Origin of the sequence: Hymenobacter lapidiphilus (assembly GCF_003417065.2) — a bacterium.
Classification (GTDB): Bacteria; Bacteroidota; Bacteroidia; order Cytophagales; family Hymenobacteraceae; genus Hymenobacter.
Genome location: NZ_QVLT01000005.1, coordinates 56,925 through 114,595 on the forward strand (window position 1 = coordinate 56,925; position 57,671 = coordinate 114,595).

Sequence of the window (57,671 nt, forward strand, 5' to 3'; positions counted from 1 at the left end):
CTGGTCGAGGATGAGCTTATCGGCCTCGAATTCGATGGGCACGTTGAGGTGAATGGTGGCCAGCTCCTTGCTCATAAGGCCCTGCTCGGCAAATTCGCGCACGTTCTGCTGCTGCTTGCCCTTGAGCTTATCCACGTTGGCAATTAGCCCTTCTACCGAACCGTACTCCTGAATCAGCTTCTTGGCCGTTTTCTCGCCGATGCCCGGGATGCCCGGGATGTTGTCGGAGGCGTCGCCCTGCAGGCCCAGAATATCAATCACCTGCTCGACGCGCTCAATCTCGAAGCGCTCCAGCACGTGCTGCACGTCGAGGATTTCGGCAGCGTTGCCCATAAAGGCCGGCCGGTAGATTTTCACGCAGTCGGTTACCAGCTGGCAGTAGTCTTTGTCGGGCGTCATCATGTAGACTTCGCCAAAGCCCTGCTCCTCGGCCCGGCCCGCCAGCGTCCCAATCACATCGTCGGCCTCGAAGCCCTCTACCATCAGAATGGGGATGTGGAAGGCTTTGATAATCTGCTTGATATAGGGAATGGCCAGGCCGATATCCTCGGGCATGGCCTGGCGCTGGGCCTTATATTCGGCGTATTGCTCGTGCCGAAACGTCTTCTTGGCCGCATCGAACGCCACCCCGATGTGGGTGGGTTTTTCCTTCTGCAACACCTCCACCAGCGTGTTGGTGAAGCCCAGGATAGCGCCGGTATTGAGGCCCTTGGAGTTCACGCGCGGGTTCTTGCTGAAGGCGAAGTGGGCGCGGTAAATCAGGGCAAAAGCGTCGAGCAGGAACAGCTTGCGGGTAGGAGCGGCAGTGGTGGTTTCGGCGGAGTCGGTCATAGGGTAGCGAAGGTACGCAAGGGGGGACGAGAAGGAAAAACGGCCGGACCCGCAGGGGCTGGTTGGGGTTGGGGGCTGCCGGACCTTATCTTGGTAACTATTTCGAGGCCTTCTCTCTACTATTTTCGCTGCCAATGGTTTGTCGCTTATTTCATTTGCTGGCCGCGCTGCTGCTGCTGGCCGCGCTGCTGCTGCTGGCCGCGCCGCTACGGGCCCAGCCTACCGCCCAAAAGCCCACCTCGGCCGAGCACGTCCGTCAGGTATCGGATTTCCAGCGCGAGCTGAACGCCGAGTTTACCGCCCCAGCCCGCAGTCCGCTCTCGGCCGAGGCGCGCCGGAACTTTGCGGGGCTGCCTTTCTACCCGCCCGATTACGCCGCCTGCGTGCTGGCCCGTTTCGTGCCCGACTCGCTGGGGCCGGTTTTCGCCATGCCTACCAGCACGGCCAAGCGGCCGCTGTACCGCAAGTATGGCGAGCTGCAGTTTGAACTGGGCGGCCAGCCCCGGCGGCTGCTGGTGTACCAGAGTCTCGACCTGCTGACCAACCCCGCCTACCGCGACTACCTGTTCGTGCCCTTCACCGACCGCACCAACGGCCACGGCTCTTACGGCGGCGGCCGCTACCTCGATATGCGCCGGGGCCAGATTCGGGGCGGGCAGGTGGTGCTCGATTTCAACAAGGCCTACAACCCCTCCTGCGCCTACGCCGCAGGTTATGACTGCCCTGTGCCGCCACCCGAAAACCGGCTAACCGTGGCCGTGGAAGCCGGTATCCGGCACGACCACTAGGCCGCCGATGGGCTGTTGGCTAACCAAGTGCCCAGGTTTGGCGTAAGCCGGGTGAACCTAACCGCACTTTCCTTATGAAATCTACCCAAACCGACTCCAACAACGACCACAAGACCAAAGCCAAGTCATCCGGCATGATAGGCAAGCTTGTAGGCGGCGCCCTGCTGGCCCTGGGCGTGAGCTATTTTGTCAACAAAAGCCAGGGCAAAAAAACGGCAGTATCTGATGGCGAAACCGATACGCTGCAGGAGCTGCTGCTGTTCGTGAACGACCGGATTGCCGGTTACAAGCGGGCTGTTGATGAGAGCAAGGATGCCGAACTGACCGGCTACTACAAGCAGCTCGTGAGCCAGAGCCAGCAGTTTGCCAACCAGCTCAACCAGCACCTGCGCCAACTGGGCGGCGGCCGCGAAACCGGCACCACGCTCAAAGGCAAGCTGTACCGCCGCTGGATGGATGCCAAGGCCACCGTTACCGGCTTCGACGAAAAAGCTATCCTCGCCTCCAATGTGTACGGCGAAGAATGGGCCCTCAAAGCCTACAAGGAAGCCCTCGACAGCCAGAGCCTCACCGGCCAATTGCGCCTGGAGGTAGAGCGCCAGTATGAGAAGTCGCAGCAGACCTACGACAAGCTCAAGAAACTCGAAGCCAAGCAGTCGGCTTAGATTTGAGCTGGTAGCTAACAGTTCCGCTACCAGTCGCTCGGCGACTGAGTAACAACCTAAAAACGCGGCCCGTACGCCTTCCTATTGGAGGATTACGGGCCGCGTTTTTAGGTTGTTGCTTTTGGTAAAGAGCTTGTTTCGCACTACGCCAAGGGCATGCTGAGCGAAAACCCTGTCAGCTACAGCCGCCAGGCAATAGCTTAAAGGCTGGGCTGCACTTCGAAGGTGCTGCGGCTGCTGCCGGCCGCGCCGGTGGCATCGAGGCCCTGCACTTCGATGAGGTAGCGGCCGGGCTGGTCGCCGGTGAAAAACTCCAGCGGCTGCGGGGCCGCGCCGGGCCCGGCCACGGTTACGGCCGGGTTCCAGTATAGCAGCTCGCGCATATCGGGGCGGCGGCTGCGCTGCTGCTCGGGCGTATCGTAGCGCGGGGCATAAAACTCCCGCTGCTCCTGCAGGCCCTCGTACTCCTGAATCAGCACTCGTGGGTCGAGCTGGAAACCTTCGAGGTTGCCCTTGTAGGTACGGAGGCTTACGAGGCCGTCGTAGGCTGTTTCGCCCTGGAAATAGCGGCTGGTTATTACATCAAGCCGCTGAATTTTGAGCGGATTCATGGCCATTACTCTGTTGACGTTGAATACGGGCACCCCGTCGAGCAGCATCATCGGATTCTCCTGAAAAGCACTCTTGTTAGGGTTGTCAACGACGAGCAGGTGGAAGCCGTCGTTGCGGATGCGGACAATCACGCCCGGCACGTACTCCCGCAGCACCTCTTCCATCACCTTGAAACGGGTGTAGGTATCGAGCGGGTAGCTGGCGTCGGGCCGACCATAAAAGGGTACGCTGTCGGTCGGCATCACCCGGTATCGGTCGTACTTCCGGCCTGCAAATACGGTTTGTACCTGGGCCTGCAGGTGGCGGCGGGCATAGTCGGGCCGGAAGCGGGCCGCCAGGCTGAAGGTAGATTCAACGGGCAGGGCCGCAAATTGCTCCGAATAGGGGTCGGACACCGTAATGCGGACGGTGCTGTCCTGGCGCGGGTCGGTTTGTAGCATCACCGTCTGGGGCCCATACAGGTTGCCGGGTTCGAAACGCAGCATCCCGTTGGCGTCGCTGTAATCGGTGTAGAGGCGCACCACCCGGCTCGGCGACGAGAAATACGTCGTTAAACCGGAACGGGGCTCATCGGTGCCGGCGCGAGTCAGGCGGGCCTGTACTACAGGGCCATACAGCTCGGGCTGGAAAACCGGCGCGCCCGTGCCGGGCCGCAACACATCGGCCCACTTAAAGCGGCTCCAGCCCTGCACCAGCAGCAGCTCATCGGTGGCCGCCGCGGCCTCGGTGCCGGTGGCCGTAAAGTAGTAGCCTGGGTTTTCTACGCTGCCCCGCAGCTCCGAAGTCAGTCCCAGGTACTGGTCGATGGTTGGGCCGGCCGTGGCGCTGAGCGAGTCGAGGCGGTACACGGCCACCGAGAGGCTGGCGGGGCCGGCGGCATTAGCTGCGGCTACGTTCAGGCTCACCTTCGAGCGGGGCGCGTAGCCGGGTTGATGGGGACGGGCGCTAAGGGCCAGGTTTCGGCGCGGCCGCTGGAAAAACAGTCGCTCGGCCAGCGGCTGGCGCGCTTCGCTGAACAGCGTGAAGCGCGACACGCCATCGGGCAAATCGGTCTGGTTAATGGTTAGTTCGGCCCGGCCGTTCAGCAGATTCAGGGACCGGGCCAGCGCGGCGCGCTGGCGGGCGTGAGCCAGCAGCAGCACGGTTTCGGGCTGCCCGGGCGTGCTCTGCACGGTTAGCCGGAGCTGGCCGGGGCTGGCCGCCGGAGCCAGACTCAAGACGTAGCCCTGCTCGCGCACGGCTGGCAGCCGGCTGGTAAAGGCCTGCGGGCGCGCCTGGCCCGCACCGGCCGGCCGGTTGATAATGGCCGAATACGTTGCCGGGCCGCCCACTGCCGGCGTAAAATCGAAGCTGCCCATGCCGCCGCGCCGGGTGCTGAAGGTGGCCACCGCCGTGCCCTGGGCGTCGAGCACTGTGCCGGTAGCCGCCACGCCGTGGCCGCGCTTGTCAGTTATTTTGAAGGCTATTTTGCTCCGCAGCCCACGCACCAGCTCCCCACCTTCGGGGAAAAACCGGGCTTCCAGCGCCGCCGAGTCGGGGAGCGGTACCGCGCCCGAGGCCGCGAAGGTGTTCACGATAGTTACGGTGCCGTGGAAAAAGGCCTCGGGGCTAAAATTCTGCATCCAGCGGGTGTAGGCCCGCACCGTGTAGCGGCCCGAGGGCAGCGACGAAGGCAGCAGAAACGTGCCTTGGCCGGTGGCCTCGCGCAGGGCTACTTTGCCGCGCAGCACGGGCCGGCGGCCGGCATCCAGCACCTCCACGTAAGCCACGCTGCTCAGGGCCTGCGGCCGGGCTTCGGGCCCGCCGGTAGCATACACCTTAAACCACATGGTTTCGCCGCTCAGGTACAGCGGCCGGTCGAGGTGCAGAAACAGCTCCTCGCGGGGCATCTGTCGGGCCTGGCGGCTGAACTGCCCGGTCAGGCCGCCAAGCGAATCGAGCGGAGCCTGGGCCAGGCCGGGAGTGGCCGGCGCCAGCAGCCCGGCCAGCAGCAGGCAACGGAGCAGATGCCGCCGGATATCAGGAAGATAAAACATAGAGAAAAAGTAACAGTCTACCAGAACGAGGGCCGTACGTCCGTGCCACGGGTACGGCAGTCGATACAGTCGCGGTTTTTGGCCGTATAGCCCACAACAATTTCAGCTTCGAGGACCGGATCGATTGGCAGAACTTGCATACTTCCAAAAGCTCTGTCTATTACGCCTTGAGGGTCGACCAAGCGTCTGTCAGGAAAGCGGGCTACAATAAAAACGCTGTCGGGGGGAATACAGTCTTCGTAGCCCGAACGGGGCTTCCAACCATCGGGCAAATCCTGACGCTCTATAAACAGGCGCTTTTCTGCAATCGAGTTGGCCCCCACAAACCCCAGCACTTGCTCGTCCGGGTTCGTCAGCCCGCGGATGTTGCCTTGCGACTGGCTGGGCTGCGGATCGAAGAGTGATCCAACAGACTCGGTGTTCTTCTTCAACTCCTCCCAGTAGTCGTATTCTCGCTCCGAAAGGGCCCGCTGGCGAACCAGAATACTGTACCGGATATGAAGCTGCGGGTTGTTGGCCGCTATGCCCTGCACTCGGAATCCCGTTACTGCATCCTGCGACAGGGCAGTGGTTTTGCTGAGTAAAATCCGGCTCGATTGGTTGTTGCCCCAGCAAAATATGGGGTAAAACGTGCGGATGGGGGTAACTGCCCGATTGTAGTATTCGACGCTGGGAGAATAAGGGGAACTGATCTGCCAGGTTTCATCGAAGTCCCAGCGGTAGTACTGCGAAGCACGGGTATCGTCGTGCGTACTCAACAGCACATTTACCGTGTTATTATCGGGCGTCCAGCGCAGCTCATCAATGGGCGGCGTGAGCTTGACAGACACAAAATCGGAGGCATATTCCTGGTTTTTAGCCGTGACAATGCGCAGGCGGCAGCTGCTGCCGGCCGGCAGTTTAAGCGCTACCGACGTATAGGTGCCGGGTGCCGTTTCGGTAAGACTGTATTGGAAGTTGTTCTTCAGCTCGATGAACACGCGCGCCTTGGTTTCGGGCAGGGGCGTGGCTGTGGCGCTGAGCGCCGCCGTGCGCGAGAGGCGGATGGTGGTGGGGCCATCGGCGTTGATGAAGCCCTCGACCACCAGCAGGCTGGGCGGTGCGTCGATGACGTCGGGAGCATACGGCTCTACGCAGCCCGTTGGGAGCAGCAGTAACAGGGCCAGTAAGGCTTGCAGGAAAGCAGGTAGCTTTTTCATCTAAAACTTGAAGTTATAGGTGACCGTCGGGATGGGCCGGCCGAAAATCGACAGCTTATAACCCTTGATTTGCCCGTTTTCCGACTTGAAATAGATGGAATAGGGGTTCTGGCGGCCCGTCAGGTTGTACACGCCGGCCGTCCAGGAGCTATGGGCCAGCTTCTTCGCCTTGTGGTTGCCCTCGATGTTGAAAGCGAGGTCGAGCCGCAGGTAATCGGGCACGCGGTAGGCGTTGCGGTCGGAGTAGAGTACGCGTAGCGAGTTGCCCGCGTAGTATTTGGCGATGGGCAGCGTAATGGGCCGGCCGGTGCTGTAGTTGAAGTTGAGCGAGGTGCTGAAGCGGCGGCTGAACCGGTAGTTGCCCACCAGCGTCACGTCGTGGGGCTTGTCGAAGTTGCTGGCGTAGTAGCGGCCGTTGTTGATCTGGTCGGCGGGCGTGCCGGCGTTGGCGCGCACCAGCGAGCGGGAGTAGGTGTAGCTCAGCCAGCCATTCATTTTGCCCGTTAGCTTGCGCACCAGCACCTCTACCCCGTAGGCCTTGCCCTCGGCGTTGATGATGTCGGTTTCGATGGTGCGGTTGAGCAGCAGCACCGCGCCACCCTTGTAGTCCACGAAATCGCGCAACGACTTGTAGTAGGTTTCCACCGACGTTTCGATGGTGTTCGATTTGAAGTTGCGGTAGTAACCCACCGAAACCTGGTCGCCCACCTGGGGCCGGATGTTGTTGTCGGCCAGCTTCCAGGTATCGGCCGGCGATACGGAGGCCGTGTTGGTGAGCTGGCTGATGTACTGGCGGGTGCGGTTGTAGCTGAGCTTGAATGACGAGTTGTCGGAGAGCGAATAACGAGCCGACACCCGGTATTCGGGGCCGTGGTAGGTGGCCAGCACCTTGCCCGAGCCGTAGCTGAGGGTATCGGTAATCGTGCTTTCGGAGCGCGACTGGCCGGGAGCGTACTCGTACACGCTGCGCGGCCCCAGGGCATTATAGAGCGAGTAGCGCAGCCCCACCGAGACCGACAGCCGCTGGTTTACTTCAATCTTATCCGACACGTACACGGCGCTTTCCAGTGCCTGCTCGCGGTCCAGAATGTTGGGCACCACGAGCGAGCCTTCGTTCAGTGGCGTGAGGCCGCCGGGGCTTACATTGTACAGCAGCGAGCTGACCCCGAAATCGAAGCTGTGCTTGGGGTTGGGGTAGTAGCTGAAATCGGCCCGCAGACTGGTTTGGTTGATGGAGTACCTGAGCCGCGACGCGTTTACCTCGTTGCCTTCGCTGGTGATGTCGTAGTCGTAGTGGCTGAAAGCGCCCGTGAGCACGCCGTAGAGTTTGTTGCTGAAGTTGTGGCGCCATTTGAGGCTGGCCGACTTGTTGGCGTAGCGGTAGGTGGTGTCGGTGGCCAGCCGGAACCGGTCGGTGCTGTAGTAGCCGGTGGCGTACACGGCGTCCCGGTCGCTGAACTGGTGGGTGAGGTGGGCACTCAGGTCGGAGAAGGCGGCCGAGCTCTGCCGGAACTTGGTGTCGGAAAGCTGGCGCAGCAGCCAGTCGGAGTAGCTGGCGCGAGCGCCCACCAGAAACGAGCTTTTCTCCTTGATAATCGGGCCTTCCAGCGTCAGGCGGCTGGTGAGCGGCCCGATGCCACCGGCTCCGCTGAACTTCTTCTTGTTGCCCTCGCGGGTCGTAATATCGAGCACCGACGAGAGCCGCCCGCCGTACTTAGCCGGCATTCCGCTTTTGTACAGCTCCACGCCCTGCAGCATATCGGGGTTGAAGGCCGAGAAGAACCCGAACAGGTGCGAGGGGTTGTAGATGGTCATGTCGTTGAACAGAATCAGGTTCTGGTCGGTGGCCCCGCCGCGCACGTTCAGGCCGGTGCTGCCTTCGCCCACCGACTTCACGCCCGGCAGCGTAAGCACCACCCGCAGAATATCGGCCTCGCCAAAGGCTGTGGGCACCTGCTTGATGGTTTTGATATCCAGCTTTTCGAGGCCCATCTGGGTGCTCGATACGTTCTTGTCCTTCTCGCCCTCAATCACCACTTCCTTCAGGGTCGTAATGTCTTCCTCGACTTCAATTTCGAGGCGGCCGCTGCCGCGCAGAACCACCTGGCGGCGGGTGTTTTTGCTGCCCACGCTCCGGATTTGCAGCGCGTAGCGGCCCGGCGGCAGCGTGAGCGAGTAGAAGCCGAACTGATCGGTGCTGGTGCCCACGCTCGGCGACTCGGAGTAGATGGTGGCCCCAATAACCGGCTCGCCCGATTTGATGTCGCGGATGTGGCCGGCCAGCGTTGCCGGGCCGCTGCCACCGCCCGTCCCGATTGTGTACACTTTGTACTCGGCCACCGTTACGTAGCGCGAGCGGGTGGGGGCCGCCGTGGGCGCCCGGTCTTCGGGGGCGGCCGCTACCGGCCCCTCGGCCAGCGTACCAGCCGGCCGGAAAAACAGGCCCGCCAGCTCGGGCTCGATGCTAACCCCGCTCGTGATGAACGCCCGGCCATCGGCGGTGAGGGCGAAGCGGTAAGGCGTGCCCTCAAATACGCGCTGCAACGTCGTGGCCAGCGGCAGCGCGCGCGCCTGCAGGCTCACCCGAAAGGTGTCGGGCGGGGCCGTGTTGTCGTAGTAAAAGCGGTAGTCAGTCTGGGTTTCCAGCTCGCGCACAAATTGCCCGAATGGCACCTGCGTAAAGTCGCCGGTAACGGTTTTTGCGGGCGGCACCGGCTGCTGGCCGTAGCCGCGCGGCCCGGTCAGCAATAGCGGCAGCACGAGGAAAAGTAGCGCGTAAAAGTGCTTCATACCGGAATAAAAGCGCAGGGCGGGAAGAGTATTGCCAGCCGCAAAGAGCCAGCTTTCGAAAGAGCTGCAAGCGCAAAAGCGTTGCATCAGGTTAGCCGGGCGCTAGCGGGGCGGGAGCTGGTTGTAGTAATTCACCAGCACCAACGCCACCTTTTCAAACTGATTTTTGAGCAACTTCAGCTTGCGCTCGCGCATAAAAGCGCGCACTTCCGGCTCGCGGTCGGCCAGCAGCTTCAGAACTGCCGATTTGGAGTTGACGGAGTAAGAACGGCCCGCTTTGGAGGCGTATAACCGGTCTGTAAGAATGAATTCGACCGTTACTATGCGGCCTTCCACGCGTTCCTGCTTGCGCTTGGTGCGGCGGGCCAGCAGCCGGACCGGACCCTCGGCCAGCACTTCGTAGTAGCCCGTAGCCGGCAGGCCGCCGGCCGTGCTGTCGGCCTGCAACCGCTCGAAGCTGTGGTCAGCTATGGTAAAGCGGTCCAGCTTCTCGTTTACCAGCCGCAGTGTCAGCGGGCTGGTGGGCTGCTCCAGCACCACTTGGTCGAGCACTACATCATAGCGCAGCTGCAATCCAGCAAACGACTGCTGGTAATAGAACACATTACCAGGCCGCAACTCGGGCGTCAGGAAGAACTGATGGCCCGCCCGCGCAGCGTAGCGCATGGCGTAGTTCACGTATTCGGGCCCGTTGTAAAGCAGCGACGAAACCGGGTCGGCGGCCCGGTAGAGCCGTTGGACAGCAGCAGGCGCCGGGACAGCATAAGTTGCGGCTGGCGGCTCGGGCTGACTTTGGGCCCAGGCGGTATTGCCAGCCAGCAACAGCGCGGTCGTTAGCACCAAGCCGAGCGGTAGTTTCAACGACATGAGGCAATAGCGACCCGGGAACATAATAGCATAGATAGAATTCTTAGCAAGAAACACGATAATCCAACGGATAACAAGCAACTTACCGAGGCCAGTCTGCAATAAGGTTAACCACCGCCAACCAAGCCCGCCGGCCGAACACGCGCCGGTCCTACGCGTACACTGTTGCGCTATGCGCTATATTTCGCTCGACCTTGAAACCACCGGCGGCCGCCCCGCCCGCCACCAGATTATAGAGTTGGCCGCCGTGGTGGAAGACACCAAAAACCTGCGGCCGCTGTCCGAGTTGGCCTACTTCCGGCGCGTGGTGCGCCATCCCGAGTACGTGGGCACGGCCGGGGCGCTGGCTCTCAACGCGGGCCTGCTACGCGAACTGGCTCAGAAAGAGCCCAATCCCGAGCTGTGCGAACCGGCCGATTTGCTGCCTCAGCTACGGGAGTTTCTGCTGGCGCAGGGCTTCAAAACCGATAAGAATGACTGCGTGGCCGTGACGATGGCCGGTAAGAATATTGCCTCCTTCGATCTGGGTTTTCTGCGCGAGCTGCCCGGCTACGGCACCCTGGTGCGGGCCGAACCCGCCATGCTCGACCCGGCCGCCTTCTACCTCAACTGGCGCAAAGACACCCGCCTGCCCACCATGCAAACCTGCAAAGCCCGCGCCCACTTCGCCGACGACACCGTGGCCCATCAGGCGCTGGCCGACGCGCTCGACGTAATCGAGCTGCTACGCCCGTTTTACGAGCGCCCGGCTTACCTGCAGGAAGTCAAATAGAAAAAGTAAAAGCCGTTGAACATTGGCGCTTGGCCCGTTCAACGGCTTTTGCTTTTTCTCTCTGACTTCTGCTACCAGCTGCCGGAAGCACCGCCGCCGCCGCTGCTGCCGCCCCCGAAACCCCCGAAGCCACCGCCGCCAAAACCGCCGCCTCCGCCCCCGAAGGTGCCGCGGCCGCCGCTAAAGTCGCCGAAGATGAGGGGCGGAATCATGCTGCCGCCGAAGCCACGGTTGCGCCGCCCGCCCCCGCCGCTCCCGCCGCCGCGGTTACGGAACAGGATGAACAGAATCAGCACCCCGATGATGAGCCAGAACGAGATACCCGAGCCGCTGTCGTCGTCCGAAGCGCGCTTTCGGGTGGTCTGGTCGGCCTTGTACTCGCCCTGGGCCAGCGAAATTAGCTGGTCGGTGGCGCGGTCGAGGCCGTCGTAATAGCGGTCCTGCTTGAAGGCCGGAACGATAGTATTGGAAATGATGCGCTTGGAAATGGCATCCGGAATGGCCCCTTCGAGCCCGTAGCCGGTATGAATGCGGGCCTTGCGCTCCTGCTTGGCCACCAGCAGCAGCACGCCGTTATTGTTGCTTTTCTGGCCGATACCCCAGGCCTGATAGAGCTTCTGGGCGTAGTCAAAAATGTCGTAGTCGCCCAGACTGGGCACGGTTACCACCGCAATCTGCGACGAAGTGGAGTCGTTGTAGGCCACCAGCTTCTGCTCCAGGCGGGCCACCTCGTCGGGCCGCAGCATACCGGCCAGGTCGTTCACGAGGCGGGGCGGGTTGGGTCGGGGCGGTACATCCTGGGCCGTGGCCACCAGCGCCAGCAGCAGCAGCCCGAAGGCCAGCAGCCAGCCGGCTGGCCGCCTCAAATTCACTAACAGATGCTTCATGGGCGCTTGGGGGTCGGGTCGCCGAACGAAATGGAGTTGTCCAACTCGTTCTCGTCGGTGGCGGCATTATAGGGGAAGTAGCGCTGCAGCTGTTCGCCTGCCATCTGGATGCCGGCTTCCAGGCCCAGCACGTATTTCTCGGTGCGAAAATGTTTAAGCACGTTCTCCTTGGCCGTTTCCCAGAAGTCATCGGGCACAGCTGAATTAATGCCCGCGTCGCCGATAACGGCGAACTGCCGGCTCTGCCAGGCCAGGTAAAACAGCACGCCATTGCGCTGGGCCGTGTGCTGCATGCCCAGCTCGGCAAACACCTGAGCGGCGCGGTCGAGCGGGTCAGGCGAGGGGCAGGAGTCTTCCAGATGCACCCGGATTTCGCCCGAAGTACGCAGTTCAGCCTGCCGGATGGCTTCCACCAGCGCCGCTTCCTGTTCGGGGGTGAGGGGGTTCGTCATGTCAGTTAACAGTTATCAGCTGCCGGTTATCAACTGCCAGTTATCAGTTGCCAGTTGCCAAGCTGTTCTGGTTTTGACTGACAACTGGCAACTGATAACCGGCAACTGATTTAGAATTGCACTGTCGGCGCCTTCTGCGAGGCGGCATCGGCTTCAAAGTAGGGCTTCTCGGCGAAGCCGAACAGGCCGGCAAACAGGTTGTTGGGGAAGCTCTTGATGTAGGCGTTGTAGTCGTTGACGAGGCCGTTGAACTTGTTGCGCTCCACGTTGATGCGGTTTTCGGTGCCCTCAATCTGGGCCTGCAGCTCCTGGAAGTTGGCGTTGGCCTTCAGCTCGGGGTAGTTTTCCGATACGGCCAGCAAGCGGCCCAGTCCGGCGCCTACCTGGCTCTGGGCAGCCTGGAATTTCTGCAGGTTCTCGGGCGTCAGCTGGTCGGCGTTGAGCTGCACGCTGGTGGCCTTGGCCCGCGCTTCAATTACTTCGGTCAGGGTTGATTTCTCGAAGTTGGCGGCGCCCTTCACCGTGTTTACCAGGTTCGGAATCAGGTCGGAGCGGCGCTGGTAGGAGCTCTGTACGTTGGCCCACTGGCCCTTCACGGCCTGGTCCTTGGTTACCATCGAGTTGTAGCCGCACGACGACTGGGAAAGCATCAGCACGATGCCGGCAAAATAGAGCAGAAAACGTTTCATGGGAGAGAGAGGTTTGGGGAAATGGAAGAGAGGAAGAGAGAAAAACCGGCCCCACAGGACCCGTACTAAAAGCCGCCAGCCAAGATTGGCTGCGCTGCAAAGTACGAATTCGCGGCCCGGCGGTTGTGCTATGGGCCGCTCGGCGGCTATTGTGTATTTTGCGCTTCGGCGCTTCCCGATTCTGTTTATGAAAGTAGTCATTCCCGTAGCCGGCATCGGCTCCCGCCTCCGGCCCCACACGCACACCCAGCCCAAATCCCTCGTGCCGGTGGCTGGCAACACCATTCTGGGTCACATCATCGATAGGCTGGTAGAGGCCGACGTGCACGAGTTTGTCTTTATTATCGGCTACCTCGGCGAGAAAATTGAGAACTACGTGCGCCGCCAATACCCGGAGCTTACAACCACTTTTATCGTGCAGGAGCCCCGCGAGGGCATTGCCCACGCCCTGTGGCTGGCCCGCGAGCAGTTCCGCCACGAACCCGACGGCGTGCTCATCCTGCTCGGCGACACGATTGTGGATATAGACCTGCGGGCGATGATAGCCATGCCCGGCAACGTACTGGCCGTGAAGGAGGTGAAAACGCCCGCGCTGTTCGGTATCGTGGAAAACGGGCCCCGTGGCCTGGTTACCAAGGTGGTCGAGAAGCCGCGCATTCCCAAGTCCAACTTCGCGCTGGTGGGCCTCTATAAGATTGCCAACGCCGACTGGCTGGCCTCGGCCCTGGAGCGCATCGTCGGGCAGGACCAGCGCACCCACGGCGAGTTCCAGCTCACCGATGCGCTCATGCTCATGATTGAGGACGGAGCCGAAATGGTGACCGTGCCGGTGGATAACTGGTTTGACTGCGGCCGCAAAAGCTCGCTGCTCGAAGCCAACGCCCGCCTGCTCAACCGCCCCGAGTTCCTGCGCCGCCACGACTTCCCCGAGTTTCCCGACACCATCATCATCCCGCCCGTCAGCATCGGGCGCGACTGCCAGATTTCGGGCTCCATCATCGGCCCCAACGTGGCCATCGGCGACCGGACCATTGTGCAGAACGTCATTCTGAGCGAGTCCATCATCGGTTCCTACTCCGAACTACGCTCCGCCGTCATGCACGACTGCATCGTCGGCTCCGACGCCCTGTTCAAAGGCACCAAGCACAGCCTTAACATCGGCGACAACACTGAAATCGACTACAGCTAAAGTGTAGGGATGAGGGTGTATTTAAGGTTTGGTAGATATAGAGTTTAAAGAACCGATTTTAGGCTGAATTTGGATGATGAAGCGTTTATTGCGCTGCTCCTGAGCGTAGCCAGTGTAACGGCCTGCGCCCCGGTAGCCGCTACCAGCGGGAATAACCTCAATATTACTTGGGAACTTAATACCTGCCTCAGACCACAAATAAATAACTGCTAACGCTCTGTTATAGCTCAATTGTCGAATGGCTTGATAGTCAGCATTCTCGGGGTGTTCTAGTGGATAATTGGGGTTCATCGCGGCCCTTCCTTCAATGACTACGAGGTATTGGATACCATCATCCTTTAGGCTATTCATTTGCTGTAGCAAAAAACGTCCTGTTTCGATGAGCGGCTGGCGAGATGCAATGGGTAACTCGTATTTTCCTGGTTGGAATAGTACCTCAAAATTTAACTCGTAGCGTTTAAACGCTTCATTATAGACGAAGTATTTAGGGTTTTCTAAGCGTTTTAGAGCTTCTTTAATTTCATCAAGCTTCTCTTTCTCCTTCAACTGTACCCTTAATTCTTCGTTAGCCCTTCCTAAATCGGCCTGCTTATCCTGAAACTGCTTGTAGCTGAGTACGAACAGCACGAGCATCGTCAGAAACAGGGCCGTCATCAGGTCGACGTAGCTGGGCCAGAAAAAATCCTTGCTCTGCTTCATACCCTTAGCCTACCATGCGTTGGAGCCAGTTACGACTGGTTAGTTTTTCGAGCACGGCGTTGGTGCGGTCGGTTTGCTGCAGCAGCTTATCCTGCAGCTGGCGGTTTAGCTCCATCTGCTGCTGCATGGCCTGCAGGGCCTCGGCACTGCGCTGCGCCTGGGTTTCCTGCAACGTGTTGAGCTGCTGCTGCTGCGCCGGCAACTGCTGGAATGGGTTCAGGTACTCCACGATTTTCTCGTAGACGTTATCCTTATTGATCCGGTGGAAATGCTCGTTCCATTTCTCGGCCGCCGCCTGTGATTCCGCATCAAAAGCCCGCAACCGATTATCAAGCACTTGGCGCATTTTCGCGGCATCCTCGCTCAAGGATTCATTGATTCCGTCGCGCATCAGGTCCAGCAATTGGGTGTGCTGGGTGAACACGTTAACTTGATTGCGGACGAATGAATCGTGTTTATTCAGATAGTCCGGCACCGAGTTCAAGGCTTCCTCCACCGACGACATGCGGTTGAGCAGCGCCGTGATGGTGTTCACTGTCTGGGCCCCGCGCTCCACCGACACGTTCAGGGCCTGCTGGTAGCCCAGAAACTTCTCAAACGTGGCCGCGCTTTCGTCCACCCGATCGAACACCTTAATCGTAGCGTTGGCCAGCTGGGTGTAGCCGATGTTCTGGAGCTTTTCGAGGAAATCCTTCTGAATGCTGATGTTTTCGGTGATGCGGCCAATAAGGGGCGTAAACTCGGCAATCTTACTAAAGAAGTCGCCCTGAATTTGGGCGAAGAAATCCTGGTTGAAGGTGTCCAGCACGCTTTTGAGCTGGTTGAGGCCCTGCTGCATATCGGAGTTGAGCTTGGGCAGCAGCGCCTTTTGCAGAAAGTTGTAGTAGTCGTTCTTGAGCCGGTCGCGGTTGGCACGGGCCTCTTTAAACCGCTGGTTGCCCCATAGCGTGAAGCCCAGCCCAAACAAGCTGCCGACCATAGCAATCAGCACTCCGCCCAAAAAGTGCATCACGGCCTTGTCGTCGAATGGGGTGGCTGCGTCACTGAAGGGGTTAACCAACGAGGATAGCCCCAGGATAGCCCCTGCGAAGGTACCTAGCAGCCCCAGGTACAGCGGCGTCGAAACCTGGGCCTCAATCTGTTGCTCCAACAGCTCGGCTTCCCGCTCCGAAATGTCGCGCAGGGCGTTGAAATCGGCTGCCGCGCCCTTGTTGGCCCGCAGGTAGTTGTTGGTGGCGGCGATGATTTTATTGAATTCTTCAGTACCGCCAGCCACCATCAGGGCGTCGTAGTGTAGCGCTTCGGTCAGCTCGGAGGCGGGTTGCCGGGTTCCGTCAGCCAGTTGGGCTATCAATAACTGGCGACTTACCGAATCGACGGGTATCCACTGATTATTTACACGGTCCCAATGCTCAACAAGTAGCATGGCCTGCTCATTAGGCGCGTCGGCTACGCGGTATTCAGGTAGCTGCTGGCCCTGCTGCACAAATGACATCAGGCCTCGCAGTACCTTTTCTGTAGTGGTAAGCTGATCCAGTTCCGGGTGGTCAAACTCCACCGTTTCCACGCCCAGCTGGGCCTCGATCGGGTATATCAGCCCAACGCGCCGGATGAGCTGGGAATTTTGGAAGAATACGAACCCCTGCCAGGCGACCAGGGCCAGGATAAGGATGATTTCGAGTAATTGTACTGTCATAAATCAAAGAGCGGGTGGCCGGGAATAGGGCGCTAGGTAATAACCAATCGGGCTCGCTCCAGTACCTGCCAGCCATCGGCCTGACGCTGGAGGATGCCGGGAGAAGCGGCCTTTACGGCGTTAATGCGGCCCCCTAGGGGCGGGTCGTAGTCGAAGAACTGTTGCAGCCGGTTGAGCCCGTCGCCAATCAGCATTTCCTGGTCGACGTGGGGGTTGAGCGTGAAGCTGGCTTGGTCGGGTTGCTGGGATTGCACCGTGAGCATTAGGGCCAGGCGGGGCAGCGGGTTGTTCGTGAGTTTGCGCTCCTCCAAAAAGGGCGTTTCCTGCACCGGCCCGTAGCGGGTTAGCGGGACCTCAGGGGCTTCGGCAGCCGGGGCAACGGTGGAGGAGCCAAGTGAAACTGCCAGCGGGTCTTCCAAATTCATCGTCTCGGGCATGGCAACTGCTGGCGTAACATCTAATGGTGTGCCAGGAGTAGGGATAGTAGCCGCGGCTACGCCGGGAGAACCGGAAAGCCGGGCTTCGAGCTCCTCCACCCTGACATCCAGCCGTTGAAGTTTGGTGCGAAGCTGCTTGTTTTCATCCCGCAATTTGTCATAAGCCAACCGCAGTTCTTTGTATTCAGATGATTCCACGATACGCGTACTTCCAGATGAATAATGCCCTGACGACTGTACTTGCTTGGACCTAAATGCCCGCATCAGTCCCGCCCCCAGCAGCAGCCCCAGCACCCCGGCCAATGCCGCCGTCTGGTACGGATGCTGAGCGAAGTAAGAGGCCTCTGGGGCCCCAGCCGAGCCCGGCCTAGCCCTGGCTGGGGCTGCTGATCTGTCAGGCTTTGAGTCTAGGTCTTCGGCAACTACTGAAGCTGGCAGGGGTGGTTGAGTGGTGGATAAAATTGCGACGGCGGCCGAGTCAGGCGCAGCTGCGTCGGGCGTGGTGTCGGTGGCATCTAGTGTGCCTAGCGGCGCGAAGCCAGCCAGGTTATTTTGTAAATCAGCCAGATTTACGCGGGCCAGTCGACCGTTTTTCTCAGCTTTACGCTGAGCAATTTCGGAGATAATGGCCCGCGCTACTTGGGCCGGCGTGGCGGGCTGGCCGAGTCCGATGCGTTTGATTACTGCATCCAGTAACAACCCTAACTCCGACTCCTTCGCCGCTTTGTCTTTGGTCAGCCAAGTATTGAACTCTTGTACGGTTTTCCAAGCCCGCGGCTGGGGGTTTTTGAGTCTTGTATCAGTCCAAACGCGCTGGGCTGTCAGAGTCCAAATTTGGCCTTTCTGCTCATCAGCCAAAGCCGACTGCCCGAAGCTAGGCCGACCTAACACCACAAAGCACACAACTGCCAGCAACCAGAAAACTCGATAACGCATCATCATAGCTTACTTGGGGGAGTCGTACAGCTTCTGCGACAGCACGTAAAGCGCGTTTTTGAGCGGCAGGAAAAAAAGCGTTTCGGGGATGGGCTCCCCGGCGGGCAACGTGTTGGCGTACCGTTGGCGGCCCATATTAAACGAATCGGCCAGGGCGGACTTCATCTCGCTGAGCACCAGGCCAGGCGGGTTTTTGATGCCCAGGTTATGCTGGGTCGCTACCAGGTCGGGGTCGGTGAGCAGCAGCGTGAGACACTGCTCCACGTTGGCCAGCACGGAGTTTTTGATTTCCTCGGTGATGTTGGACGGAAACAGCGGTTGGTTCTCGGTGCTGTCGGCCGCGCCCGTGCCGATGGGCTGCACGATGGGCGGCACCTCGGCGGTGCTTTCCGCGTCGAGGCCGGTGGCCAGCACGCCTCCGTTGGCGGTGGTTTGCTTGGGGTCGTCGGCCAGCACGATTTTAAAGTTGGCCGGGGCTGGCACGCCCATCACTTTGGCCAAAATCAGGCTGGCCACCTGCTCTAGGGGCCGCAGGTTGCTGGGGCACAGCAGCCGCAAATACAGGCTGCCCCGGCCCGTGAAGCAGAGGTAGCGTGGAGCAGCCAAGTCGCGGGCGGCCGTAAGCTGGGCCAGATGGTAGATAATAGCCCCAAAGTGCAGGTAGAACAGCACCCGCAGGTGCTGAGCTTCTACCAACCGTCGGCCAAATTCAAACTCCGGCTCGTAGTTGAACAGCAGGCTGGCTACTTCCTCGGAGCCAAAAGTCGGGTTTTTCTGCACTACGCTCAGGCACCTCAGCGCGAGGGCCGCCGCTTTAGTCTGGGGCATGGGGTTATTGCCGATGCTGTCGAGGCCGAAGCGCACCAAGCCATTCTCCCTGCCGCCCCGCACGTCGGCCGCCCCGTCGCCCCACAACTCGTTGCCCGCGAACCGGAACGAGGTACTGAACGCCGGGTGGTGCTTGCGCGGGCCGGCGGCATTGACGTTCTGGTCGGAGTAGAACAGCACGTCCGAGGTGCCGCCGCCAATATCGATGAAGGCGGCGTTTTCGCCCACACCGGGTGTCACTAGGCCCCGCCGGGTGAGGAAAAAGTAGGGAGCCGACGATTCGGGCAGGTAAATGGTGGCCCGGCTGGTGTGGAATATCTCTCGGAAAAGCCTATCCCATTCCAGCTGGTATAGGTCACGGCTGAACTGCGAGAAGCTTAGGGGCGCGAACCACACCACCTGGGTAGCTGCGATGTTACCGCCGTGCAGGGCTGCTTTGTATTTGAACAGCAGCAGCATCTCGCGGAAGAACATGCGCACGCGGTGCCGGGCGGCCTCCCCGGTGGTACCCCATTTCAGGTTCGTGTGGTATGACTCGTTGTTATCGTCCTCGGTGTTGATGCCAAAACCCACGTTGATATTAGCCAGCAGCCGCGGCGGTTCGATGGTAAAGCCAGCCGATTCGCTGGTAGCGGTGCGGATGGGAAACTTGTAGGGTGAGCCCGCAGCCCCCACGAAGGAAGGTACGAACTCGCGCTGCTGATACCGTTGCCAGCGTTTGAGGCCAATGCCGTGCGCATCGTCTTGCTCGATACCCATGTACAGTTGGTCATAGACCGAGTACTCGTAACTGTCCGAAGGCTTTTTGAGCAGGGCGACCGGCGTATCGTCGGGCCCGAAGCTGAGGGGCTGGGGAGGCTGGCTGGGTCCGTCGTGGTAGGCGACGTGGGTGTTAGTGGTGCCGAAGTCGATGGCGAAGCGAAACTCCTTGGTGCCCTGGCGCACGGTGCGCCACTTGGGTACCAGCAGTGCCTGACCAGCAGCCGGGGCGGGGCTGGCCAGCTGGACGTAATCGAAAGGCGTACCCTTGATTTCGTAGTAGGTACTGCCCTCGTTAGAAGTGGTTTTGGGCGTGCGGCGGTAGGCGGTGGCGCTCTGCTCGGTGCCGGTTTCGCTCAGCACCCGGCCCTTCACCCCGAAGCGTAGTTCCACGGGCTTGTTCACCAGGGCTGGGTCGATGTTGTTGGCATCCACCAGCATCACCTTATAAAAGTCGTTGAGCTCAGGCGCATCCTCAATCTTCACGAACGGGAAAATTGAGAGGCCCACGTTGGTGGTCAGCAGGCGGCCCAGGCCCTCGGTGCGCGGATTTTCGTAGTATGCCCGTTCGTAGTCTACCGTGAAGCCGCCGCTCACCGGAATGCTCAGCCGCACGCGCACGCAGGCCGGGTCCAACTCCAAAGTGAGGTGCCGGGCCAGGTCCTCGGCCGTGAAATACTCGAAGTACAACGGCGTAACCGGCAACAGGGGCCAGCAAGTGGGCTTATAGCCGGGCGCTATTTTCAGCTGGCCCGTTACAAACCGGCTTCCATCGACCTCATAAGGTACCGTGAGCAGGGTTTCTTCGAGCAGGTCGTTGAGCGTGAGGTAGGGGTAGGCCAGGTCGGGGCCGGGCAGGGTGCGGTCGGGCAGGGCGCGGGCGTCGGTGACCGGCACTTTGCTGCCACTGTCGCCGAACTGCGAGTTGTTGTAGTAGAGCTTGCCGGGCATCTGTAAGCCGGGGCGCAGCACCAGCGGCAGCGGGTTTTGCAGGGGCCAGCCGGGGGCCGCCGGCCGGGTGGCCTGCACGGTAAAATCGGAGGTGCGCACCGTGTTCTGGTCGGGGCGCACCCGTACCGGGACGCCTGCCATCCCCACGGGGTTGCCCGCGTGGTCGGGCAGGGGCAGGTACTGGTTGATGTTGGCGTCGCCCTGGAGGCCCAGCAGACTCAGTTGGCCCTGGTCGAGGGCGCCATACACGGCGGGGGCCAAGCGGCGCAGTTCAGGGTCGGCTATAAATTGCTGGTAGATGTACTCCTGAAACTCCCGTTCGCGCTGGGCCAGCGCCACGTAGCGGCCATCAAAATAGTGGCCGCCGCCCTCGGGGCGCATTACGGGTAGGGCCCGTACGGCCGGGGCCGGGAAGAACATGGTCAGCGGCGAGGTGCCGCCCAGCAGCTGCGGGGCTTCGGTAGGCGTGGCCCCCGGGAAGTAGAACAGGTGCAGGTCGGAAAGGCTCGCGAACCGCTTGTCGTTCAGAAACAGCGTGAGGGCCTGGGCCAGCGGCTTGGCGGGACTGTTGGTAAGGTTGGCCAGCTCGGTGGCCCGGTTCCAGGTGCGCACCAGCAGGCGGCGGCCGGGTTGGCGTTGCTGGTAGTAGTTGAACACCAGCTCCCACAAATCCCAGAACTGACCCACCAACCGGTGATGCACGGTATCGGTACCGCCAGAATTTCCGGCGGTGGCCAGGTAGCCTAGGGCCGTTTCCACGAGGTGCATGCGGGCAAACGGCGACGGAATGGCCACCACCACCCGCTCGGCCAGGGCGCCGGCCGGGTCGGGAATGCCGTTGTTGCCGTCGATTTCGTTTTTGCCGATTTTACCCGTGCGGCTCCAGCCTTCCGTGGTGCTGGAACCCGTGCCGTGCAGGCGCAGAATTTTTGCCATGTGTGTTTTGTAGTCGCCTCACCCCCTCGCCCCCTCGCCGAAAAAGGAGAGGGGGAACTAGAAATAGATGCAACGAACTAGTGCTAAAATCGAGTGTAAATTTTTATTTTAGTCCCCCTCTCTGAAGGAGAGGGGGCTAGGGGGTGAGGCGCAATGCGAGAACGGGTTATCAGCTGTACTGCAGCTTGGTTTTTACCACTTCCTCCGTCGCCACGTCGAAGGCTTCCACAATCCAGCGCAGGGTGCGGGCGGCGTCGGGGTTGTCGAGGCTGGTCTTGCTGACGGCGTTGTTGAGTCCGGCCAGCACCACATCGTCGGTCAGGCCCCGGTCGGTGGTTACGCCCAGGATGGATTTGGTTTTGATGGGCCGGTCGGCCACCATCTTGTTGAAATCGGTTTCGTCGGGGTGCAGGGCCCCGAAGCGCCGCTCACTCGCACCTAGCTCCCGCAACCATTCCTCGTATTCCTTGAAAAGCGTGCTTAAGTCGGCTAGTGGCCCGCTGCTGGCCGGCAGGTGCTGGCTGAGCTTACCCGCTTTGTAGAAAGTGGAACTGGGTTGCTGGGGCAGGTGCTGCTGGTAGTAGCGGGCGAAGTAATGGAACCGAATCAGGGGCCGGGCCACCTCCGCGCGCAGGTGCGGGGGCAGTTCGCCGAAATCGAATACCGACTTGCCTTCCTTCAAGCCAAACTCGTGGTATGCCGGGTTGGCGCGGTCCAGGCTGTCGGCCCCGGTGCCCATGAAATGCTGAATCGACAGGGCCCCAATCAGCTCCAGCAAGTGGGCCTGATTGCGCTGCTCGGCCCGGCCGGGGTTGTTGGGCAGGGGCTGGCCGGCCTGGTCGCCGAGGTAGTAGAGGGCCTCCAGGCCCTCCAGGTTTTCGGCGTAGTAGCTGAGGGCCGTTTTGGTTTTGGTGATGAAGCTGTTCGAATCGATAAAGTCCTTGCCTTCGGCTTTCTCCTGGGCCGAGGGCTGCTGGAGCTTGAAGTAGGGCAGCATCACGAGGGCGCCCGCCGGCACGGCCGCCCGCACTGAGGGCTGCGGCAAATCCACGCCCGCATCGCGCAGGTTTTTCACCAGCAACGGGAAGCCGGCCGCACCAGTGCCGCCAAAAATGCTGCTGATGAAAAACACCCGGTCGTCGGGGTTCAGGCTCTGGGCCAAGTAGCGCATCTCCTTGGCCTGCACCAGCGAGTTGAGCACCACGCTGCCCACATTAGGCGAGCCCCGGAAACCCACGTCCAGGCTGGCGTTCATGCTGTCGGGCGTGAACAGCAGGTCCAGCAACCCCCGCGTTTCCACCGACGTGTCGTTGTAGTGGATATAGTCGCGGAACTTCTGGCTGATGCCGCCGAAATCATACACGAACGAGTCCGTGAGCCCTTCCGCGCCCGAAGTGTTCAGTTGCGCGAGCGTAGTCAGCGACTGGCTGAAAAAGCCCTCCCCGGCGGGGTGCTGCCCATCCTGGTGCAGGGCTTGGTGAATGCGGGCGTAGCGCTTGAGCAACTCCACGGTGCGCAATACGTCGCCGTTCTGGGTGTCGGGGTCCACGAGCACGGGCACCACCTGGTCGCAGCCGGGCAGTTGCAAACCGGACGCCAGCAGCATGGTCAGGGAGCGAAGCACCCGGGCGCCGGTGCCACCCACGGCAAAAATGAATAATCGGGCCATTTCTTTTGAGAAGTTAGAAGCGAGGAGCTAGGAGATAGAATGGCGGGCGGGCGCACATGTGGCACGGACTTTAGTCCGTAGCCCGCCAGTTCGGACAATCCTTCGAGAGTGATATGTTCTGGCAGCTGGGCTACGGACTAAAGCCCGTCCCACACTTCCATTGCCGTGCCTGACTCTAAAAAGGCGTGCGGCGGGCGTGGTTGGAGCCCCACTTCAGCGCCACCGACAGCACGATAAACCACAGGCTGGCCACCAGGGTGTTGGCAATGATGAAGTAGCGCATGTAGGAGTCGGGGGCAGCCTCCTGGGCCAGGGCTCCGCGCCAGGCCAGCAGGGCGCCCAGCCCGGCCGCCAGTAGCAGCACCAGCATCCAGTGCTGGGGCCGGTACAGGCCCTGGTGGGTAAGGGCCGGCACCGCATGGTTGAACACGTAGTAGAACACCATTACCAGCGCCAGGGTCACCAGCAGCGTGTTAAGGCCCACGGAGTTGAATATCTCCGCTTTATATAAGCCGTAAAAAGGCGTTTTGCGGTCGTAAAACCAGCCAATAAGTACGGTATAGAGGTTGTTGAAGAAAGATTGCATCGGGAGAGAAGATTAAATGGTCGGTTCTGGTTGAACGATGTAGAGACGCAATATTTTGCGTCTCGTCGTTGAACGGTAGTAGAAAAGGTCGTCATTGAACAAACTGGGGTCTGTCAGACCAACATCAGCAACGACGAGACGCAAGATATTGCGTCTCTACATCGTCTTGTTTACTCAATCGCTAGTGGTGAGGGTAAAATCGGTGGTGAAAACGGGCGGCAGCTGCTGCGGGTAGGCGCCGCGCAGGCCGGCCATGATGTCGGTCAGGCGATAGGTGCGCGGGGTGGGGCCGGGCGGATTGTCGTTTTCGGTACTCCACTGGGCCACCCAGGCCGGCACGCCGGGGGCCGGCAGGGCTATTTGCAGTGTAGCCCCTCCTTTGGGCAGGGCCGTTACGCCCAGGCGCAGCACGTGGGTGTAGGCGGCCAGTTTCGGGGCCTCGCCCGCGTTTAGGCGCCGCACCGATTTGGGCAGCAGGCGCACCGTGCCGCCGGGCAGCGTGGCCTTCAGGTTGTCATTGAGGAAAGCCGGTTCGCGCCAGGCGGCCGGCAACTGGTCCAGGTTCAGGGCTATCGAAAACTCCACGCCCTGCTTAACGCCGTCCACATCAAGTTTCTTGCTTACGCCGCCTCCCGCGTACGAAACCGAGCCCCCGCCGCCCTGGAACAGCGGGCTGGTAGCCGGCACCTGCGTGAGGATGGCCACGGCGGGCACGGCCGAAAAAGTCAGGCCGAAATAGGCCTGGGGCGTTTTGGGGCCCGGTTCAGGCAGCACCTCGTTGAGGTAGCGGCCCACAGCAGCCGGCTGGCCTACCACCCAAATATAGTAGGGCATTGTAGTACCTTTTAAAGCCAGCTGCTGCTTGCCGGGGAGTTTCACAGCCGGGTAAAATGTGCCGGAAAAAGCGGAGGTTTCGGCCCGCACCGCCACGGCCAGCTGCTGTTTGCTCACGGGCAGCAGCGCATCGGTAATCAAATCCCGCATCTGGCCGGTCTTCGCGCCATTCTGGGGGCCATAGATGAAGTCGGAGATAACAATGCTCACCTTATCGGGCCCCTGGGGCTGGCGGAGCACGCTTTCCAGCATCTCGGGCAGCTCGGTGCCCAGCGCAGCCTCTTTGGTCTGGCCCTGCACCACGTCGCGGAAATGGGCGTAGGGCGTGCCGGTAGGCGCGCTCTTCAGTAGCAGTGCGAATTGGGCATCGGCCACGGCCGGGCTGCTACGGGTGCGCGAGGCCAGCAAGCTCACTTTATTCTGGAAAGCAGTAGGCTCGGTGGCGGCCGTATTCACCGGCATAAAGCCCTTCATGCCCCCCGACAGCTCCAGAAACACGCTTACCTTCAGCGGTGCGACTTTCGGGGCCGCTGCGCTGGTAGCGGTAGTATTGGTGACGGTATCAACGTAGCCGGGTTCCGAATCAGCCCCACCGCAACTGCCGAGGAGCAGGGCCAGCGGCAGCAACAGGGTGGCGGCGCGGGTAGGGGAGGGGGAAATGAAAAGACGCGGGGGCTGCTTGGGTCGGAGTAGGCCGGCTGGCATAGAATAAGCAGGGTAAAAAAGAAACAAAGTAATTGCTAAGGCGCTGGTCCGGCGCGAGCCAAGAGGAGTTCAGGCAGAAATCGGACGGGTAGGCCGCTTCAAAAAGCTAAGTACACCAAAAATCTGGTAACCCACCGGCCGCGCGGCCCCTGGCAAAGCAAAGGCCAAAACCCAATCGGTGTGCCCGTGGTACAAGCCGATGAAGTATCTTGGAGCCCTGCTCAACCCCGTCGCCACTTTCTGCCCATGAAATTCTGCCTGCCCTCGCTGCTCCTGCTCTTGCTAACCTTGTTGGTCCCCGCTCGGGCCCAAACTGCTCCCGGCCAGCCCACCCTTGACGAGCAGAAGGTGCAAATCTGGTGTGCCACTGTGCGCTACGTCTACGACGACAACGGCCGGCCCAACCTCAAAAGCAAGCTCAACTGCGGCGGCTCGCTCAAGGCCCTCGAAAATAGCATCAAGGCCGACAGTCAGAAAGTATACAGCCTGCTCTACCGCCCGCTGGAGGGTCAGGGGGAAATCTACAAGGGCCTGAATTCCAATGAAGCCCGCCTGCAAAAATTGACCTCCCAAATCGTGGCGAAGCTTAAGTCGTCGGCCGCCCGCCGGGCCAACCCGGCCCGCATGGAGCGCCTGACGGCCCTCGAAACAGCCCTGACTACCTACGTAAAAAGCGGTACCCCCATTGGGACGCTGGCAGCTACCGAGGCGCCCGAAAACACGGCTGACTTCGCCGCCGACGATACCACCGTAACCGACGCCGGCCTGAGTGAGGCAGGCGTAACCGGCCCTGGCCCGGCCCGCCCGCCCGCCGCCAGTGAGAGCGTGATGGACAAGTTGTTTGCCCCGCTGGCGCTCATTATGGCCCTATTGAGCCTAGTGCTCTTCTGGCTGATGAGCCGCAAAGTGGCGGCGCTGGCCGAGCGCCTGGGCCAGTTGCGTCCCCTGGCCGCCCCCACTACCGCCTCGCCCGCCGGCCACCTCACTGCCACCCAACGCCGCGAAGTAGAGCAGCTCGTGGACCAGCTGGTAGCCCAGCGCATGGCCGCTGATTTGGCCGAAGCGCCCGCCCCGGCCGAGCCAGCTACCCCCGCCGTTTTTCCCGCTTCGGCCTTCATTTCCAATGTATTACTGGCTACGCCTTCCGCACCAATTGACACCCCGGCTCCAGTCCAAACCCAGGCTGCGGCTACGGTAGTGGAAGCGCCCGTGGCTTTGTCGGCAGTACCCGCTCCGCCGCTGGTTATGCCGGCCGGCTCGCCCGCCACCGCCCCCCGCGACGAGTTTACCAGCCTGGTGCCGCCCGTGCCACTGCCAGCAACGGCAGCCGCTGAGCCGGAGCCCGCCGCCCAGGCGCAGTTCACGCGCTACGCGGCAGGGCCGGTTGATGGGGCTTTTCACGAAGCCGACCTCACGCCCGAGCCCCAGCCCGACAGCCGCTACCAGCTCTACTTCGACCCCCAGTGGCCCGAGCTGGCCACTTTCAGCCTCGCCCCCGACTTTGCCCGGCAAGCCCAGGCCGTGGCCAATCAGGCTGATGCGTTGCGCGGGGCCTGCCGATTCGAGCCCCCTACGGGCCCGGTTTCGCATGTGCTCGTGGAGGAGGAAGGCGTGCTGAGCCAGCAGGCCGGACGCTGGCAGTTGGAGCAGCTGGCGGGCTTGCGCTTTGAGTAAGCAGGCATGCTGTTGAAGTAGTGTCCGTACAGCCGATTCACTGGTTGAATCGGCCTGTTAACATAGGCTCAGATTGTACGGCCTCGTGGGCGAATTCCCGCCGTCGGGGTTATCTTCGGCCATTCACCCATATTCCCTCCCTATGCGCAAACTTACTGTTCCGCTGCTGGCGCTGGCTGGCCTGGCCGCCTGCCGCTCCTCGCAGCCGGCTATGCCCACGGCCTCTGCCCCCGATGCCAAAACTGCCGTTTCTTCCTCGAATAAATTCGTGCTCAACTACCCCGAATCCCGTAAATCCGACCAGAAGGACGACTATTTCGGCACCTCCGTGGCCGACCCTTACCGCTGGCTCGAAGACCCCGATGCGCCCGAGACCAAGAGCTGGGTAACGGCCGAAAATAAGGTGACGTTTGGCTACCTGGAGCAGATTCCGTTTCGCGACAAAATCCGCGAGCGGCTGACCACGCTCTGGAATTACGAGAAGTTCGGCATTCCGCAGCAGGAAGGCAACACGCTGTATTTCAGTAAGAACGATGGTCTGCAGAACCAGGCGGTGCTCTACGTGCAGCCTGAAGGGTCCGATGCGGCGGCCGAGGTGCTGCTCGACCCCAACAAGTTTTCGGCCGACGGTACTACGGCCCTGGCCGGCACGTTCTTCTCGCACGACCACCGCTACATGGCCTACGCCACCAGCGGCGGCGGCTCAGACTGGCAGACGATGAAGGTGCTCGACCTGAAAACGCGCCAGCCGATGTCCGACCAGCTCGACTGGGTGAAGGTTTCAGGGGCATCCTGGTATAAAAACGGCTTCTTCTATAGCCGCTACGATGCGCCCAAGGCCGGCGAAAACAAGCTGGCCGGCAAAAACGAGTACCATAAGGTGTACTACCACACCCTCGGCAAGCCCCAGAGCACCGACCGCCTGGTGTACGAGGACCCTAAAAGCGCGCTGGGCTTCCGCATGGTAAGCACCACCGACGACGAGCGTTTCCTGGCCCTGTACCTCACCGATGGCAAGGCCGACGGCAACCGCCTCTCGGTACGCGACCTGACCGACCGCAAGCAGGAGGGAAGCTTCACGCCGCTCATCACGAGCTACGAGCACAACAACTCGGTGGTGGGCAACGTGGGCGGACAGCTGCTTGTGCTCACCAACAACGGCGCGCCCAACTACCGCGTCGTGCTCATCGACCCCAAAAAGCCCCAGGAGAAAAACTGGAAAACCGTGCTGCCCGAAACCCAGCAGAAGCTCGAAGGCGTCGACCACGTGGGTGGCTATCTGGTGGCCTCGTATCTGAAGGACGCCAGCAGCCTGATTAAGGTGTACACCGAGAAGGGCGAGTTCAAGCACGATGTGGCCCTGCCGGCCCTGGGCACGGCCTCGGGCTTCGGTGGCAAGCGCGACGCGAAGGAGGTGTACTACGCCTTCACCTCGTTCACGTACCCGACCACCATCTACAAGTACGACCTGGCCACCAACACCAGCACCGTATTCCGGGCCCCGAAGGTGGATGTGAATCCGCAGGACTACGTCACCACGCAGGTATTCTACGGCAGCAAAGACGGCACGAAGGTGCCCATGTTCATCACCCACAAGAAGGGCCTGAAGCTCGACGGCCAGAACCCCACATACCTGTACGCTTACGGCGGATTTAATATCTCGCTCACGCCCGGCTTCTCGGTGGCCCGCATGCTGTGGCTCGAAAACGGCGGCATCATCGCCATTCCCAACCTGCGGGGCGGGGGCGAGTACGGCGAGGCCTGGCACAAAGCCGGCATGACGCCCAACAAGCAAAACGTGTTCGACGACTTTATTGCCGCCGCCGAGTACCTGAAGGTGCAGGGCTACACCAGCACCGGCAAGCTGGCCATGGCCGGCGGCTCGAACGGCGGCCTGCTGGTGGGCGCCACCATGACGCAGCGCCCCGACCTGTGCAAAGTGGCCTTCCCGGCCGTGGGCGTTATGGACATGCTCCGCTACCAGAAGTTCACCATCGGCTGGAACTGGGCTCCCGAGTACGGCACCTCCGACAGCTACGAGCAGTTCCAGAACCTCTACAAGTTCTCGCCGCTGCACAACCTGAAGCCCGCCGACTACCCCGCCACTATGATTACCACCGCCGACCACGACGACCGCGTAGTGCCGGCGCACTCCTTCAAATTCGCCGCTGCCCTGCAGGCCGCCAACACCGGCCCCAACCCCCAGCTCGTCCGGGTAGATGTAAACGCGGGCCACGGCGCGGGCAAAAGCACCAAGCTCCAGATTCAGGAGTGGGCCGATATCTGGTCGTTCGCCTTCTACAACATGGGCGTCCAGCCATTCGGAAAGTAAGTTTTTTAGCGTTTAGTTGATAGTGCTTCGCGCTTACGGCATTTCGAACTGCCTAAGCACGAAGCACTATTAACTAAGCACAAAGCACCGTATCTTTGCGGCTGCAACCCGCGTAAGCGCCTTAGTCCTTTGCTTTCTGATATGAAAAAAATGTCCCTGCTCGGCCTGATGGCCGGTTCGCTGCTGCTCTCCGCTACCTCCTGTAGCAACCCCGACTACGAGCGGCAGGAAGATATGACCGTTGCGCCGCTGGCTTACCCTGCGCCAGTCGATACTACGGGTGGTAAAACCGACGAAATCCGCGAAATCAACGCCGTTAACGCCACCGAATCCATCAAGAAAATGCAGCCGGTAATGTAATTGCCGCTCCGGGCAATACAAAGCAGCAAGAGCAGCGCGCCCACAGGGCCGCTGCTCTTGCTGCTTTAGGGGAGCCTTGCGGCCGGCTGTTCGTATGTTTACCTACTGTTCATCATAAACCAGACCGCCATGTTTATTCGCCGGGGCCGGGAGGCCGATTTGCCGCAGGTGCTGGCCCTGATTCAGGAACTGGCCGAGTACGAAAAGGCTCCACAGGAGGTAACCAATACGCTGGCCGATATGCAGCGCGACGGGTTCGGGCCCACGCCCATCTTCGGCTTCTTTGTGGCCCTGGAAGTTCCCGACGGCCCTGTGGTAGGTATTGCGCTGTACTATACTGCCTACTCGACCTGGAAAGGCCGGATGCTGTTTCTGGAAGATTTGGTCGTGACCGAGGCCATGCGCGGTACGGGCCTGGGGCGGCGGCTGTTCGAGGCCGTGGTGGCCGAGGCCCGCCATAGCGGGGCCCACCGCCTGCGCTGGCAGGTGCTGGAGTGGAACGAGCCGGCCATCGGTTTCTACCAGAAACTGGGCGCTACCCTCGACCCTGAGTGGCATAACGGCACCCTCACCGCCCAGCAAATCCAGCAGTTTTCCTGCGACCCAGCCATTGAGGCCGCCGTGCGGGAAGGGTAGGGGTAGTAGATAGAATGCGGGAGCGGCCGGAACGCGTGGATACTGAACGTCAGTGCCCACGCATTCCTGCCGCTCCCGCATTCTGCCCTTCGACAACTACAGCACTTCCAGCATGGTGCGGAAGGAGGCATAGCGGCCGCCAAAGTGCCGGTCCATGTCGGCGCGGAGGGCGGGGGCGGCCAGTTCCTGATAGGCCTCAAGCTGCTCCCGGCTCACGGCATAGTACTGCGAGGCGTAGGTAATACCGCTTTCCTCCTCATCTAACATCCGGCAGAGTTGGCTTTTGAGGAAAAAGCCGGTGGCCATTACCTCCGGCATGTGCGTGTTTTGCATGTACGCCAGCCACTGCTCGGCAATTTCCGGATCGAGGCTGGTGGTTACGTTGTAAAGAATCATGAGCGGGTTATTGGGGTAAACAGCTAAGGCTTTAAAGGACGGATTGTCTTCCTGCGCAAATTTAGGACGACAAAGCCTACTCTGACCACCTGCTCATCAGACCCGCATATCGTCAAATTGGAAGTCCTTGATGCGGGCCTGAATGTCTTTCGACGACAGGTTTTCGCGGATGGCGGTCTGGGTGAGTTCGGCCAGCTCGGCGTCGCCGGCGAAGCGCAGGGCCAGAATCTGGCCGAGCTTGAGCTGGCTTTCGAGCGGGCGCAGGCTCTGGCCGGTTACCTCGAAGTAGCGTTGGCGCACTTCCAGCCGCAATAGCCGGTCCTGGAGCGTGAGGGCGTAGTGCTGACGCAGCATCAGCAGCACCCCGAAGCCCACCACGGCCAGCGCGGCCACCGTAAACCAGAGGCGCGAAATTTCGGAGTCGTCGCCGGCCACCGTGAGGTAGCGACGCACACCGTAGATGGCCAGAATCAGGGCCGCCGGCAGCAGCACGAAGTGGTGCCAGGGGTAGAACATGAGCGTATTCTTGGTCGGTTTGGTGGCCATAGGAAGCGGATTGGGGTGAAATGTGAACTGCTGATACGCAAAAACTCCGGCCTGGGGCCGGAGCTTTGTACGTGGTGGTGTCGGCAGAATGCCGCCGGGCTACACGTTACCGGCCTTCTTAGCCTCGCGGGCCCGGCGCTTTTCGTCGCGCAGGGCTTTCTTGGCTTCGCTTTCCTGGCGGCTGGCTTCTTTGGCAGTGGCACGCTGGCGCTTCAGGTCTATCTTCTGCTCTTTCATCTGCCGCTGCTGCTCGCGCATGGCCTGCTTCTGGTCCTTGAGCTGCGCTTTAGAGTCGTTGACGCTGCTCTTCGTAGCGGAGCTTTGCTGCTTCTGGGCATCCAAAGTAGCTTTGGCGTCCATCGTGCGCTGCTCCTGCATCTGGCGGCGCAGCTGCGTCGAATCGGTAATTACCTGGGCCTGGGAAGCGTGGCTGCCGAGCAGGGTAAGGGTGAAGGCGGTTAGTATGAGAAACGTTTTCATGGGAAGGTCGAAAGTGAAATTCGCTGCTATTACGTCGGCGCGTTGCGAACGGTCATAATCCGGGCCATTATTTTTCCGTGTACAGCTGCTTTCCAGGCAGAAACAGCGCTACTTAAACGACAACGGCACAATGAGCTTCACGCTCAGGTTGCGGCCCATATTGAACACGCCCTGCCGGCCGGTGGCATAATTCACGTCGGTGTACTTGAGGCGGCTCAGATGATTCTGGTAGGCCACGTCGAACACGTTATTAAGCGTCAGGTAAAGTGAGAACAGCGTGCGGTCGGTACCCGATACCACGTCGGAGCCCAGGCCCAGGTTTACCAGCGTGTAGCCCGGTGTGCGGGTTTCGGTATCGAAGGCCGAGAAAACGCGGTTCTGGGCGAAATTGTGCTCCAGCGCCGTGCGGGCGTACAGATTGCGCAGCCGCGAGCGGCCCACTTTCGCAAAGTTCACCCGCAGTTCCGACTGAAACCGGTCGGCCGGGATGAACGGCAGGTTGCGCTGGCCCGCGGGCTGGTCGAGCTGCACGGCCCGCACCAGCGAAAACGAGTTTTCGAAGTGCAACCAGTCCAGCGGGTGGGGGTGCAGATCGAGGCTGATCTCGCCCCCGGCCAGCCGCGCATCACCCTGCCCGTAGCGGAATACCTGGTCGCCCTCCACCGACAGCGAGTCGCCGCCGCCGGCCGCTCCCAGCACCCGCGGGAAAATGTAGTTGCTGATGCGGTTGCGGAACGCATCCACCGACAAATCGATGTGCTCGGAGGTGAAGGCCAGGCCGCCATCGAGCTGGAAGCTGGTTTCGGCCTTCAGGTCCGGCTCGCCAATTTCGTAGCGCACCGTGCCCTCGTGCTTGCCGTTCGAGCCCAGCTCGGCAATGTTGGGCGCCCGGAAGCCGCGGGCCGCGTTGGCCTTCAGCACCAGCTTTTCGCCCAGCAAGTAGGCCCCGCCCACGCTGCCGCTCACGTTGCGGAAGTTGCTCGTGAAGCCCCCGAACTTCGTTTCGCCCTGGCCCGCCGGTACCGGTTGCTCGTCGGTACCCAGGTACAGCGCGTCGGCCTTAATCCGGCGCAGATCGTAGCGCAGGCCCCCGCTCACATCGAGCCGGCCAAAGCTCTTTTTGGTTACCCCGAACACGCCGCCATCGATCAGCCGGTAAGCCGGAATCAGAAACTCCACGCCCTTGTTCTGGTTTTCCTGCTGCATCCCGCTCACCCCAAACGTGGTGTTCCAGCCGTTCATCTCGGGCAGAAACCAGCGCACGGCATAATCCACGGTGCGCAGCTGAAAGAAGAGCGAGGTTTCGGCCGGGTCGAGGGCGTTGCCGAACTCGCGGCGCAGGTTTTGCTGCCAGCCCAGGTTAGCCGTGAGCCGGTGCTGGCCCAGGATAAAGCTGTTGTCGGTACCGATTCGCAGGTGGTTGACCTGCTGGCGAGGCACGTCCAAGCCGTAGCGGCGCAAATCGGCGTCGGTTACCGGCACGTCGGCCACATCACCATCAATAGTAGGCACCGCCTTCAGGAACCGGCCCGTCAGCGAGTCGCGGGCGCCCTCAATCAGGCCCAGTTGCTGGTTGAAGGAGTTGAACGTGAGGTGCGAGTAGCCCCAGCTTTTGTTCACGCCCACGTAGCCGCTGCCGTCCAGCTCCCGAAACCCCGAGTTGTACACCCGGCCGTCGTAGCGGTTGCGGTAGTTGCCGGCTACTTTGCCCGAGCCGCGCACCTGCCAGTTAAGGCCGCCCAGGTTGCCCGCATTCCAGAGCGAGTAGCCCTGCTGCTGGTTATTGGTTTGATACGTAGCGGCCGCCGCGCCCAGCACCCGGCCCTCGGCTACCGGCTCGGGAGGCAGGAAGTTGATGACGCCCGCCAGCCCGTCCGAGCCGTACAGCAACGAGCCCGGACCCTTGATAATCTCGGCCCTATCAATGCTGAACTCGTCGATTTCGATGCCGTGCTCATCGCCCCACTGCTGTCCTTCCTGCTTGGCGCCGTTGTTGAGGGTGATGACGCGGTTGGCCCCCAGGCCCCGGATAACGGGCTTACTTATGGCCGCGCCGGTCGTAATTTGGCTTAGCCCGGGCACATGGGCCAGCGCATCCACGGCATTGGTAGACGAAGTTTGTTGCAGTCGTTTTTGGTCGACCACAGTAGTAGGCACGGGCGAGCGGCGCAGCTCGGTACTCGCAGATACGCCCGTAACCACTACCTGCCCAATTTCAGTGGCCGTGGGCTCCAGCACCACAGCAATGGCCGTACTCGTGCCCGTATCCACATTGCGGGCCACTGTCGAGTAGCCCACGAAACGCACTTGCATGAGGAACCGTCCCCGGGGTAGGTTGGCGAAACTAAACTGCCCGTTTTCGTCGGTAGCCGTAGCCTGCCGCAGGTCGGGAAAATACACAGTGGCCCCGGGCAGGGCCTGGCCGGTAGCTCCATCGGTAACGCGGCCGGTTACGGGGGCGTTGGTCGTGGCTCGCGTTGCAGCCGGCGCCTGGTTAGCGGTTTGGGCCACAGCCAGGCCTGAGCCGAGTGCAAAGCCCGTCGTGACAAAAAAGCGAAGCATAAAAGCAGAAACAGGGAAGGCCCGGCCGCCAACGATACCGGCCAGCCTCAGCCCGGCGCAGTAATTGGCTGGAAGCTGACTGGGTGTCGTCGGCCAGAAATGGCCGGTCGCCTCAACAAGGGAAATGGAGAATAATGGACCCGCGGAGCCGTAGTAGCGCTAAAAGGGTCTGGGTACGCGCCATCAGGCACCACCTGAAAAAGGCAGGGGTTGCTCCCATCAGAAAGCAGGGCAGCCTTGTTAAGCGCTAAGCCGTAGGCGGACCGCGCAAATTAGCCGTGATGCGGGTGGCCGAGTACCACAACGAAGCACCGGGCACCGAGCGAGCCAACTGGTACGCCACGGGCGGAACCGGCAGCACCAGCGGAGCCGGGGGCTGGAAGGCCGCATTGAAAAAATAGTTGACCGCGCAGTGCTGGTGCTGGCTGCTGACGACGTCGGCCTGACGGATGTTATGGCCGACTTCCAGCGCAACATCCCCCGTGTGCTGATGCTCGTGCAGTGCCAGAATCCAAGCATCGGGTACCAGCACCCGTGCAAAGCACAGGAGCAGCACTATAGCCAGCTGGGACCGAAGAGCGCGCATCAGAAAGTAGCGGAATGAAAATTAAATGTACGGCAAAATAGCCTGCCTGCCTCGCTTCGGGCGCGGCCGGATGGGGGGTAAGCCCCGGCAGATTAACTGGATTATAGGCAGCATGGGGCGCTTAGCGAAATGCTGCAGGCCGCCAATTGATAATGAGAATAGTTGTATTTAATTGAAATAGGGATGGTATCGGAAATTTGTATTTGTAGTATGCCGCGTCCTCAGTAATATTGCATCCCGAATTTTATATGTGTGTTGTTGGAGAGATGTTTACTAGTGGGGAAGTGATGGAAGTTGAAACGTTGGAAAGCCCTCTGCTGGTCAGGTATGAGTGGAATGAGGCGCTGTTGCATGCGCAGTGGCAATTTCTGTCGGCCCCGCACCGGGCGCCCTCGGCCCTGCAAAGCCTGCTGCTGGCCGCGGCTCGCCCTCGGGTGCGCGCCTGCCTCTTGGACTTACAGCATATGCCCGACCTGTCGTCGATGGGCCAGCCGCAGACGGAGTACCATTTGCTGGTGCAGCTGGCAACCCTGCCGCTACAGCACTTGGCTCTGGTATTTAAAGCGGATTGGCAGCACGAAGCCCTGCTCGCCGCCACCGACTGTCTGGCGCCCGCCTACGAGGTGCAGGTATTCGACGACGCCGCCACGGCCCTCGATTGGCTCCGGCAAACCGGCGAGGGCTACCGGGGCCGGACCGGGAGTGAGCCCAAGGGGCACTGGGCGCTGTCAAACTGACAGCCGGAGCCAGACTGGAACAGGGTTTGAAAACAACTTTCCGCGCCGTTGGCTGCCTCATGGGGCTGGCAAAACGGCCGGTTTTTGTTTTCATTCACCTTTTCGATTCTGTTATGCAAGAGAAAGGCAGCATCTCGATTCACACCGAGAACATCTTTCCTATCATCAAGAAATTTCTCTACTCCGACCACGAGATATTCCTGCGCGAGCTGGTCAGCAATGCCGTCGACGCCACCCAGAAGCTCCAGAGCCTGGCCCGCCAGGGCGAGTATAAGGGCGAGCTGGGCGAGCTGAAGGTGCGCGTAACCGTTGACAAGGAAGCCCGCAAAATCACGGTTTCTGACCATGGCCTGGGCATGACGGCCGAGGAAATCAAGAAGTACATCAACCAGATTGCCTTCTCCGGCGCCACCGAGTTTGTGGAGAAGTACAAGGAAACCGACGCCCAGGCCAAAGACCAGATTATCGGTCAGTTCGGCCTTGGTTTCTACTCGGCCTTTATGGTGGCCAAGGAAGTGGAAATCTGGTCGAAGTCGTATAGAGAGGACACCGCCACGGCCCACTGGACCTGCGACGGCAGCACCGAATTCACGCTCGAAGAAACCGAAGGCGAGCACGCCAAGGCCGAGCGCGGTACCGACGTGGTGCTGCACGTAGCCGACGATTCGGACGAGTTCCTGGAGCCGGCCCGCCTAAAGGGCATCCTCACCAAGTACTGCAAGTTCCTGCCCATCGAAATTGAGTTTGAGGGCGAGGTTATCAACCAGACCAAACCCATCTGGACCAAGCAGCCTGCCGACCTCACCGACGAGGACTACGTGAACTTCTACCAGGAGCTCTACCCATTCTCGGAGCCGCCCCTGTTCTGGATTCACCTCAACGTGGACTACCCCTTCAACCTGACGGGCATCCTGTACTTCCCGAAGGTGAAGGACGAGCTGCAGCTGCAACGCAACAAAATCCAGCTCTACTCGCGCCAGGTGTTTATTACCGACGAGGTGAAGGACGTGGTGCCCGAATTCCTGATGTTGCTGCACGGCGTGATTGACTCGCCTGACATCCCGCTCAACGTGTCGCGCAGCTTCCTGCAGGCCGATGGCGCGGTGCGCAAAATCAACCAATACATCACCAAAAAGGTAGCCGACAAGCTGGCCGAGCTGTACCGCAAAGACCGCGAGGGCTACGAGCAGAAGTGGTCGGATATCGGCCTGTTCGTGAAATATGGCATGCTTTCGGACGAGAAGTTCTACGAGAAGGCCAAGGATTTCGTGCTGGTGCAGAACATAGCCGGCAAGGCTTTCACGCTGCCCGAGTACCAGGAGTTCGTGCAGGCCAACCAGAAGGACAAGAACGAGCAGACGGTTATCCTCTACACCACCGACGCCGAGGCCCAGCACGGTTTCGTGCAGGCCGCCCAGGACCGCGGGTACGACGTGCTCGTGCTCGACGGCCCGCTCGATTCGCACTTCATCGGGCAGTTGGAGCAGAAGCTCGAAAAAACGACCTTCAAACGCGTGGATGCCGAAACGACCGGCAAGCTCATCGAGAAGGACGACGCGCCCGAAAGCGTGCTGAGCGACGACGACAAAACCCGCCTGACCGACGTGTTCAAGCAGGCCATCAGCAACGAGCACATGCATGTGCAGGTGGAGGCGCTGTCGCCCCAGGATGCGCCCGTTATCATTACGCTGCCCGAGTTTATGCGCCGCATGAAGGATATGCAGCGCACCGGTGGGGGAGGCGGCATGCAGATGTTCGGCTCGCTGCCCGACTCCTACACCGTGAGCGTGAATGCCAACCACCCGGTTACGCAGCGCGTGCTGAGTGCCGAGGGCGAAGCCGGCAGCAAGCTGGCCCGCCAGGCCTTCGACTTGGCGCTGCTGGCCCAAGGCCTGCTGAAAGGGGAGGCCCTGACGGCCTTCGTGAAGCGCAGTGCCGATTTGCTGGCGGCTGAGTAGCTTTAGAAGGTATATAAAGTTATAAGCAGTATAAAACCCTGACGGCCTTGGTCGTCGGGGTTTTGTGGTTATGGAGCTGTGGAAGCCGAAAGTAAGAGCAAGCAGGCAGGCTAGGAGAGTCGGTCGGGTTGTTTTTATAGGGCGCGCTGGTACCAAATCCGTATATCTTTACGTTTCTGGCTCCGAACGAATCCTGCCCGATTTTCTACATGCGTCTGTTCCGATTGACTTCTTTGCCGGCCCTGTTGTTGCCAGGGCTTCTGCTGCTGGCCGGAGCGTCCGCCTCCTGCTCGCGCAAAACTGTTTCCTTCAACAGCCAACCCGATGCTGCCGGCCAGCTGGCCGCTGCCCCCGACAGCCTCACTACGACTGCCGATACGGCCGCAGCCCCGACACCGGGCGGCAAGCGGGTGACCCTGACCAAAGAGCAGGAGCGGGCCGCCCGCTCCAAGGAACGAGCCGCTCAGCGCAAGCCCAAAAAGAAGAAGAACATCTTCCTGAGTGAGCCTATCAAAAAGGGCTACACCAAGTCGGGGCCGAAAGGCAAGCGGCAGGAGGTGGAAATATTCTACTACCTGCGGACCTTCCGGCAGCCCGACCCCACGGCCCTGGTCGTGTACTACTACAATCCGCGTAAGCGCAAAGTATTTAAGGCCAGCGGCGAGCTGGACCCGGCCACCGACAAGGTAATGCACGGCCCTTATAAAAAGCTGCGCGGCGGCAAGGTCATCGAAACCGGCTTCTTCGCCTACGGCACTCGCCACCTGCGCTGGGAGAAACTCACGCCCGATAACATTCTGGTTTCCAAAACGCACTACGAGCGCGGCTTCCCACGCGACGCCAACGTAACCTACTACGACGCCGCCCGCAAACAGCTCAAGGAGGTAGTGCCCTACCTCAACGGCCAGATGGAGGGTGACTACGTCCGCTTCCTGGCCACCGGCAAGCGGGAGTGGGAAGGCCAGTTTGAGAACGGCAAGCGCGTGGGTGAGTGGATAAACTACTGGGGCTTCCGCAACCTGAAAGACCGCCGCCACTACGTGTACGGCTACGGCGAGTCGGGCTACGAGCCGGAGGTAAAGGAGCCAGTTCTACTAAAGGAGTACAACCGCAACGGCGTACTTATCTACGAAAAGGACAAGCTCGATAATCGGGAAAAAGCGAGCAAGTAGCCCAAGTGTGGAGTGGTGCGCAGAAAAGCGAAGCTAATCCCCGCACCCTACGCTGTTCTGCGCCACTCAATAAAAGGCATCTTCAAAATGCTCTATTCGTAGGCCGGCGACGGCAGGGGTTAGGGCCACGATGTCGAAGCGGATGTCTGTGGGCCAGGCCAGCGTTTCTTGCAGATGCTCGGCGGCCAGACGCAGCAGTTGCCGCTTGCGCTCGGTTACGAATTCTTCGGGGTAGCCATAGCGCTCCGACGAGCGCGCCTTCACCTCCACCAGCACCAGCAGCGCGGGTGGCCGGCGCATCACCAAATCCACTTCGGCACGTCGGAAACGGAAGTTGCGGTGTAGCAGCTCGTAGCCCTGGGCCAGCAGGTAGCGCAGAGCGGCCTCCTCGCCATCGTGGCCGAGCTGGTGGGCAGGAATGAGCATAGTGGGGATGGGTTATGGGTAGCGGGAAGCGCGACAGGATGGGGAAAGCGGCGACTGAGGGACCGGGTTGGGGCGAAATCTAGTACCTTTGCCTGCCATTTGAAACAGGAAATACCTGGGTCGGTTCCGCAAGGCAGTGGTCTTTTTCCCGGGGAAAGTCCCCTTCAGCCTGCCGGCCAGGGTTTGATAACCTGCTGACCGCCAAAGCGCAGCCCGCAGCCGTACGTTCGGCCGCGCCTGCTCCGCCCGCTCAACCCACCATGACCACCATCTTTTCTACCTGCGCAATTCCGGCCGCTGCTCCCGAGGCCCAACCGGTAGCCGGGGCCGCGCCAGCCAGTTCCGGCCAGAGTCGCCAGGTGCTGGTGCAGCGGCTGGGCCGGGTCGAATATGCCCCGGCCTGGGAGCTGCAGGAGCAGCTGCTGGCCGAAACGCTGGCCTTAAAAACCCGAAACCGGCTGGCTGTTGAAGGTGGCCAGCCATCGGTTGCCACGCTCAACCACCTGCTGCTGTGCGAGCATCCGCCCGTATATACGCTGGGCAAAAGCGGCAAGTCCGAACACTTGCTACTCGACGACGCGGGCTTAGCCGCCCACGGTGCCACCTTCCACCGCATCAACCGCGGCGGCGACATTACCTTCCACGGCCCCGGCCAGCTGGTAGGCTACCCCATCTTCGACCTCGATAATTTCTTCACCGACATTCACCGCTACCTGCGGCTGCTCGAAGAAGCCGTTATCCTGACACTGGCCGATTATGGCCTGCGCGCCGGCCGCATTGCCGGGCTTACCGGAGTTTGGCTCGATTTTGAAGAGGGCGCGCTTAACCCGCGCAAAATCTGTGCGTTGGGTGTAAAGTGCAGCCGCTGGGTAACCATGCACGGCTTCGCCCTCAACGTAAACACCGACCTGAGCTACTTTGGCCACATTGTGCCCTGCGGCATCACCGACAAAGCTGTTACCTCGCTGCAGCACGAGCTGGGCCACACGGTTCCCCTGGCCGAAGTGCAGGAGTATTTGCTGCCCCACCTGGCCGCTTTGTTTGCTGCCGACCTGATTTCCGTCAGTCCATGAAAAAAGATATAGCCTTCCGGCCCGTTGAGGGCGTAAGTGTAGCCATTGTACCCGACGAGCTGGCCGCTACCGCCACCGATCAGCAGATGGGCTGGCAGGTGTACCTGCTCAACGACAACGACCAGCCCCTGCAGAACGTTATCGTCAGCTCGCATGGCTATGGCACCGACGCGCAGGGCGAAACCATTCGTACCTCCACGTTACGCCATTCGCTGCCCGAAGTGCCTCCGCTCGCCGCGGCTCCCATCGAGGCTATCGACCCCGCTGTTTTTCAGTTGCACAACCAATACTGGGTTAGCTACTATATACATGGCCAAGTGTTTGATAAGAAATTCGTCTTTGCCCCCGGATCCATTGCCCCCGAGCACCTGACACCCATCTTTCTGCTCGACCAGCCGGGCGTAGAATCCGTTTAAGCCGGAGCTGCCCGTTTTTATTTTCCTTGTCCCGGCCTCAGTAGCCCCTTACCACAAGCGCCAACCACCCTTATGAACGCACTCGGAATACAGCTGAGCCTGTCCTTCCTGTGGGCCCTTCTGGTAGCTATGTTCGCCGTGCCGTCCATTATCTACATCGCCCACCTCAAAAACATGCTCGATACGCCCAATGTGCGTACCGTGCACGAGTCGCTGACGCCGCGCCTGGGCGGGGTGGCCGTCTTTGCCGGCTTCATGTCGGCCCTCACCATCTTTGCTCCGCTTGATAATGGAGTGCAGCAGCTACTGGCGGGCTGCATTGTGCTGTTTTTCGTGGGCCTGAAAGACGATTTGGTGAGTATTTCGGTGGCCAAAAAATTTGTAGGCCAACTGCTGGCAACCGGCATCGTCATGATTATGGCCGACGTCCGCATTACCAGCTTTCAGGGCATTCTGGGCATTGGTGAGTTGCCCATTGGCATCAGCTACGCCTTTACCTTTTTCGCCATTGTCGGCATCACCAACGCCATCAACCTTATCGATGGCCTTGATGGGCTGGCGGGCTCCATCGTGCTTATTATTGTGAGCACCTTCGGCTACTACTTCTATCAGTATGGTGGCCCCGGTTTTCAGAACTACGCCTTCGTTTCGGTGTGCGTGGTGGGCGGTATCCTGGGTTTTCTGCGCTACAATTTCCACCGGGCCAGTATTTTCATGGGCGACACCGGTTCGCTGGTCTGTGGCTTTATCGTGTCTATCCTCACCATTCAGTTTATTGAGATGGGTCTGAAAGTAGGCCAGCCGTTTGGTAATGCGGCGCCGGCTGTGGCGCTGGGTATTCTATTTGTGCCCCTGTTCGACACGCTGCGCGTATTCATCGTGCGCATGATGGCCGGCCGCTCACCCTTCTCGCCCGATAAAAACCACGTCCACCACCGCATTCTGGCCATGGGTTTCCAGCAAATCAGCACCGTCATGCTGTTGGGTCTGCTCAACGTCGTTGTCATCCTGCTGGTCATCAATTTCGCTTATCTAGGTAGTCTAATACTGATCGGGCTGCTAGTTGGCTTCTCGCTGCTGCTGAGTCTGCTGTTGGGAGTATACCACAGCCGGGCCGAGCGCCAGCGTATCGCCTCCTGATTGAAGGCGCGTAGCAGTGCAGGGTGCCATGGGTATCTTGGTCGTTACCGCCTTCGCAAACTCAATTATCAACCTCGTGCGCTGCTCGATCTTCGTCCGGAACCTGTGGCTACTGTTGCTGCTGGGAGTGTTGCCGCTGGTAGCGGGGGCTGCCGAGTACCGCCGGCTGCCGCCCCCGCCCCGGTCCGGCCTCACCACCGACTGGCTCATTAAGGATCCGGACCGCAACCGGCTGGTACTGTACCTGCCCAACTACCACGCCCCCGAGCAGGCCTACTATCAGTGGCTGAGTGTGCGGCCCGGCCGGCCGCTGCCCATTACCTTCACGGCCCGCGAAAACCTGAGTTTGTTTCTCAACAACCAGCTCGTTTTTACGGCTCCTGCGCCGGCTTCTTACACCCTCGACCTAGCAGAGCTGCTGCCCGCCGGAACCCCGCAGGGCGGGCTGCACCTGCTGTGCGTGTGGCATCCCGAGTCCGTTCCCAACCTCACCTCGTTCCAGAACGCCCTGGCTCCGGCCGAAAGCCCTGTCGGGATCCGGGAGGCGCTGACGACCGGAGCGCAGCCGCGGCCCCGAGGGCATCAGGGCCAGAACGTGTTTCTGGGCTTTCTGCTGCTCATTGGTCTCGGCTATGGTGGCTTGCGGGCTACCTATCAGCCGGGTTTTGCCCGTATCTATCAGTTGGAGGGCATGTGGGGCCAGGGAACGGCCGAGCAGGATTTCCTGGTAAAGCCCACCCTCACCTGGCTCAACCTGGTGCTGGTGCTGCTGTTCGCGTTGTCGTTTGCGCTGCTGCTGGTGGCCATCCATACCAACATCGAAAATATCGTAATCCTGCGCCGCCTATTCGACGTGGCCGAATCGACCATTGTGGTGAAAGTGCTGCTTTACACGGCGCTGGTTGCGGCCTTCGTGCTGGGCAAGTATCTGTTTCTGGAGTCGATGGGCTACATCTTCGACGTGGCCGAGCTGGTCACGATTCAGTACCGCGAGTTTATTCGCACGGTGCTGTTTATGGGGCTGTTTCTGCCCGGCGTAATGCTGCTCTACCTGGGGCTTAACCGGCAGCTGCCCGAAACGGTGCTCTGGGTGTCCAACGGGGTGGTTTCCTTGCTGTTGGTTGGCACTGTGTGGCGTGTAGCCCGGACCCTGCATCGCAAAAGGTCACTCCTGAATCTACATTTGTTTTCGTACCTTTGCGCCACAGAAGTGATTCCGCTGGTCGTTTTGCTCAAATTAATTGTTTTTACCTACTAATCAGGTATTCACGCAGCTCTCTTCCGCTTTCTAACGCTCCCTTATCGCTCCAGATTTTACCCTCATTCTCTACCCAATGGCCGACAATAAAGACCAGCCGGGAACGAGCCGTCATGCCGTTCCTATCGCCACTATTCTGGTCAGCCAACCAAAGCCGACCAGCGACGTTTCCCCCTATTTCTCGATTGCCGAAAAATACGGTATCAAGGTAGATTTCCGGGAGTTTATTGACGTTCAGCCGGTTTCCTATAAGGACTTCCGTAAAGAGAAGGTCAATATTGCTGAGCATACGGCCATCATCTTTACCAGTCGCAACGCCGTCGACCACTTCTTCCGTATCTGCCAGGAGGCTAAAATTGAGATGCCGGCCGAGATGAAGTACTTCTGTATCTCGGAGCAGACGGCCAATTACCTGCAGAAATACATTGTGCTGCGTAAACGCAAGCTATTTGTAGGCCAGCGCACGGCCGCCGATATGTTCGACGTCATCCGCAAGCACAAGGGCGAAACGTTCCTGTACCCGTGCTCCGACATCCGTAAGGATGATATTCCGGAATTTATGCGCGAGAACAAATTCAAGTTCAGCGAGGCCGTCATCTACCGCACCGTCGCCGCCGACCTTTCGGACCTGACCGATGTGAAATACGACTGTATTGCCTTTTTTAGCCCTTCAGGCATCACCTCGCTGTTCGTCAATTTTCCCGATTTCGTGCAGAATAACACGCGTATCGCCGCTTTTGGCCCTACTACCGCCAAAGCTGTTCTCGACGCAGGCCTGCTGCTCGACATTGAAGCTCCGCACCCCAACGCGCCTTCCATGACGGGCGCCATTGAAGCCTACATTCGGATGCATCAGCGCAACGGTTCGCCTAAAACTGCCGGCAAAGTATAAATCGGAGAACAGGGGGTAACTACGGCAGGGGCAAAAGGTGTCTGCGTGGGCTGTTTCTTTCGTGAGTTTAATGAAGAATTTAGAGCGGTTTTTCGTTACATTTGGGAACGTAGGCCCGCTACTACTCCGGGGCTGACTCACGGCAGATTTATATGAAAAGATATATACTATGCGCCGGAGCGCTGTTGGTGATGGGCAAAGCCGCTGCTCAGCAACAGCCGCAGTTCAGCCACTACGGGCTCAATGGCATGAATCTGAATCCGGCTTATGCTGGTGTGAAAGGCTACGGCGAAATCACTGGCATCGGCCGCATTCAGTATTACGGCTACGATGCCTCCTTCGATTCCGGCGGTTCGCCCACCACGGCCTCCCTCACGGCCTCCCTACCCGTACCGGTGCTGGCCGGCGGTCTGGGAATAGGTATCTATCGCGACCGGATTGCCGAGCTATATACGACCAACGTGCAACTCTCGTACTCGCGCCATCTCAAGCTGGGCGAAGGCACACTTGGTCTCGGCGTGCAGGGCCTGCTCAATAATATTTACCACGGTAAATACCGGTTCAACGACGAGAATGATATAGCTGTACCGCGCGAGGGTTCAGATGCTAAATTCGATGCGGGAGTAGGTGTCTGGTACGAAGCACCAAAATTTTATGCCGGCCTGAGCATGAACAATCTGCTACGTTCGGGCTACCGCTTTAAAAGTGAAGGCATAGCCAATGCAAAAACGGCGCAATATTTGACTGAGAACCATGCCTACCTGACGGGTGGCTACAATATAGAGGTGACATCGGACGTTGTAATTACCCCGACTGCGCTGATGAAACTCGTATTGCCGGGAAAATTTGGCGACAGCGACAAACTGACCCTGCGTAATGCCTCGTATGAGGTAGGAGCCAGGGCCACGTTCAACGACCGGTTCTGGGGCGGACTGGGCTACCGCTCAGGAGACGCCTTCACGGCATTGGGGGGTGTTTCCTTCGCTCAGGATAATGCGCTTCGGTTGGGATTGGCTTATGACCTAATTGCATTCGGCCAAGAAGCAAAAGCAACAAGTTCATTTGAGGTTATGCTGAGTTACCGCCTGCCCAAACCAAGCCTAAATATCCGGCCAGCTATCCGGACACCCCGGTATAGCTTCTAGCAGACTGTTTTGAAGAAGTGGAAAATGTGCTGCAGCTGCAGAAAACGGAATATTGGCTCAATTGACGGGCCAAATGAGCGTAACAGTCGTTTAACCGGCTGATACTTTAGTTGGTAGACAAATGTGCGGTGTTGGCGGATTGCTTGCGTACCAACGGATGATTCATTAGATTTGCCAGCCCGAAAAATTGTAATCTTTGGTTATCACCCTCGGTCGTCTTTTTACTTTTCATAATGAATAAGTTTTTCCTCCTGCCCCTTGTCGCTTTCTCGGCTCTGCTGTTGGGCGGGTGCGGTTTCAGCAAAGGCCCCACCGGCGACTTGGTCGGCGCGGAAGACCGGCCAGAATTCAACCCGCAGGAAGTGCCTTATGGCATGGTACCCTGCCCCGGCGGTACTTTCCACATGGGACAGACCGACCAGGATATTTCGGCCTCGATGGTCAACATGAACAAGCAGGTGACTATTGCCGGCTTTTACATGGACGAGACGGAAATCACCAACAACCAGTACCGCCAGTTCATGAATGCCATCCGGCAGGATTCGATTGACGTGCTGGGCGAAGAGTACGTGATGACCGAGCTCTACCCCGATACGACAGTATGGGTGCGCGACTTCACCTACCACATGGGTGACCCGCTGATGGAGTACTACTACACCCATCCGGCCTTCGACGACTACCCCGTAGTGGGTGTTGACTGGTTTGCGGCCAAGTATTTCTGTAACTGGCGTACCAAGCTGAAAAACCAGGCCAACGAGGAATCCGGTCTGGCCCCTTATCCCAATTTCCGTCTGCCCTCGGAGGCTGAGTGGGAGTACGCCGCCCGTGGTGGCCGCGACCTAGCCACCTACCCTTGGGGTGGTCCCTACATGCGCAACTCCAACGGTTGCATGCTGGCCAACTTCAAGCCCGGCCGCGGCGACTATGCCTCTGACGGACATGCCTACACGGCTCCGGTTGCCTCGTTTTTCCCCAACGATTTCGGCCTGTACGATATGTCGGGTAACGTAGGTGAGTGGTGCGACGATGCCTACATGGAAGCTTCCGTGCCGGTGGTATGGGATATGAACCCGACTAACCCCGACGATAACGAGCCCCGCAAAGTAGTACGTGGCGGTTCGTGGAAGGACATTGCTTACTTCCTCGAGACGGGAACCCGCAATTTCGAATACCAGGATTCGGCCCGCTCTTATATCGGTTTCCGCACCGCCATGATCCAGATTGGTTCGGGTGGCGGCCGCTAGGCCAGTCAGCTTTTCTTTAAGACTCCTTTTATACCTCATCACTTCTTCTTCAACAACACAATCAAATGGCAGCTAAAGGCGGTAATTTTCTGTACGATGTATTGATGCCCAAGATTTATGGCATCGGCGCGGCTATCGTAATCATCGGTGCTCTATTCAAAATTCAGCACTGGGATGGTGCCAGCGAAATGCTCATCGTGGGTTTGGGCACCGAGGCTGTCATCTTTTTCCTGAGTGCGTTTCAGCCTACCTCCAAAGAGGTTGACTGGTCGATGGTATACCCCGAGCTGAGCGAAGGCTACGACCCCTCTACTGGTAACGCCAGCTTCCTGCAGCAGGACAACGGGACGGGCCTCACCCGCAAGCTCGACGACATGCTGAAGGATGCCAACGTAACCCCTGAAGCTATTACTTCGCTGGGCCAGGGCCTGAACCGCCTGAGCACTACCACCCAGCAGCTCGCCGGCCTCGGCGACGCGACCAACGCCACCGACGAATACACGACCAAAGTTCGCTCGGCTGCTCAGTCGCTGGAGCGCATCAACGAGTCGTACTCGAAGACGGCCGATGCCATGAGCACGATGGCTGATGCCACCGCCGACGCGGGCGCTTACCAGTTGCAGGTTCAGAACGTGACCAAGAACTTGGGCGCTCTGAACGCGGTGTACGAGATGGAACTGCAGGATGCCAATTCGCACCTCAAGTCCATGAATCAGTTCTACGGTACGCTGGCCCAGGCCATGCAGAACCTGACCGAAGCCGGCAAGGAAACCGAGCAATTCAAGACTGAAGTAACCAGCCTGACTGCTAATCTGGGCTCGCTCAACCGCGTGTACGGCAACATGCTGAACGCCATGCGCGCCCCCGCCAACTAAACGGCGGACCGCTACGGCGTTTCACAACCAATCAATTAGCATAGCAACAGGCATACACGATGGCGGGAGCAAAGGAAACTCCACGGCAGAAGATGATCGGGATGATGTACCTGGTACTCACCGCTCTTCTGGCCTTGCAGGTAGATTCAGCAATTCTGTTAAAATTTAAATTCCTCGACGACAGCCTTTCCTCCATTAACGGAAAGGTGTCGAAGGCGAACGACAGGACTGTAAAGGGTATTCAGGCCCAGGTAGAAAAGGCCCGCAATCAGCCCAAAGATGTGGCGGTGTTTAAGCAGAGCCAGGAAGTGCGCGAGCGGACCAAAGAGACCATTGCCTATTTGGCTTCGGTACGGGATCAGCTACTCACTAAAACGGAGAATAAAGGCAAAAACGAGTTTGCCAACATGAGTGCCGAAGACAAGGTGGCCGAGCTGATGCTGGGCGGCAACAAGGACGGTGTTGGCTACAAGATGAAAGGAGAGCTGAACAAGTACTCCGACTACATCAAAGGCATTATCCCCGGCGTTACGCCCTTGGCCCTCGACGCCGGTCAGGATCCGATGGTGACGGAAAAGAAGCAAAAGAGCAAAAACTTTGCCCAGCTCAACTTCGAAAACACGCCGGTAGTGGCCGCTTTGGCCGTACTGTCGCAGAAGGAAGCTGAGGTACTTAAGTACGAGTCGGACGCGCTGAAAGTGCTGTCGGATAGAGTAGGTGGCACGATCATCGTATTCGATAAAATCGGGGCTTTTGCCAGTGCTGAGTCGAACACCGTAGCCGCCGGTACCAAGTATAAAGCTGAGTTGTTCCTGACGGCTTCGGCCTCGGGCCTCAACCCCAGCATGACGCTCAATGGCTCGCCAGTGTCGGTAGGCCCCGATGGCCGCGCCAAGGTGGAGTTCACGGCTCGTCCGGGTAACTTTGATAAGGATGGCAATGCTAAGGCTAGCTGGACCGGTACTATTCGTTTCAAGCAGAACGGCCGCGACACCACTTTCAAGGTGACGATGCCTTACACCGTTACCAAGCCGGTAATGCAGATTCAGTCGGCTTCGGTGCAGGCGCTGTATTTCCGTTGCGGCAATAAGTTGAGCGTAAACGTACCCGCCTTGGGTGCCCAGTATGACCCGAGCTTCTCGGCTACCGGTGCAGCTACCATTAAAGGTGCTTCTAAAGGCGAAGTAACGCTGGTGCCCAACGCTAGCGAAGTAACCCTGAGCGTAAGCAGCGGCGGCAACCCCATCGGCTCGCAGAAATTCGAGGTACGCCGGATCCCCAAGCCCGACATTCAGTGCTGGGTAGGTGGTCGTCCGGCCAACGAAAAGCAGGGCACACCCATCACGGCCGTGCGCAACATGAACCTGAAAGCTGTTCCCGATGCCAGCTTCGCTACTTTTCTGCCCGACGACGCTAAGTTCCGGGTGTCGCGCTACGAAGTAACGCTGGTACGCGGTAAGCGCCCAGTTATGGCTGCTATTCAGGTAAATGGCCCGAACGTTGACTTGAGCTCGGTAGTGAACACGGCCCGCGAGGGTGACCGCCTCTACATAGAGGTGAAAAGTGTGCAGCGCCAGAACTTCCAGGGCAACGTCGAGGACGTGCCAATGCCTGGCAAGGTGTTCAATATTCCGCTGAACTAAGCGTTGGTATGGTTATGGGTAGTAGATAGTAAGCAGTCAGACGGTTTCCGCTGTTCTGACTACTTGCTACCAAAATCCAACTACCAACTACTTACCACCAACTGATTTCTTTGGTATGAACAAATTCCTTTCTTTCGCTGCCTTAGCGGCTGGCCTTTCGCTGTCGGTAGCAGCTTCGGCCCAGGAACAAGCTACTACCGCGAGCAGCAATGGCTCGTACCGCCCAATTCCAACTTCGGACATCATGTTCCGCAAAACGATTTGGCGGGCCATCGACTTGCGCGAGAAGCAGAACAAGCCCATGTTCTCTGAGGGCAAGGAAATCAGTGGTATCATTATGGATGCTGTGAAGCGGGGTGAGTTGCAGGCTTATCGCAACGACTCGCTTACTTCCACGCTCTCGTCCGCAGAGATGCTGGGTAACATGTCGTACCAAGAGGCCGCGGCTGGCCTTAGTGAAGAGGAAAAAGCTGCAGGTTTCTCCAACGAAGCCACCGACGACTGGGGAGCTCCGGCTAAGAAAGGTTCGGCCAAAGCCGCTCCGGCCGCAGCCTCGAGCTACGCGTATCGCCCGAAGGACATCTACCAGATGGAACTGAAGGAGGATATGATTTTCGATAAGAAACGCTCGCGCATGTACCACGACATCAAGTCGCTGACATTGCTCGTGCCTTCTACGCTGAGCGCCAACACGGCCGGTATCGAGAAGCCGATTGCCAGCTTCAAATACAGCGACTTGGTGCGCGTGTTCCGGGCTAATCCCGACAAGGCCATCTGGTTCAACCCTCAAAACGACGCGCAGCACAAGAACCTAGCTGACGCATTCGAATTGTGGCTGTTCAACTCCTACATCGTGAAGGTGTCGAACCCGACCGATTCGCGCCTCGACGAAATCTACGGCAGCCAGCAGCAGGGCATCCTCGCCTCGCAGCAAGCCGCCGCCGACTTGATTGAGTACGAGTACAACCTGTGGTCTTTCTAAATCACAGATGTTGCAGATGATAGGATGTCGCAGATGCAGACATCCTTCAAAAGCACATCGGTAAGCAAGCAAAAGGCCCCGACCAATTTTGGTCGGGGCCTTTTGCTATTTAGAATAGCGTGTTGCCCCTTATACCGCCGCGTCGGTCTGGGCAAAATACTCGATCAGGATGCGCGCTTTGGCTTTGCCTACTTCGGTTACTAAGTCGGCTTCGGATAACTCGCGGATTTTCTTGACCGACTTGAACTTGAGCAGGAGCTTGTCGGCCGTGACGGGGCCGAGGCCTTTAACGTCGGTGAGCTCGGTTTTGAGGGTGCCCGCGTCGCGCCGGTCGCGGTGGAAGGTGATGCCGAAGCGGTGGGCCTCGTCGCGCATGCGCTGGAATAAGCGCAGGCTTTCGCTCTTCTTATCGATGTAGAGCGGTAGCGGGTCGTTGGGCACGTAGATTTCTTCGAGACGCTTGGCGATGCCGATAACGGCCATCTGGCCCCATAGGCCGAGGTCCTTGATGGCCTTGACGGCCATGCTGAGCTGGCCTTTGCCGCCGTCGACGATGACGAGTTGGGGCAAGCTAGAGCCTTCGTCGGTGAGGCGACGGTAGCGGCGCGTAACCACTTCGTACATCGAGTCGAAGTCGTTGGGGCCGATGACGGTTTTGATGTGGTAGTGCCGGTAGTCCTTCTTGCTGGGCCTAGCGTTGCGGAAACATACCATGGCGGCCACCGGATTGTCGCCCTGGAAGTTGGAGTTGTCGAAGCATTCGATGTGCTTAGGCAACTCCGTAAGGCGCAAATCCTTCTTGATGGTTTCCATAATGCGCACCTCATTGAGGTCCTTGCTCCGGTCGTTCATGCTCTCTTTCTCCTTGCGCAGGTAGAGCACGTTTTTGAGGCTTAGCTCCAGCAGCTTGCGCTTGTCGCCAATCTGGGGCTGGGCTATTGCTACGCCGGGCAGGGGCAGCGGCGGCAGGGCCACGTTGGTCAGGATTTCTTTCGACTCGCTCTCGAACTCCTCGCGCATCTGCATCACCAGCACGGCCAGAATCTCGTCATCGGGCTCGTCGAGCTTCTTCTGCACCTCCACCGATTGGGTGAGCACGATGCTGCCGTTCATCACCTTGAGGTAGCTGATAAAAGCCGATTTCTCGTTCGAGGCAACGGCGAATACGTCGATGTTCGTCAGGTTGGCATTGACGATGGTGCTCTTGCTCTGGAACTCGTCGAGCTTATCGAGCTTCACCTTGAACTGGTGGGCCAGCTCGTACTGCTGCTCCTGAGCCGCTTGGGCCATCCGGTCGCGGAAATACTGCTTGGGCAGGCGCAGGTCGCCGTTGAGAATCTGCCGGATCTGCTGGATATACTGGTTGTAGGTTTCCTCGTCTTGGTTGCCCACGCAGGGACCCTTGCAATTGCCGAGGTGGTACTCCAAGCACACCTTGAACTTGCCGGCCTCGATGTTAGCCTCCGAGAGGTTGTAGGTGCAGGTGCGTAGCGGGTACAGCGCCCGCATCAGTTCCAGCAGCAGGTTCATGCCCGTTACGTTGGCGTAGGGGCCGTAGTAGTGGCCGTCGCCGGGGCGCTTGGTGCGCGTGGGTATCAGGCGCGGAAACCGTTCGTTGGTCAGCAGCAGGTAGGGGTACGTCTTGCCATCCTTGAGCAGGATGTTGTACTTGGGCTGGTGCTGCTTGATGAGGTTGTTTTCGAGCAGAAAAGCATCCGACTCCGAATCCACAATCGTGAACTCGATGCGCCGGATGTTCTTGACCAGCTGCTGGGTTTTCTTGTTGTGGTCCTGCTTGGTGAAGTAGCTGCTGACCCGCTTGCGCAGGTCAATGGCCTTGCCCACGTAGATAATCGTGTCTTCGTCGCCAAAGTACTTGTACACCCCCGGACGGTGCGGGAGCTGGCGGATTTGGTCTTGCAGCTCGGGAGAGGCGGCCATAACATCACAGATTTTCGCTGATTTCTCAGCTGATTACGCAGATTCCGGATACGAGTCCGGAACACTTTCAAAACTATACTCGCTGTTCGATAGAACATACGGCGAGGAAGAAAACGGCGGCCTGCTTTAAGTAGGTTGAGCCAAAGGACCAACAAAAAATGTGGCCGGGATGTCCCGGCCACATTCCGTAAAAATCAAGTCAATCAGCAAAAAAAAATCAGCAAAAATCTGTAGTGCTAGATGTCCTCGCCGCGTAAATCCTCCATCTTCACCTGGTTGAGCTTTTCACTGCTCGGGATGGTGTCGCGCTGGCCGCCGGGGCCGCCGTAGTAGCGCGAACAGTCGGTTTCGATGGTGAGCTGGGCGGGTTTGGGGAAGGGGCCGGTGTTTATATCGAGACTCTTATCGGCGTACACTTTCTTCATGAACAGGCCGTAAATGGGCAGAGCCATGCGCGAGCCCTGGCCGTAGTAGCCATTGCGGAAGTGGATGCTCCGGTCTTCGCCGCCCACCCACATGCCGCACACCAGGTCGGGCGTGAGGCCCATAAACCAGCCGTCGGAGTAGTTGTTGGTGGTGCCGGTTTTACCACCCATCTCATACGGAAATTTGAAACCGGTTTTGAGGATAATGCTGGTGCCGCCGCGCTCCTCGGTGGCGCCGCGCAGCATATAGGTCATCAGATAGGCCGTTTCCTCGCTCAGCGCCTCGCGGGTCTGGGGCACGAATTCGCGTAGCACGTTGCCGTTCTTGTCCTCGATGCGCGTCACCATCACCGGCGAAGTCCAGATGCCCTTGTTAACGAACGTGCTGTAGGCGCCCACCATCTCGTACACGCTCACGTCGGACGAGCCGAAACCCACGGCCGGCACCGCCTCAATGGGCGAAGTAATGCCCAGGCGCTTGGCATAGCTGACCACCGTTTCGGGGCCCAGCTTCTGCACCACCCAAGCCGTAATCGAGTTCATGGAGCGTGCCATGGCCTCCCGCAACGTGAAGGTGCGGCCCGAGTACGAGCCCTCGAAGTTGCGGGGCGTATAGGAGGCCCGGCCGGCAACGGCCGGGAACGTAACGGCCACGTCGGGCCGCTGGTAGCAGGGCGAGTAGCCTTGGTCAATGGCGGCCACGTACACGAACGGCTTGAACGTGGAGCCCGGCTGGCGCTTGCCCTGGCGCACGTGGTCGTACTTGATGTATTTGTAGTTGACGCCGCCCACCCAGGCCTTGATGCGGCCGTTAAGCGGGTTGATGGCCACAAAGCCCGCCCGCATCAGCCGTTTGTAGTAGGCCAGCGAATCCATCGGCGACATCGTCACCTCCTTCTCGTTGTTGGGGCTGTTCCAGCTGAAGACCTTCATCGGGTACTTCTTATTCAGGTAATACTTCACCGAATCGGGCTGGTCGGGGAAGCGGCCCTGCAGCGAGCGGTAGCGGCCGGTGCGCTTGATGGAGGTAGCCAGGAAGTTCGGAATCACCCGGCCGCTTTCGTCGCGCCAGGGCTGCTGGCCCTTCCACTGCTGCTCAAACCATTTCTGCTGCAGCTTCATGTGCTCGGCCACGGCCGACTCGGCGTACTTCTGCATCCGCGAGTCGATGGTGGTATAGATTTTCAGGCCGTCGGAGTACAGGTCGTGGTCGGTTTCCTTGGCCCACTGGCGCAACTCCTTGCTCACTTCCACCCGGAAATAGGGCGCAATGCCTTCGTTCTGGTTTTCTACCTGGTAGTCGAGCTTCATAGGCTGCAGCGTGTCAGCCCGCAGCTGCTGGTCGTCAACATAGCCGTACTTGTTCATCTGGCGCAACACCCAGTTGCGGCGGGCGCGCGAGCGGTCGGGGTTGAACTTGGGGCTGAAGCGCGTTGGCGCATTGAGTACGCCCACCAGCGTGGCCGCCTCAGGCCGCGTCAGCTGCATGGGTTGCTTGCCGAAAAACGTTTTAGCCGCCGTATTAATACCGAAAGCGTTGGATCCGTAGTCATTGGTATTGAGATACATGCGCAGAATTTCACGCTTGGTATAGCTGCGCTCCAGCCGGATGGCCAGAATCCACTCCTTGGTTTTTGTAACGAGCATGCGTACGCCCGGCACGTCGTTGAGCAGGCCGTCGTTGAGGTCGCCGCGGGTGCGGAACAGCACTTTAGCCAGCTGCTGAGTGAGCGTAGAGCCGCCGCCGCCGCTGCCACCGGTCAGTAGGCCTGCTGCTACCCGGCCGGTGGCTTTGGCATCAATACCGGAGTGCTCCTCGAAGCGGGCATCCTCGGTGGCAATCAGGGCGTCCACCAGGTGCTGGGGCAGGTCTTCGTACTCGGCGGGCGTGCGGTTCTCGCGGAAATACTTGCCCATCAGCACGTTGTCGGCCGAGTAGATTTCGGAGGCCAACTCGCTGCGCGGGTTCTCCAGCGACTTCAGGTTGGGCATGCGCCCGAACAGGTTCAGGAAGTTCGCACTAACTGCCCAAACGTAGAACACCAGCCCAATCAGTCCGAGCCCGAATAGCATCCAGAACGAGCGGGCCCATCCGGTGTAGCGCCCCGGGCGGTTGGGTTTAGGACGGGAAGCAGCAGTTTTTTTGGTGGCAGAAGAAGCCATGGATTTCAATTGGTAATGGGTACTTAGCAAGTCCGGGTTGACCTACGGGGGCAGGCAAAGCAGGTGCAGTGAGCAGTGCAGATTGTAGGCCAGTTTCTGCCCTTAGCCCCATAATCGGTTCTTACTTATTGATTTTCAAATGCTAACAAAAGGCTAACGGTAGTTCTGGTCGTAGAAGCGCTGGTATTCGGCGGGTTTTCCTTCCTGCAGCAGCACCGGTAGGTTATCCATACCCACAACCAGGGTTTGGTAACCCGCCCCACGCAGCTTGCTCAGCGGCGACTGGGGGCCACGCAGCTTCAGGGCGTAACTCTGGGCCAGCTTGGCGTTGTCCAGCCCCTCAATGATAACGGCCTCTTCGGTTGCGTTCAGGGCCTGGCGGCGCACCTGCAAGCTGCTCGATTTGTAGAATCGGCTGTTGTAAGCCGTTAGCTGGGCGGCCAGGTCGGCCAGCGGGGGAGCAACCTTGGCCAGTACGATAACCACCGAGTGCCCGGCCGCTAAATCGACTTTGTAGGGCGAAACCGGAGCTGCAGGTGCCGGGGCTGGCGTAGCAGCAGGCGGGGCCACCGGGATAGGAGCAGGGCTGGTAGCCGGTGTAGCGGCCGGTGTGGTGGCCGGTGTAGCAGCCGGTGTGGTGGCCGGTGTAGCAGCCGGTGTGGTGGCAGGCACAGTGGGCGCTGGTGCTGCCGGGACAGTCGGCTCGGCTGTCTTCTTTGGTGCGGCGGGTGCTTTTCGGCCCCGGGCGCGGGCCTGGGCGGCCGCACGGCGGGCGGCAACGGCTTCCTCGGCCGGTGTAAGGGGGGTAGGGGCCACCGGCTCGGCCGGAACTGGGGCCTCAGGTATGACTGCCGGTGGTGTCTGGGCCGGCAGCGTGGGCTGGGTTGTTAAAACCGGGGGGGTAGTGCCAGCCGGGGTGCCTTTGCTACGACCATTGGGTGTGGCCCCCGCGCCGGGGTTACAGGCGCGGGCAGCAAAGCCTGCGGGCTGGGCTCGGGGCGGAAGCGGCGCACCGAACGAGGCTCAATCTCGCCGGGCCGGAACTCCGACTTGCCGGGTTCGGTAGTGCTGGCCATAGCGCCGGCAATCTGGCCCTGGTTGTATTTTTGGTAGGTTTCGAGGAGCGTTGCGGCTTTGGGAGCCAGCGGGCTTTCGGGGTAGTCCTTGTAGAACTTCTCTACCGCGGCTTTAGCGGTTGGCGGAGGCTGGGTGCGCACACTCAGAAGCGCCCCCAAGTAGGCCACCTGGTCGTTGAGGTCGGTTTCGGGGTACTCCTTCTTCGCCTGATCGAGCGTGGTACCGGCTTTCTTAAAGTCCTGCCGCTTGTAGGCCGCAAAGGCCGAATCGACCAGCACCGCCACCTTGGCGTTGGCCACCGAGGTACGCCGCAGATAGTCGGGGTCGGCCACCAGGCGGGCGTACGACGAGTTGGGGTAGGCCTGCCGCAGCCGCGCCGCGTATTGCTCCGCCTGGGTGGCGTCGCCCTCCTTTTTTATCAGGTACAGAATGTAAAGCGTTTCGGGCGTGTGCGGGCCCTGCGGATAGCGCCGCAACTGGGTTTCATAGGTCTCCACGGCCTTTTCGGGCTCACGCAGCTGTTGGTTGTAGATGCCGCCCAGCTGGTAAAGCGCCTCCTGGGTCTGGTCGTCAGAAGTAGTTAGCTGTGCGGGCGTCAGCGGCACGTTCTGCCGGTACTGGCCCACCAGGTCGCGCAGCTGGGCCTGTGGGTCGGCTGCGGGGCTTCCGGGGCTTCCAGGACTGCCCGGGTTCAGTCCCGTACCATTTACGGCGGTGCTGCTGTTGCCGGCAATGCTCACGGGCACGCTGCCGCCCTGCGCTGTTACGGGCGAGCTGCTGGCCTGCGTTACGGTGCGCCAGTTGTCCTGCAGGGGCCGGTCGCCCCAGCGTCTGATAAAGTCGTTGCGGGCCGTGCCCAGGGCCGTTGGGTTGTCGAAATACCACTTACCCCCGGTGTTGGCCGCCAGAAAATCCTCTGAGTTGATATTGGGCTGCAGGTCGCGGCCCGGAGCCAAGCCCACCGCGGTTTGCTGCAGGGCCTGCTGGCGCTCCAGCTCCTTGGCCTGGCGGGCGGCCAGCAGTTCGGCCTGGCGCTGGCGTTCGGCCAGCTCGGCCTCGGCGTAGGTAGTCAGGCGGGCCGTCAGCTCGTCGGGGCCGAGGCGGGCCAGCGCCTGCAGGCTGTCCTGGGTTTCTACGATAGTCAGCTGCGTGGCGAAATCCTGCAGAATTCCGGCTCGTTCGGCCACCGCTTCGTAGGCGGGGTTTGCTTTGGGCATGGCCTGCACCGTGCTGTCGTAGTAGGCCGCGGCCAGCCGGTAGCGCTGCAGGTTTTCGTAGTAGATGCGGCCCTGCAGCAGGTGGGTATACGCCTTCTGGGCCGGATTGCCCTTGGGTACGCGCACCGATTTTTCGAGCAGCGCCAAAGCCGCCGGGAAGCGTTGCTGCCGGTATTCGAGCCGGCCCATCTCGTAGTAAATCTTGTCGGTGTACTCCTTGTTGTTTGGGTCTTTGAGCAGCTTGGCGAAGTACTTGTCCAGTCGGGCGCGGTCGTTCAGGTTCAGGTCCGATACCTGCCCAAGCATCAGCTTGCTATAGAAATCCAGCTCGTAGGGCGGGTTTTTCTTCAGAATTTGATTAAGCTGGGCATATGCTTTCTTGTCGTCGCCCTGGGCCTGGTAAAGCTGGGCCAGCACGTAACGGGTGCGCGACTGCTCGTTCTTCTCCTCAATATAAGGAATGGCTTTTTCGAGATTCTCGATGGCCAGCAGCGGCTCATTTACCCGCTGGTAATACTCGGCGCGGGTCAGGAACAGGGCGCGCGCATTGCGCTCGGTACCGGCTTCCTTATCGAGGATGTTCGACACGGCTGCCACGTTGTCTAACTGATCAAGAGCTAGGAAAGTACGCATGAGCCAGACGAGGGCCTCGTGGCGGGCGTTGAGGTCTTTGCCGGTGCTGTTAACGTACTTGAACGTTTTGGCCGCGTCCTCGAACTCGCGCTTGTAGTAGCGGGCCTGGCCGATGAGCAGGTAGCTGTCGTCGGTCCAGTCGGAGCCGGGGCGGTACTGCACCGGTATCGAGGCTTTTTTAACGATGTCGTCCATGTCGGCCGTCAGGCGGGTGGCCGTCGGCTCGTCAATCACCGGAAACAACGGCAACACGCGGTTGTAGTCGTTCACCCGCTCTTTGTTGAGCTTGGCCTCCACTTCCCTCATCTTCTCGCGGGCCAGGAAGTAGGCGTTGTCGCGGGCCACTACGTTGTCGTAGGTGCGGCCCACCAGTGAGCGGCGGTCGGAGCCGGCACAGCCAGCCAATACCGTAGCCAGCAGCCCGGTAGCAGCCAGTGCTACAAGGGGGCTGAAAAGAGCAGCGCGAAGGGTCGTCGGGGTCGTCGTCAAGGCGGCAGAGAGGCTCGGGGCAGAAAAGAAGGACGGACGGAAAACGCCCGCCACCCACCGATTCGTTCGGGGGCATGGTTTTTCCTGCAACGTCGCAACCTGGGTAAAAGTACGGCTTTCTGTCCGGACGTTGCCGGCTACGGCCCCGATGCGTTGCTAACGTGCTAAGCCCTAATTTTGTCGCCCCATCCTAGTTGCCCCACCGGTTATGGCCAGCCCTATCAAGCCCAACGACCCCGATAACAGTTCCGACCGCCTGCGCGCCGTGGCCCGCTACTCGGGCATCGGCGTGCAGATGGCGGCCACCATCGGCCTGAGCACCTGGGCCGGCTACTGGCTCGACAACCACTTCCAGACCAAAACGCCCTGGTTTACGCTGG

47 protein-coding genes (2 of these 47 cut by a window edge) are annotated in these 57,671 nt (G+C 59.9%); 22 read left to right on the top strand and 25 right to left on the bottom strand.

From position 1 onward, the window contains the following. On the bottom strand, positions 1-831 hold the beginning of the coding sequence (gene polA / locus D0N36_RS04355; RefSeq protein ID WP_116940093.1) for a DNA polymerase I. 2,076 nt of this gene lie to the left of the window's left edge; only the first 831 of its 2,907 coding nucleotides appear in the window; its start codon is at positions 829-831; its stop codon lies beyond the left edge, outside the window. 134 nt (positions 832-965) lie between these two features. On the opposite strand from polA, the gene D0N36_RS04360 reads away from it, so the two are divergent. Beyond that, positions 966-1,619: a DUF1684 domain-containing protein gene (locus D0N36_RS04360; RefSeq protein WP_116940095.1), complete on the top strand. Its 654-nt coding sequence runs from the start codon at positions 966-968 to the stop codon at positions 1,617-1,619. Between the two features lie 74 nt (positions 1,620-1,693). After that, entirely contained in the window at positions 1,694-2,284 is a 591-nt protein-coding gene (locus tag D0N36_RS04365; RefSeq protein ID WP_116940097.1) for a ferritin-like domain-containing protein, read from the top strand. A 200-nt stretch (positions 2,285-2,484) separates the two neighbouring features. Here the strand turns inward: D0N36_RS04365 and D0N36_RS04370 are convergent, their stop codons facing one another. The 4 genes from D0N36_RS04370 to D0N36_RS04385 form a co-directional block, all read right to left on the bottom strand. Further along, the gene (locus D0N36_RS04370; RefSeq protein WP_116940099.1) at positions 2,485-4,932 is read right to left on the bottom strand and encodes a hypothetical protein; all 2,448 of its coding nucleotides are present in this window, start codon (positions 4,930-4,932) and stop codon (positions 2,485-2,487) included. A gap of 17 nt (positions 4,933-4,949) precedes the next feature. After that, positions 4,950-6,131, bottom strand: coding sequence for a DUF4249 domain-containing protein (locus D0N36_RS04375; RefSeq protein WP_242478795.1), 1,182 nt, complete (start codon positions 6,129-6,131; stop codon positions 4,950-4,952). Further along, positions 6,132-8,921: a TonB-dependent receptor gene (locus tag D0N36_RS04380; RefSeq protein ID WP_116940101.1), complete on the bottom strand. Its 2,790-nt coding sequence runs from the start codon at positions 8,919-8,921 to the stop codon at positions 6,132-6,134. A 102-nt stretch (positions 8,922-9,023) separates the two neighbouring features. Next, a complete protein-coding gene (locus tag D0N36_RS04385; RefSeq protein ID WP_116940103.1) occupies positions 9,024-9,788 on the bottom strand; it encodes a hypothetical protein in 765 nt (254 codons plus the stop codon). A gap of 172 nt (positions 9,789-9,960) precedes the next feature. On the opposite strand from D0N36_RS04385, the gene D0N36_RS04390 reads away from it, so the two are divergent. Continuing rightward, on the top strand, positions 9,961-10,560 hold the full coding sequence (locus D0N36_RS04390; protein ID WP_116940105.1) for a 3'-5' exonuclease: 600 nt from the start codon (positions 9,961-9,963) through the stop codon (positions 10,558-10,560). 71 nt (positions 10,561-10,631) lie between these two features. On the opposite strand, the gene D0N36_RS04395 is transcribed toward D0N36_RS04390, so the two are convergent. The 3 genes from D0N36_RS04395 to D0N36_RS04405 form a co-directional block, all read right to left on the bottom strand. Continuing rightward, positions 10,632-11,447 carry a TPM domain-containing protein gene (locus D0N36_RS04395; RefSeq protein WP_116940107.1) on the bottom strand — a complete coding sequence of 272 codons (816 nt, stop codon included), beginning with the start codon at positions 11,445-11,447 and terminating at the stop codon, positions 10,632-10,634. Further along, a complete protein-coding gene (locus D0N36_RS04400; protein ID WP_116940109.1) occupies positions 11,444-11,899 on the bottom strand; it encodes a TPM domain-containing protein in 456 nt (151 codons plus the stop codon). The genes D0N36_RS04395 and D0N36_RS04400 overlap by 4 nt, the downstream gene beginning before the upstream one ends. 110 nt (positions 11,900-12,009) lie before the next feature. Further along, positions 12,010-12,588, bottom strand: coding sequence for a LemA family protein (locus D0N36_RS04405; protein ID WP_116940111.1), 579 nt, complete (start codon positions 12,586-12,588; stop codon positions 12,010-12,012). Between the two features lie 187 nt (positions 12,589-12,775). Here D0N36_RS04405 and D0N36_RS04410 point away from each other — a divergent pair, with 187 nt between their 5' ends. Then, a complete protein-coding gene (locus D0N36_RS04410) occupies positions 12,776-13,777 on the top strand; it encodes a sugar phosphate nucleotidyltransferase (protein WP_116940312.1) in 1,002 nt (333 codons plus the stop codon). A 21-nt stretch (positions 13,778-13,798) separates the two neighbouring features. Here the strand turns inward: D0N36_RS04410 and D0N36_RS04415 are convergent, their stop codons facing one another. From D0N36_RS04415 to D0N36_RS04445, 7 genes are all read right to left on the bottom strand, one after another. Next, entirely contained in the window at positions 13,799-14,431 is a 633-nt protein-coding gene (locus D0N36_RS04415; RefSeq protein WP_147320750.1) for a hypothetical protein, read from the bottom strand. Between the two features lie 49 nt (positions 14,432-14,480). Continuing rightward, positions 14,481-16,172: a hypothetical protein gene (locus D0N36_RS04420; protein WP_116940116.1), complete on the bottom strand. Its 1,692-nt coding sequence runs from the start codon at positions 16,170-16,172 to the stop codon at positions 14,481-14,483. Positions 16,173-16,204: 32 nt separating this feature from the next. Next, positions 16,205-16,609, bottom strand: coding sequence for a hypothetical protein (locus tag D0N36_RS04425; protein WP_207190718.1), 405 nt, complete (start codon positions 16,607-16,609; stop codon positions 16,205-16,207). Between the two features lie 945 nt (positions 16,610-17,554). Next, positions 17,555-21,019, bottom strand: a complete 3,465-nt coding sequence (locus D0N36_RS04430; RefSeq protein WP_116940121.1) for a hypothetical protein — start codon at positions 21,017-21,019, stop codon at positions 17,555-17,557. A 169-nt stretch (positions 21,020-21,188) separates the two neighbouring features. Beyond that, positions 21,189-22,688, bottom strand: coding sequence for a hypothetical protein (locus D0N36_RS04435; protein WP_116940123.1), 1,500 nt, complete (start codon positions 22,686-22,688; stop codon positions 21,189-21,191). A 175-nt stretch (positions 22,689-22,863) separates the two neighbouring features. After that, a complete protein-coding gene (locus D0N36_RS04440; RefSeq protein ID WP_116940125.1) occupies positions 22,864-23,274 on the bottom strand; it encodes a hypothetical protein in 411 nt (136 codons plus the stop codon). Positions 23,275-23,448: 174 nt separating this feature from the next. After that, positions 23,449-24,813: a hypothetical protein gene (locus D0N36_RS04445; protein ID WP_116940127.1), complete on the bottom strand. Its 1,365-nt coding sequence runs from the start codon at positions 24,811-24,813 to the stop codon at positions 23,449-23,451. A gap of 246 nt (positions 24,814-25,059) precedes the next feature. Here D0N36_RS04445 and D0N36_RS04450 point away from each other — a divergent pair, with 246 nt between their 5' ends. The 4 genes from D0N36_RS04450 (at position 25,060) to D0N36_RS04465 (ending at position 29,815) form a co-directional block, all read left to right on the top strand. Next, entirely contained in the window at positions 25,060-26,487 is a 1,428-nt protein-coding gene (locus D0N36_RS04450; RefSeq protein ID WP_116940129.1) for a hypothetical protein, read from the top strand. Positions 26,488-26,629: 142 nt separating this feature from the next. Continuing rightward, positions 26,630-28,819: a prolyl oligopeptidase family serine peptidase gene (locus tag D0N36_RS04455; RefSeq protein ID WP_116940131.1), complete on the top strand. Its 2,190-nt coding sequence runs from the start codon at positions 26,630-26,632 to the stop codon at positions 28,817-28,819. A 141-nt stretch (positions 28,820-28,960) separates the two neighbouring features. Further along, a complete protein-coding gene (locus D0N36_RS04460; RefSeq protein WP_116940133.1) occupies positions 28,961-29,179 on the top strand; it encodes a hypothetical protein in 219 nt (72 codons plus the stop codon). Positions 29,180-29,308: 129 nt separating this feature from the next. Beyond that, positions 29,309-29,815 (top strand): GNAT family N-acetyltransferase, encoded by a 507-nt coding sequence (locus D0N36_RS04465; RefSeq protein WP_116940135.1) that lies wholly within the window; start codon positions 29,309-29,311, stop codon positions 29,813-29,815. A gap of 96 nt (positions 29,816-29,911) precedes the next feature. Here the strand turns inward: D0N36_RS04465 and D0N36_RS04470 are convergent, their stop codons facing one another. The 5 genes from D0N36_RS04470 to D0N36_RS04490 all read right to left on the bottom strand — a co-directional run bounded on the left by D0N36_RS04470 (position 29,912) and on the right by D0N36_RS04490 (position 34,385). Further along, complete coding sequence (locus D0N36_RS04470; RefSeq protein WP_116940137.1) at positions 29,912-30,211, bottom strand: DUF4286 family protein; 300 nt, start codon at positions 30,209-30,211, stop codon at positions 29,912-29,914. Between the two features lie 96 nt (positions 30,212-30,307). Further along, the gene (locus D0N36_RS04475; protein ID WP_116940139.1) at positions 30,308-30,757 is read right to left on the bottom strand and encodes a DUF6526 family protein; all 450 of its coding nucleotides are present in this window, start codon (positions 30,755-30,757) and stop codon (positions 30,308-30,310) included. A gap of 99 nt (positions 30,758-30,856) precedes the next feature. Further along, entirely contained in the window at positions 30,857-31,237 is a 381-nt protein-coding gene (locus tag D0N36_RS04480; protein ID WP_116940141.1) for a hypothetical protein, read from the bottom strand. Between the two features lie 108 nt (positions 31,238-31,345). Then, positions 31,346-33,799 (bottom strand): TonB-dependent receptor, encoded by a 2,454-nt coding sequence (locus tag D0N36_RS04485; protein WP_116940142.1) that lies wholly within the window; start codon positions 33,797-33,799, stop codon positions 31,346-31,348. Between the two features lie 247 nt (positions 33,800-34,046). Continuing rightward, a complete protein-coding gene (locus tag D0N36_RS04490) occupies positions 34,047-34,385 on the bottom strand; it encodes a hypothetical protein (RefSeq protein ID WP_116940144.1) in 339 nt (112 codons plus the stop codon). 284 nt (positions 34,386-34,669) lie between these two features. On the opposite strand from D0N36_RS04490, the gene D0N36_RS04495 reads away from it, so the two are divergent. The 3 genes from D0N36_RS04495 to D0N36_RS04505 all read left to right on the top strand — a co-directional run bounded on the left by D0N36_RS04495 (position 34,670) and on the right by D0N36_RS04505 (position 38,252). Beyond that, the gene (locus D0N36_RS04495) at positions 34,670-35,122 is read left to right on the top strand and encodes a hypothetical protein (protein WP_147320752.1); all 453 of its coding nucleotides are present in this window, start codon (positions 34,670-34,672) and stop codon (positions 35,120-35,122) included. A 113-nt stretch (positions 35,123-35,235) separates the two neighbouring features. Beyond that, the gene (gene htpG / locus D0N36_RS04500) at positions 35,236-37,080 is read left to right on the top strand and encodes a molecular chaperone HtpG (RefSeq protein WP_116940313.1); all 1,845 of its coding nucleotides are present in this window, start codon (positions 35,236-35,238) and stop codon (positions 37,078-37,080) included. Between the two features lie 209 nt (positions 37,081-37,289). Further along, positions 37,290-38,252, top strand: a complete 963-nt coding sequence (locus D0N36_RS04505; protein WP_147320753.1) for a toxin-antitoxin system YwqK family antitoxin — start codon at positions 37,290-37,292, stop codon at positions 38,250-38,252. A 66-nt stretch (positions 38,253-38,318) separates the two neighbouring features. Here D0N36_RS04505 and D0N36_RS04510 read toward each other — a convergent pair whose 3' ends face one another. Then, on the bottom strand, positions 38,319-38,678 hold the full coding sequence (locus D0N36_RS04510; protein WP_116940150.1) for a YraN family protein: 360 nt from the start codon (positions 38,676-38,678) through the stop codon (positions 38,319-38,321). A 260-nt stretch (positions 38,679-38,938) separates the two neighbouring features. On the opposite strand from D0N36_RS04510, the gene lipB reads away from it, so the two are divergent. The 10 genes from lipB to porN all read left to right on the top strand — a co-directional run bounded on the left by lipB (position 38,939) and on the right by porN (position 49,346). Continuing rightward, positions 38,939-39,751: a lipoyl(octanoyl) transferase LipB gene (gene lipB, locus D0N36_RS04515; RefSeq protein ID WP_116940152.1), complete on the top strand. Its 813-nt coding sequence runs from the start codon at positions 38,939-38,941 to the stop codon at positions 39,749-39,751. Beyond that, positions 39,748-40,167 carry a hypothetical protein gene (locus tag D0N36_RS04520; RefSeq protein WP_116940154.1) on the top strand — a complete coding sequence of 140 codons (420 nt, stop codon included), beginning with the start codon at positions 39,748-39,750 and terminating at the stop codon, positions 40,165-40,167. Before lipB ends, D0N36_RS04520 begins: the two co-directional genes overlap by 4 nt. Before the next feature lie 72 nt (positions 40,168-40,239). Beyond that, positions 40,240-41,307: an MraY family glycosyltransferase gene (locus D0N36_RS04525; protein ID WP_242478796.1), complete on the top strand. Its 1,068-nt coding sequence runs from the start codon at positions 40,240-40,242 to the stop codon at positions 41,305-41,307. Positions 41,308-41,383: 76 nt separating this feature from the next. Then, positions 41,384-42,565, top strand: coding sequence for a DUF4271 domain-containing protein (locus D0N36_RS04530; protein ID WP_190242518.1), 1,182 nt, complete (start codon positions 41,384-41,386; stop codon positions 42,563-42,565). 76 nt (positions 42,566-42,641) lie between these two features. Then, complete coding sequence (locus D0N36_RS04535; protein ID WP_116940158.1) at positions 42,642-43,457, top strand: uroporphyrinogen-III synthase; 816 nt, start codon at positions 42,642-42,644, stop codon at positions 43,455-43,457. 152 nt (positions 43,458-43,609) lie between these two features. Beyond that, entirely contained in the window at positions 43,610-44,602 is a 993-nt protein-coding gene (locus tag D0N36_RS04540) for a PorP/SprF family type IX secretion system membrane protein (RefSeq protein WP_116940160.1), read from the top strand. A 233-nt stretch (positions 44,603-44,835) separates the two neighbouring features. Beyond that, on the top strand, positions 44,836-45,846 hold the full coding sequence (porK, locus tag D0N36_RS04545) for a T9SS ring complex lipoprotein PorK/GldK (protein WP_116940162.1): 1,011 nt from the start codon (positions 44,836-44,838) through the stop codon (positions 45,844-45,846). Positions 45,847-45,911: 65 nt separating this feature from the next. After that, the gene (porL, locus tag D0N36_RS04550; RefSeq protein WP_116940164.1) at positions 45,912-46,721 is read left to right on the top strand and encodes a type IX secretion system motor protein PorL/GldL; all 810 of its coding nucleotides are present in this window, start codon (positions 45,912-45,914) and stop codon (positions 46,719-46,721) included. A gap of 59 nt (positions 46,722-46,780) precedes the next feature. Beyond that, positions 46,781-48,364, top strand: a complete 1,584-nt coding sequence (gene porM / locus D0N36_RS04555; protein ID WP_116940166.1) for a type IX secretion system motor protein PorM/GldM — start codon at positions 46,781-46,783, stop codon at positions 48,362-48,364. A 115-nt stretch (positions 48,365-48,479) separates the two neighbouring features. After that, positions 48,480-49,346 (top strand): type IX secretion system ring subunit PorN/GldN, encoded by an 867-nt coding sequence (gene porN, locus D0N36_RS04560; RefSeq protein WP_116940168.1) that lies wholly within the window; start codon positions 48,480-48,482, stop codon positions 49,344-49,346. A 129-nt stretch (positions 49,347-49,475) separates the two neighbouring features. Here porN and uvrC read toward each other — a convergent pair whose 3' ends face one another. The 4 genes from uvrC to porW form a co-directional block, all read right to left on the bottom strand. Continuing rightward, complete coding sequence (gene uvrC, locus D0N36_RS04565) at positions 49,476-51,287, bottom strand: excinuclease ABC subunit UvrC (protein WP_116940170.1); 1,812 nt, start codon at positions 51,285-51,287, stop codon at positions 49,476-49,478. 236 nt (positions 51,288-51,523) lie between these two features. Beyond that, positions 51,524-53,785: a transglycosylase domain-containing protein gene (locus D0N36_RS04570; RefSeq protein WP_116940315.1), complete on the bottom strand. Its 2,262-nt coding sequence runs from the start codon at positions 53,783-53,785 to the stop codon at positions 51,524-51,526. A 243-nt stretch (positions 53,786-54,028) separates the two neighbouring features. Continuing rightward, positions 54,029-54,691, bottom strand: a complete 663-nt coding sequence (locus D0N36_RS04575) for a hypothetical protein (RefSeq protein ID WP_147320755.1) — start codon at positions 54,689-54,691, stop codon at positions 54,029-54,031. A gap of 71 nt (positions 54,692-54,762) precedes the next feature. Continuing rightward, the gene (porW, locus tag D0N36_RS04580) at positions 54,763-57,291 is read right to left on the bottom strand and encodes a type IX secretion system periplasmic lipoprotein PorW/SprE (protein WP_147320756.1); all 2,529 of its coding nucleotides are present in this window, start codon (positions 57,289-57,291) and stop codon (positions 54,763-54,765) included. Positions 57,292-57,499: 208 nt separating this feature from the next. On the opposite strand from porW, the gene D0N36_RS04585 reads away from it, so the two are divergent. Beyond that, positions 57,500-57,671, top strand: partial view of an AtpZ/AtpI family protein gene (locus D0N36_RS04585; RefSeq protein ID WP_116940176.1) — the 5' portion only. It continues 68 nt past the right edge of the window; 172 of the gene's 240 nt are visible here — the first part of the coding sequence; it begins with the start codon at positions 57,500-57,502; its stop codon lies off the right edge, out of view.

Excerpts from the sequence above, each read along its gene's own strand:
- D0N36_RS04360 (WP_116940095.1), top strand. The coding sequence starts at position 966 with ATGGTTTGTCGCTTATTTCATTTGCTGGCCGCGCTGCTGCTGCTGGCC.
- D0N36_RS04365 (WP_116940097.1), top strand. The coding sequence starts at position 1,694 with ATGAAATCTACCCAAACCGACTCCAACAACGACCACAAGACCAAAGCC.
- D0N36_RS04370 (WP_116940099.1), bottom strand. The coding sequence starts at position 4,932 with ATGTTTTATCTTCCTGATATCCGGCGGCATCTGCTCCGTTGCCTGCTG.
- D0N36_RS04375 (WP_242478795.1), bottom strand. The coding sequence starts at position 6,131 with ATGAAAAAGCTACCTGCTTTCCTGCAAGCCTTACTGGCCCTGTTACTG.
- D0N36_RS04380 (WP_116940101.1), bottom strand. The coding sequence starts at position 8,921 with ATGAAGCACTTTTACGCGCTACTTTTCCTCGTGCTGCCGCTATTGCTG.
- D0N36_RS04385 (WP_116940103.1), bottom strand. The coding sequence starts at position 9,788 with ATGTCGTTGAAACTACCGCTCGGCTTGGTGCTAACGACCGCGCTGTTG.
- D0N36_RS04390 (WP_116940105.1), top strand. The coding sequence starts at position 9,961 with ATGCGCTATATTTCGCTCGACCTTGAAACCACCGGCGGCCGCCCCGCC.
- D0N36_RS04395 (WP_116940107.1), bottom strand. The coding sequence starts at position 11,447 with ATGAAGCATCTGTTAGTGAATTTGAGGCGGCCAGCCGGCTGGCTGCTG.
- D0N36_RS04400 (WP_116940109.1), bottom strand. The coding sequence starts at position 11,899 with ATGACGAACCCCCTCACCCCCGAACAGGAAGCGGCGCTGGTGGAAGCC.
- D0N36_RS04405 (WP_116940111.1), bottom strand. The coding sequence starts at position 12,588 with ATGAAACGTTTTCTGCTCTATTTTGCCGGCATCGTGCTGATGCTTTCC.
- D0N36_RS04410 (WP_116940312.1), top strand. The coding sequence starts at position 12,776 with ATGAAAGTAGTCATTCCCGTAGCCGGCATCGGCTCCCGCCTCCGGCCC.
- D0N36_RS04415 (WP_147320750.1), bottom strand. The coding sequence starts at position 14,431 with ATGACGGCCCTGTTTCTGACGATGCTCGTGCTGTTCGTACTCAGCTAC.
- D0N36_RS04420 (WP_116940116.1), bottom strand. The coding sequence starts at position 16,172 with ATGACAGTACAATTACTCGAAATCATCCTTATCCTGGCCCTGGTCGCC.
- D0N36_RS04425 (WP_207190718.1), bottom strand. The coding sequence starts at position 16,609 with ATGCCCGAGACGATGAATTTGGAAGACCCGCTGGCAGTTTCACTTGGC.
- D0N36_RS04430 (WP_116940121.1), bottom strand. The coding sequence starts at position 21,019 with ATGGCAAAAATTCTGCGCCTGCACGGCACGGGTTCCAGCACCACGGAA.
- D0N36_RS04435 (WP_116940123.1), bottom strand. The coding sequence starts at position 22,688 with ATGGCCCGATTATTCATTTTTGCCGTGGGTGGCACCGGCGCCCGGGTG.
- D0N36_RS04440 (WP_116940125.1), bottom strand. The coding sequence starts at position 23,274 with ATGCAATCTTTCTTCAACAACCTCTATACCGTACTTATTGGCTGGTTT.
- D0N36_RS04445 (WP_116940127.1), bottom strand. The coding sequence starts at position 24,813 with ATGCCAGCCGGCCTACTCCGACCCAAGCAGCCCCCGCGTCTTTTCATT.
- D0N36_RS04450 (WP_116940129.1), top strand. The coding sequence starts at position 25,060 with ATGAAATTCTGCCTGCCCTCGCTGCTCCTGCTCTTGCTAACCTTGTTG.
- D0N36_RS04455 (WP_116940131.1), top strand. The coding sequence starts at position 26,630 with ATGCGCAAACTTACTGTTCCGCTGCTGGCGCTGGCTGGCCTGGCCGCC.
- D0N36_RS04460 (WP_116940133.1), top strand. The coding sequence starts at position 28,961 with ATGAAAAAAATGTCCCTGCTCGGCCTGATGGCCGGTTCGCTGCTGCTC.
- D0N36_RS04465 (WP_116940135.1), top strand. The coding sequence starts at position 29,309 with ATGTTTATTCGCCGGGGCCGGGAGGCCGATTTGCCGCAGGTGCTGGCC.
- D0N36_RS04470 (WP_116940137.1), bottom strand. The coding sequence starts at position 30,211 with ATGATTCTTTACAACGTAACCACCAGCCTCGATCCGGAAATTGCCGAG.
- D0N36_RS04475 (WP_116940139.1), bottom strand. The coding sequence starts at position 30,757 with ATGGCCACCAAACCGACCAAGAATACGCTCATGTTCTACCCCTGGCAC.
- D0N36_RS04480 (WP_116940141.1), bottom strand. The coding sequence starts at position 31,237 with ATGAAAACGTTTCTCATACTAACCGCCTTCACCCTTACCCTGCTCGGC.
- D0N36_RS04485 (WP_116940142.1), bottom strand. The coding sequence starts at position 33,799 with ATGCTTCGCTTTTTTGTCACGACGGGCTTTGCACTCGGCTCAGGCCTG.
- D0N36_RS04490 (WP_116940144.1), bottom strand. The coding sequence starts at position 34,385 with ATGCGCGCTCTTCGGTCCCAGCTGGCTATAGTGCTGCTCCTGTGCTTT.
- htpG (WP_116940313.1), top strand. The coding sequence starts at position 35,236 with ATGCAAGAGAAAGGCAGCATCTCGATTCACACCGAGAACATCTTTCCT.
- D0N36_RS04505 (WP_147320753.1), top strand. The coding sequence starts at position 37,290 with ATGCGTCTGTTCCGATTGACTTCTTTGCCGGCCCTGTTGTTGCCAGGG.
- D0N36_RS04510 (WP_116940150.1), bottom strand. The coding sequence starts at position 38,678 with ATGCTCATTCCTGCCCACCAGCTCGGCCACGATGGCGAGGAGGCCGCT.
- lipB (WP_116940152.1), top strand. The coding sequence starts at position 38,939 with ATGACCACCATCTTTTCTACCTGCGCAATTCCGGCCGCTGCTCCCGAG.
- D0N36_RS04520 (WP_116940154.1), top strand. The coding sequence starts at position 39,748 with ATGAAAAAAGATATAGCCTTCCGGCCCGTTGAGGGCGTAAGTGTAGCC.
- D0N36_RS04525 (WP_242478796.1), top strand. The coding sequence starts at position 40,240 with ATGAACGCACTCGGAATACAGCTGAGCCTGTCCTTCCTGTGGGCCCTT.
- D0N36_RS04535 (WP_116940158.1), top strand. The coding sequence starts at position 42,642 with ATGGCCGACAATAAAGACCAGCCGGGAACGAGCCGTCATGCCGTTCCT.
- D0N36_RS04540 (WP_116940160.1), top strand. The coding sequence starts at position 43,610 with ATGAAAAGATATATACTATGCGCCGGAGCGCTGTTGGTGATGGGCAAA.
- porK (WP_116940162.1), top strand. The coding sequence starts at position 44,836 with ATGAATAAGTTTTTCCTCCTGCCCCTTGTCGCTTTCTCGGCTCTGCTG.
- porL (WP_116940164.1), top strand. The coding sequence starts at position 45,912 with ATGGCAGCTAAAGGCGGTAATTTTCTGTACGATGTATTGATGCCCAAG.
- porM (WP_116940166.1), top strand. The coding sequence starts at position 46,781 with ATGGCGGGAGCAAAGGAAACTCCACGGCAGAAGATGATCGGGATGATG.
- porN (WP_116940168.1), top strand. The coding sequence starts at position 48,480 with ATGAACAAATTCCTTTCTTTCGCTGCCTTAGCGGCTGGCCTTTCGCTG.
- uvrC (WP_116940170.1), bottom strand. The coding sequence starts at position 51,287 with ATGGCCGCCTCTCCCGAGCTGCAAGACCAAATCCGCCAGCTCCCGCAC.
- D0N36_RS04570 (WP_116940315.1), bottom strand. The coding sequence starts at position 53,785 with ATGCTATTCGGGCTCGGACTGATTGGGCTGGTGTTCTACGTTTGGGCA.